The organism is Ralstonia sp. R-29 (genome assembly GCF_049913345.1).
Lineage (GTDB): Bacteria > Pseudomonadota > Gammaproteobacteria > Burkholderiales > Burkholderiaceae > Ralstonia.
In genome coordinates this window covers 57,672-113,814 of record NZ_CP184377.1, presented here as the reverse complement: position 1 = coordinate 113,814, position 56,143 = coordinate 57,672, and the positions used below count along the sequence as shown (strand labels likewise).

The following is a 56,143-nucleotide window of genomic DNA, read 5'->3' as shown; positions in this document are numbered from 1 at the left end:
CCATGACCAGCCGAGCCGGTCGAGATAGGCGCGTTCCCGTTCCTCGCGTCTCGCGTCTTCGACCGTTGGCACATGGGAAGGACTCTTGACCGAGATAGCGTGATAGCGCGGCACCGAGCAAGTCGGCGTCACGTACGTGACGACCACATCCAGCGTCGTCATCTCAGTACGGCGTACCCGCCTGCCCTGTGTTCGTGCCGAGAGAAGCGTGTCGTCGTCACAGAATGGGTATTGCTCGCGAATATCGATGACATAAGGATGGAACATCAGCGCGTACAGCACGCGTGTCTCATTCGTAGATAGCGCCTCTAGACGCCGGTCGAACTTCAGGTCGGCGAGCGTCGTACGCGTACTGCTCCTTGGTGGCCGCGCCTTGTGGAAGGCGGCGTAGAGTGGCCCCTGGTGCATGCCGTAGGGGTCCAACGGCGTGAGTGCGATGTCCCTTGGTGTAACGAAGGGAGCATTCAATTCAAAGATTTTCATGACTTAGATGCCGGCAGCAGGTGCCGCTGATTCGGCGAGATATGGCAGCACACGCATGCGTGCCAGATGTTCGGTTTTGGTCTCCGCGCAGCGCTTCAGCGCTTGAGCGGCTTTCGGCAGCAAATGGCGGATGCGGAACCACGCCGGCCCCATCGGATGTCCGTCCAGCAGTTGCTTCGAACTGATTCGCCCAGGATGGCCGGCGGCTACCAGGGTTTCGGAGCGCGCATAGATGTGCTCCATAATTGAGGAATCGAGCTGGGCAACATCACCGAGTACCTCGACGTCGGCTGCATCAAGCTCATCCCGAGTGAGCAACTCGCGAGCACCTTCAGGCAATTGAAGGAGCAGCGTCGCTCTGTGAGCACCAGGTCGCTCATGGCGAAGCTGCTTGTAAGCTGCCAATAGAGCAGGTGCGTCGTTCCTCGTTGGCACTTGACGGGTCTTCTTGCGGCGATGGTCGCCCTGCGGGTCACTTCCCGCCACGAACGCCCCATACCGCCGCATGGCCGGGCTCGCCGGCCAGCGAGCTCCGTTTGCCGCCCGCTCAACGGCGTCCCAGGTTCCCCAGAGGCCCAGCAGCAAAGCGATGGTTCGGAGTGGGTGACGCAGGACAGCGCGTCCCCTCAGCACATTCCCGACGCGAGCGAACGGAATGGTGTGAAAGCTCATGCGTTCGAACGATTCGCGCAGCCGCGCCTCCTGTATGAAAGCGAGCCAAGCCTTCTGCCGTCCTTCCTCCCGCTGCGGGATTCCGATTCGGGCTGCACCGAGCCGAACCAACGAGCCAATGGAGCGTGCGTCGAGTTGCGGGAGGTAGCTGGAATCAAGCAGCTTGCTAGCCGCGTGAGCCACCTCAATCTCAAAGGCAATTGAACCGAGGCTCAAAGCCCCCTTATCGACCAAAGGAATCAGGGGGCAGTCGCATCGGTGGCCCGGAAGCGGAATGAGGGAAGCCCAATTGTTCGGAGTACACGCCCGACACGGTGCAAGGAGCGGCTTTGCGTGCTTTGCACAGAACAGCGCTCCAGGGATTTGATGCTCGGTACGCCAAAACGGGACTCCGGTGGGAGCAATGTCATGCCGTACGCAATCATCACAATAGGCGGGCTGGAACGTCGCCCACCCGCTGTGCGGTCCGCCGGCGCCAATCATAGCTGGCAAGCCATGCACTGGCTCCCCCAGCAGGTGCGAGCGAAGCTTGGCTGCATCCTCGGGAGGCAGCATGCGGCTATACAAGGGGTAGAGCGTATGGCGGTCGACAACATAGTCAGCCGGTCCAATGACGCTCTTGAATGGCAGAGCGCGTTGAGCAATGCGGCTTGGGAAACACCACGATTTGACGTCCGGGCATGTCGTTGTGGTGACTTGGTGCCGACCATAGTGCCCCGGCCACCACTCGTCCGGCGCCAATCCGCTCATCTGCAAATAGTGCAGGTGTGTCAACGTGCTTCCTCCTCACGGCCGCCTGCGTGCAGAGCGTACTTTAGGGTGGACTCGCGAAGGCTCACTCGCCGTGCCAGCACGGAAAGGGCCGCGGCATGCGGGTCAAGCTCGAGAGCATCCTGCAGAGACGCGACGCGTGCCTGCGCCAACTCCACGCGGGAAATACATTGCTGAGACACGCCAGCGTCAACGGCAGACAGACGGCCATAGGCGTAGTCCGTCACGCCAAGCCGCACCCGAACCTGGTATGCCGTGCCGAGATGGAGCAAGCCGCGGCGGTCCTGCCGTGGGACCACTGGGACACGGACGTACGGCGCGAGTAGCGCTTCCAACTTCGAACTGCGTCTTCCACCTCGTCTGGTTGCGTTGGACGGTTGATGACAGCGCAACCAAGCGCGGTCATTGCGATAGAGCCATGCCCAAACCGCGTAGAGACCACGTCTGAGCGCCGTCCTTCCCGCATCGGGATGCGCTGCCTTGTGGGTGAGCCACTGCTGACGATGAATCTTGACGTCGGCGCGTGATGGTCGATATGGCGTACCGGCTTGCCGAGACGGTACCGTCCGCACAGCAGGCTTGGCTGGCGCAATACAGCCGGACTCTCCTTGGCGCTCGATGAACCAATTCAACAGCGCCAACCACGCCGGGTGCATGGGGCGTTCTTCGCGCTCTGCGGCTCGAAGCAACCAAGCAGCGAAACCCTCGAATCTTGTGACCGTAGTGAGCCGACAATCTTCGAATCCCTCTCGGGCAACCAGGGTCCAATCGCTCGTAAGATGCGAGATGTTCCAGCGGCCGCCCGCGCGCCGGTAGCCACAAGCAGTCAGCTTCGCCAAGGTGTCGGCCCGGAGGTCCTCAGGATTTCGCACCGACAAAAGCGCAGAGGCGCACGCCGCGTACAACGCACTGTTGCGACGAGCCCCTGGCCGGCCGAGCATGAACATCCCGGCTTCATAGGTACTGGACTCATCCTCCAGATGGAGCAGTTCGCCGTGGTCTCCACACCTGGAGATGAAGGGTAGGCAATGGCATACGAAAGAGGGCTGCCTCCCGATGACTAGCATCGCCTCTGCCTTGCAGACTGGGCAACGCAGCCCATATCGGTTTCCTGGTTCCAGAAGTGCTGGGAGCCGGGGAAACACCGTCCGGCTACGTGTTCCGAATTGGAGTTGAGCAACACCATGTGCCGCGCACTCTGAAGCCATCCCCGCAGCAAAAGCGGGAAAGCATGAGTGCTCCGTCAAGATGTCCCACGGCGACCCGTACAGGTCTCCCAGTACCTGTTGCCATGTCTGAAGCCGGCAAGGCACGCTATAGAGGAATGCACCACCCCGTCGAAAACTAAGATTGGCAAGCCGTTTTGTCGCGGGCTCGACCGATACAGCAGCATCGGATACTAGGATGCTGGTGGCCGACTCCCCGGCCAGTGTGTTCAGAGGAAGATGATTCATTTCGGGTCCTCCTTTTGGAACTGCAGGCCCGCTCGTGACGTCACCAGCATGCGTTCGGGCATGGGAACGAGCAACGGTGCGTGGCCAGTTGGCAACCAGTCACTGAACCGGCGCAAGCCATCCACTGTGAAGCCTCGACCATCACCAAGGGTTGTGAGCGACTGCAACGCAGGCCCTTCGATGTAGAGGGCCTCGTCAATCAGAGTGTCGAGGTTGTGGGGTGCCTTGGACGTGTCGGCTTTACCGACAGAGCGCCCCAATCGAAAACAGACCTTCTGGGCCAGTGCGAGTCGGCAATGCGTTTTCTCTGCCAGAGCCTCGACAAGCCAGCTCGGTGCGGGACCCTGGCCCTTCATCGTGTTCTGGAATGCCAACGTGCACAGGTCAGCGTATGCCTGCGAGGTTGCCGATGGCGGGTCCATGCATAGCACACCTCCGGCTGTCAGCTCGCTAGCTGCGCTGGTTTTGCGCATCAGGTGCGAAGCGGCAGCGGTGCTTGCCATCATCAAGATGGGAATCCCGGTGGTCCGAGTGAACTGGCCCAGCAGGTTCCAAAGCGAATTTGCCGCCCTGGCTCCTGCATCGCGACCATTGATGCGCTCAACGATAATGAGGCCAACGTTGGCAGCAATGCTGAAACCGCTGAGGAGTGAGAGCGCTTCTTCATGGAGTCGGAAGCGCGACGGTCGAATAGCGGCTGAATAATGCGAGCCGAGCGCTCTGTCGAACGCGCCCAAGAAGTTCGTCACGAACTGTGCCGGAGCGCCACCGTCAGGCCACAGCACCCGCAACACCGGAATCTGGATGTAGTGCACGCTCCCTGTCGGCGTGGGCACGTGCAAAGGAATAGGTTCTTCCCCGAGGAAGCTCGCGATGCGCTCGGCAATGACGCGGCGCCCCATTCGCGCTGGTGTGACAAAGAGCAAGCCACGGGGTCGGGCGCCCGGGACATTCAGTTCTGGCCTCAGCCAGAGGTGGCCATGCCTGTCACTTCCCTGAGCGGCGGCGGACAAGGCCGAATGGGCCGTGGCGTGGAATGCGGGGGACAGGGGATTCCGGTGAGCGTAGCCTCTTCGTACCAAGGCGGTCACCTGCACAAGCAGGCGGGTGTGCTCGGGAAACGGAACCAACGGTTGCTCCTCATCTTGCCCAATCCGACTGCGGCGCACAGCTCGATTCGCTGGCACAGGCGCGTGGGGATGCCAGCCGCGGAGAAATATCGTTGCTGCCGCGTTCCCCTTCGGTACCGCCGGGAGGTTGTTGACACAGGGGTTGTCCTCGCCGGCCGGCAGGACGTCGACGAGGGTTGTGCTTTCGTTTTTATGGTTCATTGCTGAAAAACCGGATGGGTTGCACCATTTCCGGGCGAGCTCGGGCCTCGCAAACGGCGCGATACATTGATGGTTTCCGAGTCTTCTGAAGACGTGCGGGCGCAACGCTGCCAGCGCGCTTGCGAAAGCACGCGCGCAGCTAGCCATCCGCCGGGTCAATCGGCGGTGCGGCTAGATGGCGAAGAGCTACGCGTTACCGTCTCGGTAAGCTCGGTCCGATGGCGTGGTCAGGCAGCAGAGCTGCCTGGCGCAACCGCGCACAGCGGTGGCCGCGAACGAGGACGCGAACAGGCCAGCAATAGGCTGCCCGGCGGTCGGAATGAAGGGAGCGGAGCAATCGCTCTGCGAATAGATGGGGATGTAGGCGTAGCCACAGGTTTCTCCATGTCGGTTAGCCGCCCTTCGTACGGGCGAGCGGAAACACTTGACCGAAGCAACCCACTGTGGCAGGATACGCGCGAGACTTCCCAGCTCGCGGTTCCTTCCACAGGAGTCGCTCGAAGGCAAGTCCTGGTTCAATCCGGGACTTGCCTTTGTACTTTGTGGGGTACCGCTCCCAAAACACAAAGGCAAATCCCGGACACGTTGTCGACTGCATGGCAATGTGCAGTTACCACACTTTTGCAGCCGGCGAGAATCTTAACTACCTCGGCCATCGAAAACAAGAGGTAAACTCGCACATAAGTCGCCGAAGTCAGGATTGACTATTTCAAGTGATAGTATTCAATTAAGTTCTGCGAGAAAGCAGGCCAATTTCATCGCTTACCATAAAATTCGCACTCAGCAAGTCATCAAAGGACAATCGCCCGGAAACCAGCCTGCGGCGCGGTTTTCTCAAGTTAATGGCGCGAGCAAATTGAATTGCGGAATATGCGATTTCCAGATACACGTTTCCCATTAAACTGTTAATTCCGCAAACGCCAAAAGAACGTGAGCGTGGACGCCCCACCCGGTCTTAAGTAGTCACAAGACAAACCGGAGCGCACAATAATGCTCATTTCAAAGCTATACTGAATAGACCCGTCAGTGTTCGGCCGGCATAGCGTCAATTTCACGGCGCCGACGCGGCATACTCAGGGAACTGAACAGTGAGCCATGTGGAGACCTCCTGGACGCGCCTCGCGTCGCGCACGCTTCGGGGCTTGCTTATCCGCAAGGGTGCAACGTATTCGAGTGCGGCCGAACACCTTCGCGATTGCGGGGCAGACGAGACGACGCGAAGCGTTGAAGGAAAGGCCACACGAGGGACATACTCGCTGGCGTTTTTTTTGCAAGTTCTCGCCGCGGTTGGCTCGGAGAACCCTGCTCACTGGACGAGAGTTCTGGACCGATGCAGTGACTGGGAAGAATGTGCGACACATATCTTCCTCCTAGAGCTGAAGAGGCAAAGCGTAGACCTAACAAGGTTTGCAAAACACCTTGCAAAGGTCAGCGCAGACATCACGCCAGAAGCACTGATGGCGCTGATTGAAACCGGTAGCTTCCCCTTCACCTTATTGCTGCAACTCTCAAGCCTCTCAAATATCACGGGCTTGGAGCGTTTTGTCGACCACAGCGACATCGCAGCGGCTGCAGCGGAAAGCAAGCAGCATCTTTCCACCTAGCTTTGCGGACCACACCAGGCATGACCCTATATTCATGGTGTGGAATATTCCACACCATGAATATAGAACCACTCGAGAGAAACGCAAGAAAAATATCGGCGACACGCTTACCACTCACAAGCTCGACGTCTATTGAAGGAGGCATTGGCAAAAGCATGCTCGTGGTCTAAAACGGAGATGGCCACGCCTCGATAAAGCTCCAGTGAGACGAGCCGCCCTTTTCACAAACCTGGGGCGCTTCTTTTGCGACGACGGCTGTGGGCTCCAAGACTGAAATCGCAGCGCATCCAATCTGGTCGGCAGCGGCAGTCAGGCTTATGCGTCAGCTCGACGTTCCAATGGCAGCGCGAGGCCCTGTCACATACCAACGTGATTTCGTCCAACGGTACACACCGAGCCAATCGCAGCTGATGCCGCGCGAAGTGGCGGCAGAACTCTATCGCGCGGGCCGTCTGCGCCAGACGCTGTCGGCAGGCGCCTATGCAGGCCAAGCCCTCATGGACTCGCTCATCGACCTGTCCTGGAACTCGTCCCGCCTGGAAGGCAACCGCTACAGCATGCACGCGGCGACGGAACTGCTCACTGGTGGAGCGCTTCGCTGTGACGGCGACACGGTGATGCTGCTCAATCACAGAGCGGCCGTCGAATTCCTTGCCGACAGTGTTTCTCAGGAAGGCCTTTCAGCCCTAGTCCTGCGGAATGTGCACGCGATTCTCATGCAGGACCTGGTTGTAAATAGCAGCTCGCTTGGCGCCATTCGTGAGGGCCCGTTAGGCATTGCCGGCACGCTCTACTCACCAATGCAGGAACCTGATGTCATCGAGACAATGCTGGAATCCATCGTGGATAAAGCGGCCCGCATCGAGAACCCAGTCGAGGCTGCCTTGTTTCTATGGATACAGCTCGCTTACCTGCAACCGTTTTGCTGCGGTAACGAACTTACTAGCCGCCTCGCAGCAAACATCCCGCTGCTGCTTCACAACTGCGCTCCCCTGACGTTTCAGGATGTCACCAGAGACGACTACGCGCGTGCGATGTTTGCCGTATATGAGCTCCGGGATGCCACGCTTGCCGCCGACCTGCTCTCATGGACCTATCAGTGTTCCATGGTGAAATGTGCAGCGGCCCGAGATGCTTGAGGCCGAGAATGGCGCAACGCCTGCAAGACATCCTCAGCAAGCTGTACAGGCCTCGGGCCGATGGCAGACGACAGGTGTTCGCACTATCGCGTTCGGACGCTGAGCGCCTTCCAGAACTCGCATCCATTGCCGTCATCTCGGTCACCGCGCCAGAACGCTCACCAGCCAACATCGCTGGCTTTGCTCACGTGCTGCGGCTGAGCTTTGTCGACGTCGACTTCCTTAATCCAGAACTGTCGGCTAGAGCGAAGGAAAAGCTTCCTCACGCGTTCACGGCTGAGCATGGCTCTGCTATCCGCGCGTTTGTCGAAACCCTACCCTCGGAAATCGCATCCGTCGTCGTGCATTGTGAGGGCGGATACTCGCGCTCATGTGCGATAGCAGTCGCACTGCATCGACTCTATGGGTACCACGCAGAGTTGCAGCACCTTTCGCAGGCTAACCCTTCAATCGTTCGCGTGATGATTGATGATGCCCGAGGACATGATGAGCGGAAGCGTGCGCGCCGCTGATGCGCATCTGGGCCTGCTGCCTTGATGAACCGGCGCGGGCGCACAAGGGAGGACGATGATGACTTCCGAGAACCCAATCGACCTGGACATTGCCCTTCGCAAGTTGCATGAACTCGCGTTAGCAGACGGAGACCTCGGTTACGAATACTGGCACCGAATCGCTCAGTTGCTCCGGCGGGCGGCCAGTATGGAGTTTGAGATTGAGGCCCTCTCCCAAGAACTCGAAAAGTGCCGTGCGAAGCGCGGCGAGTGACATTCGCAAAGCGGCTTCTGCTTTGGGGACGAGACGGTTTCCGAACGGGTCCTGGTGGACGTGCAGCTGGGCCTAATCGCGGGGGACGGCACGGCGGCGTGTCCCGAGCAATACCACGCCCGACCGCCACCGTCGTTCGAAGTGCACGGCGGCCATTCACACGTGTGCAATAGAATCGCCTCCTGTAATGACCCAGTGAAACCTGCACAGGTTAGGCGGCTAAAGCGAATGCCTCAGCCGGGGTCTTCATCTTCAGCGCTTGGTGGGGCCGTCGGTGGTTGTAGAACTGAATCCAGTCGGCGATCGCACGACTGGCATGCTGCAGCGTTTCGAAGCGATGACGATGCACGCATTGCTCCTTGAGCGTGCGGATCACGCGCTCGACCATGCCGTTCTGTTGCGGGCAGTGCGGCGTGATGAACTCCTGACGCAGGCCATAGCTGCGCACCAAGGCTGTGTAATCGCGGCTCGTAAAGACCAGGCCGTTGTCGCTGCGAAGCAAGAATGGTGTCGGAACCCTTCCCAGGGTACCGAACCGGGCGATGAGCGCATGCTCCAGCGCGCTCGACGCCGTAGTGGCCTTGCCGCTGCGCGACAGGTGCCAACCCAGCAGCTCCCGTGTGTGGCAGTCGATCACCAGCGCCAGCGTTGCCCAACCGTCTCGGCCGGCCCAGACGCGGCACATGTCGGTCGACCAGCGCTCGTTCGGTGCCGTGGCCACTGACGGCATCGCCTGAATGCGCGGCCGGAAGCCGACGGGACGTTTGCGAACCTGCCAACCCATGAGCTGGAAGATGCGCTGCACGGTGTTCTTATTGAACCCCAGCAGATACGCGACGGTACGGTAACCGAACGACGGCGACTCTTCGATCATCGCCTTGATCGGCTCCGCGAAGCGGGCCTGGACCTTCGGCTCTGCCTTGACTGGCCGGTAATACACGCTGCGACGCGGTACGTTAAACCACCGGCACAGCTTCGAGATCGAGACGGTAATGCCGTCAGCCTGCAGTCCCTGGCGGATCATCTCGATCACTTGTCGTCCTCGCCCAGCAGGGACTGCAATTTTTTTCTTGCGCGCAACTCCAGCATGGCTTCGCCGTACGCTTCCTGCAGGTCCTTGATCTGCCGCTCGTACTGATCTTTCAGGTCCAGCGGGTTGGCCCGCAGCGCATTCTCCATGCCGCGCTTGCCGTCATCCACCCAACCCTCGACCTCGGAGGGCGACAGGTCATAGGCGCGGCTGGCCTCTGCCACTGTCGTCTTGCCCTGAATGATGTCCAGCACCAACGCGCTCTTGCGCTTGGCCGTCCACCGCTTGATGTCTTCTTCCATCTTCGTGCTCATCGTCTTTTCTTCCATTGTGACGTGAGCAGGTTTTCACTGGGTCATTACACTCCCGCCTAGTCCACCAACACGTCCCGCCGTTCTTGCATCGCGCGCGACAGGTGGCAATTCGCCTAGCCTAGCGCGAGGGCCGGCGGTCACCCAAGACCGAAGCCTGGCGCGGCCCGTTAGCAATGTACGGTCCAGCCTTCTGGACATCCGCATCAATCATTCATATGGCTAACGCGCGCTGCTGGAAGACGGCGCACAAAAAGAGGGAGGGGATATTTTTCGGGGACTCCCATGGAAATCACTGTGAAAGCCAAGAGCGGCGCCATCGACATTCGCACTGAGCGACGAGCGGACAACCGGTGGGCAAGTCAATATCGGTACGTCCCAGCCAAAGGCTCACCGACGGACTGGGCACCGGCGTGTTCCCCGGAGGGGTTCATCTCCGAGGGAATGGCGCTGAGTGCCGCCATCCTGCTCGGGAAGCAGGCCGCTGAAGAGTCTGCAACAGAGAAGGCTGGGCACTAGCGTGGTTCGGTAGCTACCCGACTCGCCCATCCTCAAGGAATTCGAGCTTTCGAATTTCCATGCGCTGCTCGTCAAGCTTGGAGACAAGGCGCGTGGGGACAGAATCGGAGCGATGCGCCATTTAACGTCAATAAATTCAGGTCGCGCATTGGAATATTCGCAATGAACATTGCGTACACACCGGGCGCGCCTAAAATTGCCCTACCTCGCAGGGCAAGAAACGTTCAACGACGCCAGCCGCATACTCATTATGCTGAAGGTCACTGTCGAAGTAGTGAGCCGGGGCCGACCCGGCACAGGCAAGGTGATAGCCACCGCGGAAATTGGACGGCGCGAGCGGAGCACTGCGCCTGACTACGTCGTCCAGCTTTCCGAAGACACGTACGAACACGGTGAAAAGACAACGTTGCGGTCGTACCCGCGGTACGCGTCGTCTGTGTTCGACCTTGTTGCACGCGCACTCGCTGTCGCGTTGACTGGCAAAGAAGAGCTTCCACCTCGTCCTGAACCCATCAGTGTCCATATCTACCGCGCAGGTAACATGGACTACGTTCGCCTGAGCGAAATACCGGAGCCCGCAGCAACGCTCTTCCGCAAGCGCATTCAGTATTCTGGGTGCCCAGTGGTTGAAGAAGACCTCACGCCCATGGACTGTGCCTACGCGTCCGACTGGCACGATTTTTTGACCGGTCGCAGATAATTGAGGCGGAAACCCTGATAGCCCAGCCATGTTGGCCCGTTGCCGGCGTGAGTCTTACACCACGCCAGCGGAGCGACTGCGAAGTCGGGAAGAGATTACTTAATCAGGAACCGCTCGAAATTCTTGCCCGCAATCCAGGCAGGCGCGCGCCCACGACCAGTCCATGTAGCGCCCGATTTGGGGTCCTGATATTTGGGCGCAACCGTCCCGCCTTTGCGCTTCTTGGTCTTTGCTGCGAGCCCAAGGTCCTCCGCTGTTAGCCCGTACTCGATGATGATTTGGCGTGTCTGCGCGATGACCGTCTCGAGTTCCGCCGCATGTGCAGCGGCAAGCTGTTCTTCAAGTTTGGCTTTCTGTGCGAGCAGGTCTTTGTATGTCGCCATGGTTTCCTCTAGGTTATGCGGAGCAAGGTAAGAATAGCGGAATTGCCGAGTTTCGGAGGTCTATTTAACGGGATTTCATGTTGCCAACACCTCACCGCTCAGCGTTTAGAAGACTGCTTTGACTGGGTAACAAGCGAGACAACCGATAAGCGATAACTCCAGCTTCGGGCAATGACCTCAGTCGGAATGCGGCGAGGCAGCTCAAGATGGTTTAGAGCGAAGCGCTAGAATCCATCCACAAAGAAGGCACAATATCGAACCCTCGGAGTCAGGCATACAGTGCGCGACAGTAAAAACCCGCAGAACACAGGGTTCCCTATGACGCTGACGAAAGTCGCGAGCACTTTTCTCGCCCGCCCGGTCCTCTTCATCATCGCAGGCGTTGTAGCGGCAATAGCCGTCGCGAGCGTCGTAGCATTTGCACTTTACGAAATGCGAGTCGATGCCCTGGAGCGCGCACGCGACACGGCTGACAATCTCGCCTTGATTCTGCAGCGCGACATCGAGCGCAATCTCGAAATTTACGAACTCTCGATGGAGGCCGTCGTCGATGGTGTGAAGGACCCTGACGTACTCCGGCTGCCACCCAAGGTCCAACAGCAAATTCTCTTCGACAGGTCGAGCAACGCGAAAGATATGGGCTCGTTGTTGGTGACCGACGCAGCAGGCAACATCGTTATCGACTCCCGGTCGGTGCCGCCCAGAAAGGTCAATCTCGCCGACCGAGACTATTTCCGGATTCACCAGCAGGAGGCGCCCTACATGGGCGTGTATATCAGCAAGCCTTTTTCGCCCCGCACCACCGGCGCGGACCTGTCCATTGGGCTCAGTCAGCGGCTGGATGATGCACAAGGGCAGTTCGCAGGCATTGTCGTGGGAACGATGCGGCTGAACTACTTCCGTCGCCTATTTGACGGACTTGCTCTGGGTGAGCGCGATTCCATCACGCTGCTGCGAACCGACGGAACGGTTCTCATGCGGCGGCCCTATCACAGCGAAGAAGTCGGCCGGAGCATTGCAAGCGCGGCATCGTTCAAGCCGCTTCTCCAGGCTGATGGGGGCAGCTATCTCGGCACCGCCGCGTTGGATGGTACAGAGCGTCTTTACAGCTTCAAGCATATTGGGAAGTATCAACTGATAGTCGTGCTGGGACTTGCGACAGACGACATCTACGCTGAATGGAGACGGCGGTCTTGGGCCATTGGCGGGGTCATGGGCGCGCTCACTTTGGTCTTCGTCTGGATGACGTTTGCGCTCGCAAAGCAGTTCCATCGACGGCTTGAGATGGAGCAGCAGCTCCAGTTGCTTGCAGACACCGACAGCCTGACGGGTCTCGGCACACGCCGGGCGCTGGATGCCGCCCTTGACGTGGAACTGAGACGTGCGAAGCGAAACAAGCAAGGCCTGGCCGTGTTGATGGTCGATGTAGACAACTTCAAGGCTTTCAATGACCACTACGGGCACATTGCTGGCGATGCCGCGCTATGTGTTGTCGCGCGCTGCATCGCAGAGAGCGTCCGCCGTCCGGGAGATTTCGCCGGCCGCTATGGTGGTGAGGAGTTCTGCGTGCTCCTCCCGAATACGGACCTTGCAGGAGGCGTCCGCGTAGCGGAGAAGATTCGGCAGGCGGTCGCCGCGGCCAACCAGCTTCACATCGGCGCTCCCGGCGGCCATCTGACGGTAAGTATTGGCGTTTCCGCCTTTGATGAAGATGCGACGCTTGGCACTGCCGAGGAGCAGTTGGTCCACCAAGCCGACCAGCGGCTGTATGAGGCCAAGGCAGCCGGCCGCGATACGGTCATGCCGCAGAACACGCGTACGCAAACAGAAGCGTCGCTGGCGGCGAGTCGCGCAACTGGCGATGCATGACGCAATTTTGCCGAATCTTCATATATGTAACGCGATGGGGAGGTGGCCGGGTTTCTCTCCATAATATGGGCTGTTCTCCGCTTGCCCGTCCGCGCTCACAATGTCCTGGCTGCCAATTCCACCCCAGACTCTCCGTACACTGACGACTGCAGTAGTCCTGTTCGTTGGCTCGCATGCGTGGGCACTCGATGCGAGCCATGAAGTCCAAGTTCTAATTCAGAAGACGAAATCGAACCTCGTTTTCGTCAAGGGCGGCACGTTCAAGATGGGCGATTTTGGCCCGGTCAGCACACCAGACAAAATGCCGTATGCGCCTGGCCGAGCCCACGCGACGCCGCTGCATGAGGTCGAGTTGGACAGCTTCTCGATGTCGAAGTACAAGGTTACGGTCGCCGACTTTGACGTGTACACCGATGCTGTCGGCAAACCGCATATCGCGCAGGCCAAGTTTGATAAGGAATACAGAACGGTCCCTGACGTGCCTGCTGGCGTCAACTGGCCAGAGGCAAAAGCCTATTGCGGATGGCTTGCGAACGTAACCGGCCAACCCTTCGATTTACCAACAGAAGCGCAATGGGAGTTCGCCGCCCGCAGTCGTGGCAAGTATGTCCCCTTCGGTACGGACAATGGCAAGTACGAGGAGGGGCGCAACGTTGCGAGCTATGAGCAGCGAAAAAAGATGCTGCCGAATGCGGATTCCCCAGCCGTCTATCCAAACGGCAAATTCCCACCGAATCCCCTAGGCCTGTATGACATGGGCGCGCACGGGCAGGAATGGGTGAACGATTGGTTTGACCCGGACTACTATGAGCACTCTCCGCGCAAGAACCCACAAGGGCCCGCGACCGGAACCGAGAAGGTGCTTAGGGGCATCGAGGATGACTATGCATCGTCCGTGACTATGTACCGACACAAAAGCGAGCCCGTTGTGCCGCCGTTTAAGAGCCGGTATACCGGTGAAGTTCTCGCCGAGCGTTCAGGGAAAACCGGTTTCCGGTGCGTGGTCAACGCGGCCAAACAACTTACTCCGTAGCTGCTGTCACGCGTACGAGCTGGGTGGCATTGGCATCGAGCCGATGTCCGCCAGCATGGAGTGGTCAATGCCCCACGTACGCTGCTCGGCGTACTGTGGCGAATCGTTATTGAACATCGGAAACCCTCTAGTTGGCTCGGACTTCAGTGAGGCTTGCAGCTTGTTGTAGAAATCTTCTATCACCTGCCCGTCCTTGGCGGTTCCGATAATGTCCATGTTCAGGAAGTCTCGCACTTGTTGGCGGTTGTCGGCAGTCACCACATCAGTGCACTTCGAACCGTTCGGCGACATGTGCTGGATGATGTTGTCGAAGTCGCGGCGAGTCTGAGCTGCCTTCAGAATCGCCTTCACGGCGTCCTTGCGCCGGCCATAGTAACGGCCGCCATGGTTGCGGCCATCCCAGCCATCAATCTTCCAGTCGTGCCGTGTCATCTGGTACAGCATAATGCCCCTCGCTTCAGGTGTGGTGTAGCGAAGGTAGTCACCCGCGTTCTTCAGAATGCGGTTCATTAGCTGAACACGCTGCTCCTCACGCTCGAAGCTGTCCACGATTTCTTTGTATTGGCGATTAATGGTCTCTTGGGCCCAGCCGACGGTGTCTTCGATTTTCTCGATGGTTCCTTCGACAATCATCACCTGCAGCTTCACAATCGCGTCAAAAGCTTCTGCCGCGATGAATTTAAGCTGCTTGTAGTTGGCGTGGTAGAGCTGAAACGCCAGCCACTTCCAGAACTGGGCAATCTGGCCCATGTCTACTTCTAGTTCGAGCTTGCCCTTCGCGCCCAATCCCAGGCACGCACTCGCCATCATTCGGAAACGGAACTTGCCGGAGGCGTAAGTCAACTCCAACATGCAGCCGACGCCCGCGCCGAGTAGACCGGACACGGAGTCACCAACCTTGGCGAACTCCTGATACCCTAAGCCCAACTGCTCGGGGTTCAACCACTGTAGGCCTCCCCACAATTTCACCTCGGCCTTTGCACCGGCAAACACCTCCAACTCTGCTTTGGCAGTTGGGTCGAGGTGGTTATCTTCCAGCTTTGCATTGGCTCCGGGGCCGGTCGGCTGTTGATTGACATTCAGCTTTCGCGGCCTACGGGTCGCCGTTGCGGCTGCGCCGAAAAGACCCAACTCCTTGCGTTTCTCATCTGTCCAATCGACTGCGATGCCGGCTTCGCCGACGATGCTTCCACCCACCATCCCGTTCAGCGCAAGCTCAGCAGCAAATCGAACCGCAGTGGAAGTGTCCTTGGGGTCGTCAGTCAGCTTCCACACCCAGCCGACGCGGTCAGGGAAATAGATAGTCGTAACGGCCTTGGCTTCCGCGATAGCAACTTCAGCACGGGCGCTCGCCTTCAGGGCGCAGTTGCCCTTGAGCGGGTCCCACTCGGTCGCCAGACCATAGCCAGCGAAATAACGCATCACCTGTGCTTGCGCTGTGAGGTCGATGTTGTTGTTCCACTTCGCGTTCGGGTTGCTCGTCGCGCGGTCGTACTTCAGATGCTTATTCCAGCCATCGGCCCAATCCCACAAAGCTCCCTGGACGCAGTGCGTCTCAAGCTTGAGAAAATCGGCTTTGAACTTGGTCTTGAGCGTCGACACTCCCTTCTTCAACTCATCCTTGTCGAGCTTGTACTGGTCATTCTCTTTCTTGATAAAGGACTTTTGCCCCGAATCCTTTTCCTTCGCCGTGCCCTGTCGCTTCTCCCAGCCGGTCGGGACGTAGCGGTCCCAGTTGCTCTTGATGCGGTCCGAGCGCACGTAGCGCGCGGTGTACTTGCGGAACTTGCGCACCGGTCCGCCAGACGCGTTGTAGATGGGGATGATTTCGACAATCGACATATGTCCACTGTCCATCTTGCCCAGCGGCTTGAGCGCTCCGTGAAGCTTCTCTTGCGCGGCCTTTGCCTCCGCATACGCCTGCTCCAAGGCCTTCGCAGTCTCGGTGTATTTCGCTTGACCCGACTGTGGTGCGAGGTCAAGTTTGTGCAGTTGCTCCGCCAAGTCGTCCGCCTTGGCGTTCGCCTTGTGGTATGTGTCGATGACGTGGTCCAGGTAGTTCGCGTCGTTCTCGAACTGCGTCACGTCCTTGGACGGGATGCACATGAACTCGCCAGTGTCAGGGCGGAAGATGAGCAACGGCTCAGGCACGTAGTCAACGAATACCTTGCTGCCTTTGATTGGATTGGTCGTAGCTGTTCCGCGCACAGGCGGGCGTTCCAGCTCGATGCGGCTCTCGGCGGCCGGCGCGGGAGTAGCGGTCGGCGGGACAGCGGGGACGGGTGAACGCTCGAATGCCATGGCGGTGGATTAAAAGAGAACCTTGATGCCTTCTTGACTGGCTGTGTAGACGCGGGAGATACGCCCCTGCTCATCAGTCATGCCTTGTGCGAGGACGTTGCCTTTGGCGTCCTCAACGACATAGGGGTGATGGGGCAGAATCTCCTGAGTCTCCTTGTTGCGCAGCACGAATTGCTCGTCATAAGGCGGCTTCCCTTTGGGCAGGGTGTTGTTGACCTGAGCTCCGCCTGGACCCACGAGGTTGTGGTTGGCGCCCTTGAAAGTCACCATGCCGGGTGCGTGCAGCTCAATCGTCCCGTTCGTCACCTTGATTTGAGCGCCGGCGGCGTTAAGCAAGACGTGCTGCTTGGCCTCAACGGTGGCGCTCGCCTGGGTCGACGCAAAGGTGACCTGCTTCTCGGCTGCGAATGCTGCGCCACCGGTGCTCGCCGTCAAACCAACCTTGCCGGTTGCGGCGTGCAGAGCGATGCCTGGCGTCGCATCAGACGTCTGGCCAACCGCCTTCCCATGAGCGAACAGACTGATGCCTTCCGTTGAGGCCATGGCCAGGTTGCCGCCTGCGGCGACGTTGGCATCCTGTTTGGCGACGGCCGTGAGCTGTGTTGTGGCAACCAGAACAGCGTCTGCTGGTGTGGTGGCCAGGATACCCTTCGGGGCCGACACCTGCAGGTGCGGCTGGTTGTACGCGACAGCGCTGGCTCCTTGGCTACCGGTCTCGGCGTGACGTAAGACCTCAGTGGTGTGCCGAAGCTGTGCGAGCGCGGGAAGGTCCTTCGCGGAAGTTTCGTCAGCCAGCCCCGCTTTTTGCTTCCGCGCAGCATCGGCCAAGGACTCCGCGAGGTCACTGCTGGCCTCGATTTGATTGGCAGCATCCTCGCTATCCAGGAATGAGGCGCCGACATCTGCAGAGTGCGCGCTCAACAACAGTCCAGAGCCGGCGCGCATGCTGCCGCTGTCATCCGTTTCGAGGGCTGCGCCGTGGCCCAGGTCACCTTCGCGAGCGTTGTCCTTCTGGGCCTTGTGGTGGCCGAGCGTGAGTGCGCTCGCCGCTTGCGTCGTGGCAAGCTGAGTGCGACTCTGGCCAGCCGTGTCGTCGAACAGCAACTGGTTATGGCCGCCAGTGCCGTCTTGGCTGTTGCTCAGCGCCTGGGTCTTGATGCCCGACAGCACCGCATTGTGCGCATACGGCCCTTGGCTCTGGGCGTTCCCGGCAAACCAAGCTGGCGCGTTACCTGTGGCACCTGCTGCACCGGCCTGGTTCTGGTTGTACTGGGCATCGGTCTGGCCACTGCCGTTATAGGCGGCGCCAACGACAACCGGCCGGTCGATGTCCCCGTACGGGAATTCGACGAGCACTTCCTGACCCACGCGGGGTAAGGCGACACTACCCCAGTTTGGACCGGCTACCGGCGCGGCGACGCGAACCCAGCAGCCAAGGCTGGCGTCTGCACGGGCGTTGTCCTCGCCGGCGGGGTGCGCCTGTCGGCTCGCAGAGCGTGCGCCGCGCTGCCAATGGAATTGAATCTTGATGCGATGGTCGCGGTCGGTGTGGACGGGACCACCGGAGCCAACGACGAGCGCGGTCTGGGTGCCAACTACCGTTGGGCGCGGATGCAATTGCCGACCGTGCTCGTCCTGCAACTGAGGCCGGTACGGCACCTTGGATGAGATGACGGTGAACCGGTTGCGATAGAACGTCTGGTCCTGTGTATCGGCGCCTGCAGTCCCACCAAATGTTTGAGCGAGAACCTGTGCGAAACGCTCGTTGAAGTTGTTGCGTGCCTGATGGATGACGACCAGCGCAACGAATCGCTCGGCGTCGTCATGCCCATAGTGGTCCACGAGCGAGAAGGTCGTTGCTGGCGCTAGCGTCCGGACCGTCCCTGCGCCGTCGGTCTGCGCATTGCGGACCTCGATGGACTCCAACACGAGGCGTGCGGCGCGCTCGGCCTGCTTGCTGTCTTCGAACCAGTATTGACCCGGGTAGTCGGTGTCCTGCAGGGTGATTTGCTGGCTGCCATCCTGAGGCGACCCGAGCTCAGCTTTGCGGACGGTGTTGGCACGGTAGTCGGCACTCGAGAGCGACACAGCATTGGTCTGCCAGCGTGCCACCTCTGCCCAGCGGTCGATGACGTCTTCGTTCGCTGTGGCATCAGACCTGCCAAAGCGGATGGAGGTCTGAGCGTTGTCGGTGAAGACCTCATTGGCGTCCGCTATGACCATACGGTGCACGCCCAGTGACTCACCATCAGCCGCCTCGTGCTCGAAGTAGTAGAACAACCCCTCTTCGGCCAACAGCCGGGTGACGAAATCGAAGTCGCTTTCTTCGTACTGCGTGATGACGCTGCGACGCGTGTAGACCGAAGCATCGCGAAGCGACCAGCGCCAGGCTGGTACCAGCCGGCCCTGACCACTGTAGTCGCCGAACACGCTGTCGATGACCTCAATGACCGACATGTCCTGGAATAGGAAGCTGTCCTGGCGATAGCGCAAGAACGCCAGCCATGGCTCGATGACCATTCGGTAACGGGCCAAGCCGCCGTTGGCTTCGACCTGTTCGAAGCGGGTGACGTGACCGTGAAAGGGACGCAACGCGCTGCGGCTCTGCTGCGTCAGCAGGTCGACCCGAACGGCCTGGCCAAGCAACTTGGAAGCGTCGAGATTGGCTTCGTCTGAGAGCACGCTCAACTCCAGCCGGAAGCCTCCATCATCAAGGCATTCGCGCACATGGAGCCTCTCCGGCAGTAGCACGTTCGAGCCAAGCGGTGTGTGTAGGCGCAGCAATCGATTGGCTTGCGTGCAGGTCTCGCGCAGCAGGCTCGCAAGCTCGGTCATCGAGACCATGTTCTCCCCAGCTATGTTAAATATGCTGGGCTACGTACGGTCGTTGATGGCCCGAAAAACTGGCCCAGCACAAGATTTTTGCGCTGCAAATACTAGAGGATTGACGTGTTACGAACATCCCTATTAGGGATGTTTCGTGCTGAACGTTTTGAAGACCTGTTTTGCCGGAAAGTAGAAGACAGCTATCGCTCTGCATCGCCCTTTTGGCTACCACGTGGAACTCCGGCGACTCGCGTAGGCCAGCACGTAGGTCGTCCACGTGACTATGGACGAGCACTATGGGCACCGCGAATCCAACACAATCCCCCGCTCAGAGCGCGCCGTCGGCCGTAAGGTCACCTGGGGGATGCTGTATCCCGTGCGGGTTCGGACGACCGTGAGCCCGCGCCGCATGCCTTGGAACACATTTCTACCTAGTCCCTTTGACCGAACGCTGGGCGTAGTGCAGCCTGCGGGTGAGATGGCCGTGGACGCTCGCAAAGATGTTCGGCGATTTACCAGACCTCCCGCTGTGCACCCACGCCACGTCCCTCACTGGCTTTCCCAAAGTGCGTTGTAATTTTTCCTACAGCTCGGATGTTAATCAGCGGTTGCCGCATAATCCTCGTAGCGACTCATTCGGATGCTTTTGGTAGTGCGAATCGTTTTAAGCAGATTTGAATTTTTTTAAAATCTCTGGACACCCCTCCTCTGGGGTAAGACAAAGAAAGGAGTGGGGCCTTGCGGACCAGCTTATCCCAAGGCAGCAGCTTTACTGCAGGACCGCCCCTCTGAGTGGGCAGGTGCATATAAATAACAGAGCAAACTCGCTGCTAGAGGGCGGCGACGTGGGAGGGGGCTTGACTACATCGTCTGGCGCAACGGAGATGTTGATAGTTGCGAATAAACCGGGGCTGACTGAATCGGGCGGAGGTCATAACACGAAAGGCGTAGATTTTCAGCGCTGGTGGGCGATACTCCGCATGGTCGAGATGGAGGCGGAGGGCCACTCAGACTATCTGCTTCTGTTCGAAGCAGTCCAAGACGTGACGGAGCTTGATTCGAGCACTACGCCGACGAAGGCTCGCATATACCAAGTAAAAAAGAAGGACCGCGGCGAATGGTCTTGGTCTACTTTGACCGGCACTACAGAGCCTAAAACCCCCAAAAAACCCAAGGCGAAAGGCACCGCAGCAAAGGCAAAGCCTGCTACGCCTCTTTTGCTTGAAAAGATAGCCAGCAGCGCGTTGGGCAAGCTGCATATTAGCTTGGCAGAATTCAGTGCGTTAGATGCTGAGGCCTTTTTTGTTTCGAACGCAGGTTGTGACATCCCCCTTTTATCTGGTACGAATGCTGCGACAGCGATGCCCTGTTCCGCCGCGGAATTCGCTGCCGAGCATTTAGCCCTTTTGAGTAAAGCGCTGCAGTCAATATCTGGGACTGGTAAACCGATTCCAGACTTAAAAAAGCTTTCCGTAAAAAGGGTGGCAGTACACCCTGATGCGCCCGAGGACTACGTAGTAAAGGCGGCATTCGACTTACTAGGTAAGCGCAGTGCTCCGCATGCCAGCCAAGCCGGAGCATTTGTAGACGCTTTGTTTATAAAGGTTGCTCCATTAGGTCGGCGAACGGCTACGTGCTCAACTTACGAGCAGCTTGTGGCGCAGCGGGGGTTTTCCAGAGCCGATTTCTTGTCCGCTTTGGGCGAGCTTCAGAATGTGCCCGACGTAGCAGGCAACCTAGAGCATTGGTTGCTCCAACTACAGGTGGAAGGTTTGGGGTTCATGGAAGTCACAAGGCTCCGCACGCGCGCGGCTAATATCCTTCGAGAACAGCTTACAGGCACCTTGCCAAACATCGCCAAAGACGTTGACGCTGCCTGCGATTCCTGGGTAGCTACGAACAAATGCGGTTCTTCACCGAAACAATACCTTGAGGCCGGTGCTGCTGCAATGAAAGGACTCTTCAGCACTCAGCCCGAAGAAGAACTAATGGCGAGACTTCTAATTAGAGCTCTGAAAAGATGCGTGGACCCGAACTGAGACTACTTGTTCGTAGCTTAAGAACAAAAAATTATGAAAAGCTTCCGATTCGAAAACATCTGGCTGCTATCACATCAAGCAAAGAAGGCGAAGCACATCAATTTTCACCCGAAGAAGAACTTAGTGGTAGGGAGGAACCATACAGGGAAGACGAGCCTGATTCGGACCCTGTTTGAGACCTTAGGTGCAAAGCCGCACGGAAAGCTCGAATTTTGGGATGATAGTACGGTGTCCGTACTTGAGTTTGTGGTGGATGAGAAGCACTTCTATGCTGCGCATCAGAGCGGAAGAAGAGCGCTATTTAATTCTAATCGCGAGCTGATTGTCGCCACGTCGAATTTCCAAGAGTGGTCCAGAGCGTTTTGCGATGTAACTGAATTCAACTTGGTCTTCTTAGATAAGACCGAGTCTGTGATAACGCCCGCGGACCCTGCTTGCTTTTTCGTTCCATTCTACATAAATCAAGATGGGAGCTGGCAGTCGGAATGGGGGACTTTCGATGCGTTGAAGCGATTGCGAGCCCCATATGGCGCGATTCTCGAGTATTTTACGGGCGTTTGCCCGCCTGATTACTACACTGCACGCGCGGAAAGGGGCAAGGAGACGATGGTGCTGGAGGAGCACCGTCGGGAATTAAAGCTTCTCGAGCGTGCAATGGATAAATTCAACCAAGCACTGCCATTATTTGGGCCGAAAATTAGCCCTTGGGCTTTTGAGGCTGAGATTAAAGTGCTAACACGAGAGGTAGGCGAGTTGAACGCGAAGCAGGAGGAGCTTCGCGATGCCGCCGTTCGTGAGCAAGAGCTACTTGCGAGTATTGAACAGCAGGTCAAGTTGGCCGACGACGCGTTAGCTGGTCACGACCACGACGCCAGTTATCTGCGACGTGAAGGAACCCCGAGTCTTGTTTGTCCAACATGTCACGCTGAGCATACGAAGTCATTCCTTGATTTACTTGAGTTCTCCGAGGATGCACGGGTACTTCGCGAGCTGTGTGGCCGTCTTCGTGACGATGCCGATATTGTTCGGCGTCGATATTTGGACCTGCAATATAAAATTAAAAATCTCGACGAGGACTATCAGAAAATTGCATCACTGCTGAATACCCGAAAGGGCGACTTAAAGCTGCAGGATGTAGTACGTAGCATGGGGGCTGAAAACGCGCTGGCTGTGTTCGAAGGTGAGCGTAGTGAGCTACTGGAGCAAATCAAGCAAGCCCTGGCGCGAGTTGACGCCTTCGACCGGAAAATGAAGACGCTGCGTACTTCCAAGAAAACACGGGAGATTCTTGAAGAATTTCGCACGCACTATACGGCGAATCGGGTCGCTCTTCAGTTGCCGGTCATTGATGCGTCAAAGATGAAGCTTACTAGCCGTCCCGACTTGTCTGGAAGTGGAGGACCCCGTTCAATCCTCGCCTACTACTCCGCACTTTGGCGAACATGCCAAGGCGTAGCTGGCACATACAGTGTCCCTATTGTTATCGACTCTCCGAATCAGCAGGCGCAGGATGACATCAATCTGCCGGCGGTTTTGAAGTTTATTGCAGAGAAACTACCCACCGGAATGCAGCTAATTGTGGGCTTAGAGAATCCCACGGAGTTCGCGTTCGACAGAGTGTTCCAGCTCACGACGAAGTACTCACTGCTGGGTGAAGAGGATTGGGACAGGGTGCGGGAGGTCGTCGAGCCCATGCTCAAGGATATGTACGACCAACTGCTATTCGCGAAGCTGTCCGAGAGCGACGATGAGCAAGTATAAGGGAGGGCAGTCATGGACGCGGGCGAGGGTTCTTTGTCCTCAAGGAACCTTGCACGCGAACCAGCACAATCCGGTGAAAGCGTGCCGTTCCTGGCCCGGACTGGCGCGCCCCGAAGGCGGGTGATTCACAGGTAAGTGCTTGGGCGACTGCCGTGCGACGCCGCTGCAGGTACGTCTATGGTTCCATACTTGAGTGGCCTCGCACCGCGGCGAGGTGAAATTTCTTTGAAATGCTCCGGAGATAGTCTTGAACATTGCAGACAGTCGACAATTTATAAAATCAGCCAAATCGAATCCAGAGAATTTCTTTCTTATCCACTATTCCTGCCAAAGCCTAAATGATGAAAATGAGGCGCTGTCGCCCCGCATAACTTCCATCGCGATAAATCATTTTGCTACAGGTCAATCGGTCAGCTTTTCAACGCATTCTATTGCGGAGGAATTGAAGATTCCGCGTGGCGATGTAATCACAAGATTCGATGAAGTTGAGATTGAGTTGTTAAATGAATTCTATAAATTTATTAGGGACCGTCGCGATAAATATTGGGTGCATTGGAATATGCGGAACCTTACATTCGGCTTTGAGCATTTGGAGCACCGTTTTCGCGCACTAGGTGGCAGGGATGCATGCGTCATTGCTGTGGAACGAAGACTGAACTTGAATGACCTGATAGTGGACCGTTACGGGGCGGACTATGCTATCCACCCGAAAATGATTTCACTAATGGAAATGAATGGGGGCAGGCACCGAGACTTTCTCAATGGAAAGGAGGAGGCCGAAGCGTTCTCCAACAAAGAATTTTTGCGCATGCACAATTCAACACTTTCAAAAGTGGGTTTTTTTAGTTCGGCAATACGGAAAATGGTCAATGGAAAGCTTAAAACTGCGTCCAAAGGCTTTGGCGTTGCGCTGGATAGGATATTTGAAAGTAGAGTTGCAAAAGCAGTGGGCCTGTTTGCGACTGTTATCAGTTTATTTGTGGCCCTTTGGCAGGCGGGCCTATGGCTCGGTGGAAAGTAGGGTGTTAACTGGTCGCCGGATGAGAACGTTTCAGAGTGAATTATTTTAACTGATAACTGGCCGTCACTTATCAACCACAAGTGGCTTGTAAAGACGTGGTACCAGCGCGCCCTGTGTTTATCTTAGGTTTGCTACAAAAAAGCCCTTTCCCATTTCCACAGCGCTATTCATCCCACACCGCATCGACCCCTCGCAGCAGGTGACCTCCAAGAACGTAGTCGCCACACCGTTCCGCTTTTGCCTCGAGCTTTTCCAGTTCCTCTTGCGGCAATCGGTCCAAATCAAATTGGCAGTAGAGGTTCCGCTGTCGGAACGTGGCTTTCGCGCGCGCAAGTCCCGCAACCAGCGCTGCCGGCGATTTGACCACGATGCTCTCGTGGCCTCGGAATTCGACACGAACGCCAACTGCTCGGCCGAGCCGGCCCAACCCAACTGCGTCTTGCCAGCCTGATTCGTAGTCGAGTTCGATGGCTGCGACATCGCCCGAGCCCACCAGACGTAGCGCCTCCTCCTTGCTGCCGGCACGCGCGACAGTTGTCGCCATCGGGCCGGTGCGCGGGGTTCGCGAGGGCATGCGTACCACCTGTGTCGTTTGCATCATGGTCTGAGAGAGGGTTGGAGTCGCTTTGCGAGATGCCATCAGCACTCACTGTGATTGCCGGAGGCGCATCCTTCACATCGAAGCCTCTCTCGTTGACGAGATGTTTTCGGCCTTGGATACTGTGCAAATATACAGTGTTCCGAGCCATGGTAGCACGTGACTTTTCCGCCCCTGCAACTCACCGCAAGAAGCTTTCTTCGGCAGCGCTCCGCGCCATATGGCAGAGCAACCCCACGCCCGAGGTCCGCGACTTGTTGTGGGAAATCTATCGCCTGCAGGACATCGCAAGGCAGGCGTACGCCATCCTCACGCTAGCCCGCATATGGGGCATCGATAAGCCTTTCCTGACGAGATTGAATGCGCTGGATTCCGCGCTGTTTGCGGAGCCCGCCTTATGGGAGCGACCACTGAGTTGGTCGACCGAGGAAGAACAGGCGTTGAAGCGCTTGTCGCGGGGCCGGCGGTAGCGTTACCGCTTCGGGGGATTACGGAATGTCGTTTCCGCTACGGCGCCGCTTCCCGCCGCTCACCAGAAAGCGCCTGCAGGAGATTCAGCTACAGTACGGCCACGAGCTGCGCTCCAGTCAGTCCAGGGTCACCACTCGCTTTGCCGCGCTGACACCGAAGTACGAATCAGGTAGCGCCCTCGAACAGAACGGACAATCGACGCTACTGGTCGGCTCCACCAGCTCTCGCTCACCCTCGAGCAGGTCCAGCAACGTATAGTCGGTCGCGGCCTCATGAACTGGAGCGGGTGTCGCGTAGTACCGCAAAAACTCATTCAGCGCGCGACCGGCGACCTCAGCATTGAACGTCACCACGGCCGGATTGTGAATCTTGGTCCCGTATCTTTCTGCATCACGTTGCTCTTGCGTTTTGCTGGCATCCGCTAGTGCAACCCGGTCGATGAGCCCATTGCACCACAAGCAGCCCCGCCCAGGCCGTACGTGGCGAATGGCGCCAAAAACACCGTCCAGCCGGCCGGTCGAGTCCACGTGAACTTTGCTCCCCACCTGCACCATTGGGACAAAGTATTGGTGTGCGAGCGCGTTGCATGTCAGGCGGGCCTCCGCCGTGTCCGCTGCCAAAAAAACAAAGTCGCATTCGAGCAGAGCACGGTGCGCATCACCATGCGCTACATCAAGCGAGAGCGCAGCCACGGTCGCGTCCGGCGCAATGCTATGTATCAGCCGCCTAGCGATATTCACCTTTAGCGCACCCTGCTTAGTTGCAGTGGGCAAATCGCGAGGCAGAGCCCCGTGCACCCTGGAATAGTTGCTTACGTCGATACGGTCCGGGTCAAGCAGAACAAAGTTGCGAATGCCTAAGCGGACGAGCGGTTCAATCAATTGCGAACCGAGACCGCCCACGCCCACAATGCCAACGGTCGCGTGTGCAAGCAGCCCTTGCCCGCCTGCTCGTAGGAAAGGCAGTTGTCGGTCGAAGTGCTCGTCGTATACCGCTTGCGGCGCGTAGCGGGGTGAAGCCCAAAGATGGCGAACCCAGCGCCCCAGGACACGAGCTGTCTCAAGCTGCAGCCTTGCGCCATCGGGCATCCATAGGTCCACTTCCACGCTTCCAGTGCCAAAGACTGCGGCGCCCACGGGCAATCCGCTGTTGAGCCGTGCAAGCGTCGGATAACCGTACTCGTGCGATGCCATGTCGACACGACTGAAACTCACGGCATCGTCGGAGAAATGATTGTGGATAGCGATGTAAGCGAGCCGTTGTTGTTTCGCCTGCGAGAGGGCGTCTTCTATGAAGAGTGGTTCGAGCCGACCATGAAGTTGCGGACTGACCGTGTAGTCGACGCCGTCGCGCGCAGCGAGAAACTGCGCGGTGGTTAGTACCGTCCGTCCATCACGGGTGTGCCAGCCACACAGGAGCACACCAGCGTGCTCTTGGCTGTCTCCCGGGAAAAGGTGTCGTTGCACGTCCCGGAAGATAGCCGGGCTGAAAAGCAAGCGGGCGCTTCGGGTCATCGTGCCAACTCCTTGACGTGATGCAGCACTTTGACGAATTTGAGCGCTGCTGCCTCAACGGTGGCCTGCAGGCTGTTCGTCCGCCGCGATACCTGGAGTGCGGCGCGGCCTGCAAAGGTGTGCGGGCCCGAAATCGGCGCCGGATGGGGCTGCGCATCGGCGCGAACGACGTCTCCGCCAATGAACAGCGGATAAATGTCGGCAAAGGGCAATGCCGACGTCAACTGCGCCCCCAGCCAAGTTGAGCCCGGCACATATCCCGCGCCCAACTCCACGGGCTCCACGATGACGGTGCCCCCACCGCCGCTGTCCGGGGTGAAGACTACGTTTGCCTGAGGGAAATGCCCCCTCAGCAAAGCCAATATCTGCTCAATCGCCGGGTTGCCCATGACATCACCTTAGCTATTGTCGTCAGCTGGGATAGCCTTGAAGACCATACCGTCGTGGACGGCAAGGGTCTCGTCGTCGCCGATGACCTTCGAGGCTTCACCAGGCCGCTTCAAGATGAGCTGGAAGCTCGGTTGGATGACCACCCCCTGTGCGATTGCGGCCGCCTTGATTTGCGAACCGGTCAGCCGACGTTCATTCAACACAACGGGCTGGTCGTTGACCTCGACCGTAATCGAGACCACATGGTGTCCGTTACCGCCGGCGACATTGACTAATTGCTGCTCGTCCATGGTGCGTCCTCTGCTATCGAACGGTGAGCCCGTTATTGCGCTTTCGGGCAAAAATTGCTAAAAAGCAATTGACGGAGGAAGTGTATCCACCGCCAGTTGCTCAAGTCAAGCAAGGTTGCTAAAAAGCAATTAGGGGAAAGACTCTAGAGCGTCATACCCCACCCACCCCTAGAGAAGGAGCGCCGATGAACAAACAAGACTTTGATGCCGATGCGTTCTACGAGGCGCTGGACCGAGAGGTCCGGACCCGAGACACAACGTGGCGTCAGGTCAGCAGTGAGACCGGAGTGAACGCAACTACACTCACTCGCATGGGACAGGGCCGCAAGCCGGATGCCGCAAGCTTGGCCGCTTTGTCGGCCTGGGCAGGCCTGAATCCGGCAGAGTTCATTCGAAAGCAAGTAGTCCAAGCTGCCAGTGCCCAAACACTCAACAAGGTATCGCTGCTGTTCCGCCAGGACCCATCATTAACCAGCGAAGCACGAAAACAGCTAGATAGCATTGTCGAGGCCGCATACCAGAGCCTTCGGAAGAGGGGCTGATGCCCCCATCGTCAATAGACCAATGAGCAAGTTCGCACGGGGGTTTAAGAAGGATTGCGAGCGCATCGTTGCATCGTTGCGCGAGGAACTTCGCTTGCCCGAATTCGAGCCCATCGACATGACGGCGCTCGCAGCCCATCTCGACATCCCCTTAGCGGCCCTTCGCGACTGTGTAACTCATAGCCATATACCCAGCGACCCCGCGCACCTGAGCGAAATCTATGACAAGGTTTCGGCATTCACCATCTTTGACGGGCAGCACCGGAGCGTCGTCTATAACGACCGTCACAGCATGCCACGTCATCGCTCCAACCTCGCACATGAATTCGCGCACGCGCTTTTATTACACCCTCCGGAAGGAAGTGCTGATGCGGCGCAAGAGCGACTGCACGAGCGGGAGGCAGCTTGGCTCGGCGGCGTTCTTCTGTTGACTGACAAGCAGGCACTTCAAGTCGCTGCTTCCGGCCTCTCTCACGATGAAGCCACCAAGCGCTTCGCAATCAGCCACGAGATGCTGACCTATAGACTCAACGTGACTGCAGCCATCCGGCGAACACGTAGCGGCGGTTTCATCGTCCGGCAGCAGGGCTGACCGAAACGTAGCTCAGAAGGCCGTAGCTCGCGGAATTAGAAAGCGCCCATACCCCTCAATGGTGGGCGCAGGAAGAAGCTGCTAAGTTGAGTAGAAACCGAACTTCGAGCAGATAGTCGGCGAACTGCGCATTCCGCGATGTATGTAGCATGATGCGCGAGACGAGTTCGGTCAGCACTCGGCGCGTTCGCGATGGGCGGCAGCGAAAACCAGCCGGCACAAAGCCGGACCTTTGCCACGCCAATGTGGCGTTTCAATTAGTTATTGCGCCGCCCGGAAACCCAATATTCGCAAGGGATGCCGGGACAACGGCGCAACAACTTCGGAAACGCGGCGCAACAACTATTTCAAACCGCTAGCTGAACTGACAGCGGCCTCGCTGATTACTCCACCGTGACCGATTTTGCGAGGTTCCGCGGCTTATCCACATCTGTGCCGCGCGCCAGCGCGGTGTGATACGCCAGCAATTGCAGCGGCACCACGCGCAGGATCGGCGAGAGTTGGCCGTAGTGCTCCGGCACGTGGATTGCGCGCAAAGAACACCGCGTTGATGGCGCCGGCGAAGGCGCCTAAAACACCCGGTGCCCGATATGGAAACGCGTGTGCCGAGATCACGACGCGCACAAAAACTGCATGCCGTTTTTTTAATTCCACCCACGCGAGATCAAAGAAAACTTCACAGCGGCATGCATTGAAGATTTTCCAACGTCGACCTACGCTGAAGCTCGAATTTACCAACGGCCCGCAATTTCTCTCCCTCCAGCGTATTGAAGGATCCGGCTTTTCGCGCTTCGCACGTCAATATTAGGCACACACTTAATTCAGGCAATCAACGCATGCCTGCATTGATCACCAAAAACAAAGGGGGACATTTCATTGGATTGCAAAACCGTGCGCCCATTTTGGTGGCGCATTCTCATTCATTTCCTCTAACTCGTATTAGGGTGGTTTTATGGCCTTTAACAATGTAGGACCACTGACACTGCTCAACCCCGGCCAGACGGCGTACTGGTGGTACACCCGGAACAACGGCGAAGACTTCGGCACGCAGTTCGCCAGCGCCGATATCAAGACGCCCAACTCCGGCGCCGTGCACCTGGCCAACGATCAACGCAAGGAGAAGGACAACGCCGGACACACAACGTATTTCGTGTCCATCACGAACCAGGGGCCAGGCGTCTGCTGGCACAACCTTCAAGGTGGGGGGATGGTATGAAGATCACCGTCGTCGTCGATGCCAAGGGCACGCTGGTTGCCGCGCAGCAGCACAACGGCCAGAGCAAGGAGGCAGGACTGGTGGCTGGCCCGGGTCAGAAGGTGCACGAGCTGGACGTGCCCTTGCAGGAACAGGACTTCAAGGATGCGCAGCTGTTCGTGAGCAAGCTCACACCGCACATCCAGAACATCCGGGTGCACTGAGGAAGCGCCCACCAAGCAGCGCATGAAAAAAGCCAGGCGTAGCCCTTTGAAACAGTTGCTGCGCCACGCTCTCTAAGTTGTTGCGCCGGAGGCTGCAGAAGCGATCCCGGCGCAGCTTCCCTCTGCGCAAGCCATCCACCTAGAAGCAGCTCAAAGCGTCCGGAAACTCGTCATTGCCGGAACGAAAACCCGGATTTGCAATAGTGATTGCGACATCCGCACCGTTATCCGCCCGGCGACCGCAGGACCGCAGCGAGTTTGGCTCCCTTGCGACGCCGCCACCCCAAGTGCCAAAGCGTTGAGCGAGAGGATTGTTCTCGCTCAAGACATCCTTCTGAAGGAAGAGGTCAGTCGTCACTCAGCGAGCTAAACGATAGTGGTGGACTGCGCGCCGGACTAACACCGACGACAGGGAGCACCCTGCCGGAGAAGACATTCAGAAAACGCGGGCAGGCGGGACGCTCAAGTGATGGACTTCAACGCAGCCGCACGTAGTGCGTCGGAAAGCTTGGGGTCGTCGACGGCACGTGCAAGCGTCAACGTGCCGACCATCATCGCAACGGTGACCAAGGCGCGTTCGTGCGCACTCGGTTGCCCCCAATCTGGCAACTGTCGGGCAACGAGATCGATCATTTCCTTGATGCGACGCGTTGCAGCACGTCTGACCTCTGGCGCCTGACGCGGCATTTCTGAGGCCAGCGCGGCTGTGCCACAGCCGTTTTCCACACCTTCGACGTGCTCCTTTGAGAGATACGCCTGCGCCATAGCCCGCAGCACATTCTGAGGTGGCGTGGTGGCAGCGATGTGCTCCATCAACGCCACCCCTTCTGCCCCGGCGCGATCGGCCGCCTCAGCAAGCATCGCTTCACGCGATGCGAAGTGTGCATAGAAGCCTCCGTGCGTGAGCCCGACATCCTTCATGATGTCGGACACGCTGGTGCCGTTGTAGCCGCTTCGTCTAATTGCACGCGCAGCGGCCCCCACGATGCGCTCGTGAGTGATTTCTTTGGAAGTCGGGGTAGATCTCTTCATATGATGACCAGCATATTCGAATGCTTACTGCGGAGCAAGGAAGTATTCGCCCAGACGACTTGACCGTAAAGAGATCGCTAAGCGCCCTCACCGCTCTGCTGCAAGCGGGGGACACGTAGATTGCAGACTGAGCGGTCCTATGTAGGGCACAGCTCTAACGTTATTTTCCCTCCTCCCCACGGCCACAAAGGATCTCCGGCGCTTCCCGCCCCTTCACTTGTGCCGGTCGGCACACCAGACGCACGGGATAGGCCCGTGCGCAGTGCCGCGCCACAAACTCACCTTGACAGTGGATGGCTCGTTTCATATGATGACTATCATATATCCGGTGCCAATCAATGAAGCCCACGTTCAACAGCCGCAAGAAAGACACGCACGAGCGCATCGTGGCTGCGGCTGCACATGCCATTCGCAGCCACGGCTACGCTGGGGTGAGCGTGGCAGAGGTGATGAAGAAGGCGGGATATACGCATGGCGGCTTCTACGCGCACTTCAAATCGCGCGATGCGCTGCTTGTGGAGGCGCTTAACTGCGCTAGCCAAGATATTGCTGTCGAGGCGGCGCGCGTGGCGCGGCTGCGCGTTGGCACGGGTGCTAGCGAATTTCGGTGTCTTGTCGAAGCTTATCTTGCCGATCAATACCTTGGCACGCTGGAGAACGGCTGCCCCATCGCTGCGCTGGCCGCCGAAATGCCGCGGCAATCGCTGGCTGTGCGTGGTGCGTCTATGGCGAGGGTGCACCAACTCATCGCAGCCGTACGTTCAACACTTCCCGAATCGTACCGCGCGTTGGCGAGCGTGATTACAGGCTCGCTAGTGGGCACGTTGCAGCTTGCCCGTGCCCTGGGTGATACCCCGCAGGGGCGCGAAGTGCTCTCGGCGGCCCGTGAATCGCTCCTCCAACTTTACGACACGTCTGCACCCGCTCACTGAAATACTCGACCGCTTTCAGGTCAACACTTTTGCTCGCGCATAAATATGATGATCATCATATTTTAACCAATCCGACTTACCAAAGGAGCCCCTCATGAAAATTGAAAACGCTGTTGTTCTGATCACCGGTGCCAACCGCGGCATTGGCCTCGCCTTCGCACGCGCGTTGTTGGCCCGTGGCGCCCGCAAGGTGTACGCCGGCGCGCGTGACCCATCTACGATCACGCAAGCAGGCGTGGAACCGCTGCGGCTGGACGTCACCAAGCCCGCAGAAGTTGCGGCGGCCGCTGCGCATGCCAGCGACGTGACGTTGGTGATCAACAACGCCGGCATCGCGCAACTCGGTGGCTTTCTCGCGCACGACAGTGAGGAAATCTCTCGCCGACTGTTCGAGACCAACTTCTTCGGCATGCTGCAGATGAGCAAGGCCTTCGCGCCAGTACTCCGGGCCAATGGCGGAGGTGCGCTTCTCAATGTGCTGTCTGTGGCTTCGTGGGTCAACGGGGGCGAGCTGGCGGCCTACTCAGCGAGCAAGTCGGCGGCATGGTCGCTCACCAATGCGCTGCGTAACGAGTTGGCAGCACAGAAAACACAGGTCCTGGGCTTGCATATGGCCTACGTCGATACCGACCTCACGCGCGGCATCGACAGCCCGAAGAGCAGCCCTGAGGACATCGTCCGGCATGCACTTGACGGCCTCGAAGCCGGCCTTGACGAAGTTCTGGCCGATGCACTGACGCAGCAGGTAAAGCAAAGCCTGGGGGCACCACGTCCCCTCTACCTCCCCCAAGCCTCCTAAGGCCCTCAATCGATACAAAGGCTCATCACGCTTTTTGAGCCGGCAACGACCATGACCATAGCCAAGCAAACGCCCGCGCAGCACCACCCCGGAAACAGGATGAAGGCATTTATCGTCGATCGATATGGGAGCAAAACCGGCCTGCGATTCGGCGAGGTGCCAATTCCAGAGCCGCGCGAAGACGAGGTGCTGGTCCAAGTTCATGCTGCTGGCGTGAACCTGCTCGACTCTAAGGTCACAAGCGGAGAGTTCAAGCTCCTCCTGCCCTACCGCCTCCCGTTCGTCATGGGTCACGACGTCGCTGGGGTGGTGGTCAAAGTCGGGGCTCAAGTACGGCAGTTCAAAGTTGGCGACGAGGTCTACTCCCGGCCAGACGACTTTCGAATTGGCGCCTTCGCCGAGTACATCGCGATTCGAGAAAGTTCGCTGGCGCTCAAGCCCAAGGCACTCAGCATGGAGGAAGCCGCCTCCATTCCGCTGGTGGGGCTGACCGCATGGCAGGCGCTGGTCGAAAAAGCAAAGCTGAAGAAAGGGCAACGGGTCTTCATTCAGGCCGGCTCTGGAGGCGTCGGGACATTCGCCATCCAGTTGGCCAAGCATCTTGGCGCGACCGTCGCTACGACGACAAGCACCGCCAATGTTGGGTTGGTGAAGAGCCTTGGTGCAGATGTCGTTATCGACTACAAAAAGCAGGACTTCGAGAACGTCTTGCACGACTACGACGTGGTCCTGAACAGTCAAGACGGCAAGACACTCAGCAAATCCCTCCGCGTGCTCAAAGGCGGCGGAAAACTCATCTCCATCTCCGGACCACCTGACCCGGAATTCGGCAGAGAAATCGGGGCACCCTGGTTCGTCAGGTTGGTCATGCGGATGTTCAGCGCCGGTATCAGGCGAAAAGCACAACGCCGCGGAATCAACTTTTCTTTCCTCTTCATGAAGGCGGCTGGAAACCAGTTGCGCGAGATCACGCGTCTCATTGATGCGGGGAATATCCGCCCCGTGGTGGATCGAGTCTTCCCATTCGAGTCGACCAACGAGGCCATGGCCTACGTCGAAACGGGGCGGGCGAAGGGAAAGGTCGTCGTCAAGATCAAATAGCCGCCAACTGCCCCGCTTCGAATGCTCGAATCTTGGAAATCAACGCAATGCGTCATCTACTGAAAACAAGCCTGCTCGGACTCACTCTGGCAGCAACACTCACTTCATCGACAGCAGGAGCCGCTGAGACCCCGACAGACGGGGCGCAAATGCGCCCGCCGCTGGCAATGCAGGCACAAGAGGTCAGTTGGAAGACCGTGCCAACGCAAACCATCACGGCAGGCGGCGTGGACTTTGCATACCGGGAACTCGGCAGGCAGCACGGTGGCACGCCGGTCGTGTTTCTTACCCACTTGGCCGCCGTGCTGGACAACTGGGACCCTCGCGTCGTAGACGGCTTTGCGGCTGCACATCACGTTGTCGCTTTCGATAATCGCGGGGTGGGGGCTTCCAGCGGCACGCCGTCGAAATCGATCGAGGAAATGGCTGACGACGCCATCGTCTTCATCAAGGCGATGGGGTTCAAGCAAGTGGATCTCTTCGGCTTCTCGATGGGCGGAATGATTGCGCAGGAAATCGCGCTGAAGGAGCCCCAACTCGTACGCAAAATGATTCTCGCGGGCACCGGGCCCGCTGGCGGCGAAGGCATCAGCACGGTCTCCGGCGTGACGTTCTACGACATGGCGCGAGGCTTCTTCACCGGCCAGGATCCGAAGCAATACCTCTTCTTCACGCGCACGCCAAACGGCATCGAGGCAGGAAAGGCATTCCTGGAGCGTCTGAAGGAGCGCTCGGAAAACCGCGACAAGGAGATCAGCGTCACGGCGTTCCTGGCTCAGCTAGAGGCGCTGCGCGTCTGGGGGCTGAAAGAGCCGGCGGATCTGTCGGCCGTGAAGATTCCCGTGTTCGTTGTCAATGGCGAAAGTGACCGGATGGTTCCGACCAAGAACTCGCAGGACCTCGCACGGCGCCTACCGAACAGCAGCCTCCTCATCTATCCCGATTCCGGCCATGGCGGGGTGTTCCAGTACTACGCCGACCTTGTGCCCAAGGCACTCGAGTTTCTTGATAGGCACTGAATTCCGGTTCAACGCGGAGATACCAACATGACCGCCACCCACGCCTAACGAAAACGGTGGTTTTGGCAAAGACAGAAAAAAGGAGAACAACGTGTCCAACCCGATAGAACGTGGCAATGCAACATACTCCGAGCAGCAAACCGACCTGTTTGGCAAATGGGTCAAACATTTCGGAGCGGTTGACGCGCAGCAACTCGATCTTGGGACGTTGATAGCGATCCACGCACTGGTAGTAACCGGCTCGGCACCGTGCGCTCCGGAGCAAAGACGATCATCTGCGCCCGCAGGCTAGATCGTATTTCCCTGGCTAGCTGCACAGGGTTCCGGCGTACATGGTCGTGGATGGAGTCCCCGTCAAGAAGCGAAGGACGTTTTGGTCGACTGAGGAGAGGGAGCACGCGTGCCCAAAAACTAGAGAGCTGCGTTGGGGGTGAAGGGCGCTACGCCACGGTGGCGCGCCCACCAACATGAAGGAGTGTTTGAAGCCTTACAGTCCAGCGGTTTCTGGAGGAACTTACCCCCAGAAACCGGGCTGTATTCAGCGAGTTCGAAACGCTTTCATTTCCTCGCCACGCCATCGGCTGGCGTGGCGACGCGTTACTCCACTGTCACGGATTTTGCGAGGTTACGCGGCTTATCCACATCCGTGCCACGCGCCAGCGCGGTGTGATACGCCAGCAATTGCAGCGGCACCACGTGCAGGATCGGCGAGAGCTGGCCATAGTGCTCCGGCATACGGATCACCTGAATGCCATCGCTGGACTGGATGTGCGTATCGGCGTCGGCAAACACGTACAGTTTGCCGCCGCGCGCACGCACTTCCTGGATGTTGGACTTGAGCTTTTCCAGCAGCGCATCGTTCGGGGCCACCGTCACCACCGGCATCTCGTCAGTCACCAGCGCCAGCGGGCCGTGCTTCAATTCACCCGCCGGGTACGCCTCGGCGTGGATGTACGAGATTTCCTTGAGCTTGAGCGCGCCTTCCAGGGCGATCGGGTAGTGCAGGCCACGACCCAGGAACAGCGCGTTCTCGCGGCGGGCAAATTCTTCCGACCACGCGATGATCTGCGGCTCCAGCGCCAGCACGGCGTTCAGTGCGGACGGCAGGTGGCGCAGGTGGCGCAATGCATCCTCTTCCTGCTCGGTGTTCAGATGACCGCGCAGCTTGGCAAACGTCAGCGCCAGCATGTACAGCGCGGCCAGCTGCGTGGTGAACGCCTTGGTGGACGCCACGCCGATCTCGGTGCCGGCGCGCGTGAGGAACTTGAGCTCGGTCTCGCGCACCATGGCGCTGGTGCCCACGTTGCACACAGCCAGCGTGTGCGTGTGGCCCAGCTCGCGTGCGTGGCGCAGCGCGGCCAGCGTGTCGGCGGTTTCACCCGATTGCGAGATCACGACGACCAGCGCGTTCGGGTTGGGCACCGTCTCGCGGTAGCGGTATTCGCTGGCGACTTCCACCTGGGTGGGGATCTTGGCGATCGATTCCAACCAGTACTTGGCCGTGCAGCCCGAGTAGTAGCTGGTGCCGCAGGCCAGGATCAGCACACTGTCGATCTTGGGCAGGATTTCAGCCGCACGCGGGCCGAACAGATCGGGTGCAAACCCCTGCACCCCCTCGAGCGTGTCGCCCAGCGCGCGCGGTTGCTCGAAAATTTCCTTCTGCATGAAGTGGCGGAACGGCCCGAGTTCCACGGCGGCTGCATAGCCGCCCACTTCCTTCACTTCACGCTCGACGATGCGATCGTGCACATCGGCGACGGTAAAGCCTTCGCGCGTGATCTCCACCACGTCGCCCTCTTCCAGATACGCCATGCGGCTGGCAGTGCCGGCCACGGCCAGCGCGTCGGAAGCGAGGAAGGTTTCGTTGTCGCCAATCGCCACCACCAGCGGCGAGCCAGCGCGCGCGCCCACCACCACGTCGGGGTTGTCACGCGCGAACACGGCAATCGCATACGCCCCATGCAGGCGCTTGACGGACGCACGCACCGAGGCAAACAGGTTGCCCCGCGTGGCGCTGCTCGGGTACGTGTAGGCCTGGTGAATCAGGTGCGCGACCACTTCCGTGTCCGTCTGCGATTCAAAACCGTAACCGACAGCCTTGAGCTCGTCGCGCAGCGCTTCGTAGTTCTCGATGATGCCGTTGTGCACCAGGGCGATGGTGTCGCCCGAGAAATGCGGGTGCGCGTTGACCGTATCCGGCCGGCCATGCGTGGCCCAGCGCGTGTGGGCGATGCCGATGGCGCCGTCCAGGTGGCTCGTCTGTGCCTGGGCATCCAGATCTGCCACGCGCGACACGGTGCGGGCGCGCTCGAGCTGGCCGTCGCGCTGCACGGCCACGCCGCAGGAGTCATAGCCGCGGTATTCCAGGCGGCGCAGCCCTTCGATCAGGACGGGAACGATATTGCGCGTGGAAACCGCGCCAACGATACCGCACATGTTGATTTCTCCGGTTGGAGCGTGGCCGCATCGTCAATGTGCGCCGCACTCGGTATTTCAGTATCGATGCTCATGTGCCACAGCGGCATCCGCTGTTCGGCGCAGGAGACCCTCTGTCAGCCTGCTTTCTTCTGCTTCACGGGGCGCTGCCAGGCGTCGATGGTGACTTGCCGAGCACGCGACACCGTCAGCTTGCCGTCGGGCGCATCCTTGGTCAGCGTAGTGCCGGCGCCCAGCGTGGCGCCCTTGCCCACGCGCACCGGCGCCACGAGTTGCGAGTCCGAGCCGATGAAGGCGTCGTCCTCGATGATGGTGCGGAACTTGTTCGCGCCGTCGTAGTTGCAGGTGATGGTGCCCGCACCGATGTTCACGCGCGAACCGACCGTCGCATCGCCCACATAGGCGAGGTGGTTGGCTTTGCTGTGCGCCGCGACCTGGCTGTTCTTCACCTCGACGAAGTTGCCGATATGCACGTCTTCGGCCAGCTCGGTGCCTGGGCGCAGACGCGCGTAGGGGCCGATACGCGAGTCGGCGCCGACCTTGGCCTGCTCGATATGGCAGAACGGCAGGATCTCGGCGCCGGCGTCGATGGCCGCATCGCGGATCACCGTATTGGCACCGATGCGCACGCCGTCGCCCAGCGTGACGTTGCCTTCAAAGATGCAGTTGACGTCGATCACCACGTCGCGCCCGCAGGTGAGCTTGCCGCGCACGTCGATGCGCGCCGGGTCGATCAGCGTGACGCCGTCTTCCAGCAGTTGCTGCGCGAGGTTGCGCTGGTGAATACGCTCAAGCTCCGCCAGCTGCACCTTGCTGTTCACACCCAGCGTTTCCCACTCGGCCAGCGGGTGCGCGGAGGTGATGGGCACGCCCTCGGTGGCGGCACGCTCGATCACGTCGGTCAGGTAGTACTCGCCCTGCGCGTTGTTGTTGGACAGCGTGGCAAGCCAGTGCTTGAGCTTGGCCGTCGGGCACACCAGGATGCCGGTGTTGACCTCGTGGATGGCCAGCTGCGTTTCGTTGGCGTCCTTCTGCTCGACGATGCGCGTGATGCGGCCAGCGGCGTCGCGCACGATGCGGCCGTAACCGGTCGGGTCGCCCAGGTGCACGGTTAGCACGCCCAGGTGGTCGTTGCCGGCGGCGCCCACCAGCGCGCTGAGCGTCTCGGCGCGCGTGAGCGGCACATCGCCGTAGAGCACGAGGGTGGGCACGCTCTCGTCGAGCTGGTCGACGGCCTGCATGACGGCGTGGCCCGTACCCAATTGCTGGTCTTGCGTGGCAAAGGTGATGTCCGGCGCGCCGACCATCTCGCGCACCCGATCGCCGCCATGGCCGACCACCACCACCAGCCGCGTCGGCGACATGGAGCGCGCGGTTTCAATCACGTGGGCCAGCAACGGTTTGCCGGCCAGGGGGTGCAGCACTTTCGGCAGGGCGGAGCGCATGCGTTTGCCCATGCCTGCGGCCAGGATGACGATATTCACAAGGAGATTCCTAAAGTGACGCGAAGCGATGGCCTGCGGCGGGCGTCCGCGGCCCGTTCACCAGAGGGCCGCAGTGCCCGCAAACCCTTCTGTGATGCGCTTTTGCGGCGGATAAGGCACAGGTAAAAAATTTTAGCATGGGGCCCACCCTCCCCCAGAACCGGCCAAACGGTCGAATTGTTGCAATTGCGCCATGACCGGGCTGGTTAGCCCGCCAGCCGATCAGACGGATGGCGGACACCACGGCGGGCCCGGCGGGCGGGCTGCACTTAGCTTGCGGCGGGTGCGTCGGCCGGCTTGGGCTCCGCGTTACGCTCAAAACGCACGAACTCGATGCGGTCGTCATGCGAGCCCGCGAACACCAGCGGTGCCTGGTCGTAGGCGGTCTGGCCGAACAGCGAGTCCTCACCAATCTTGGCCAGGCCCGTGGTCAGGCCGTTGAAGTCGAACAGATCGGTATCGGCCAGGTGCGAGGGCACCACGTTCTGCAGCGACGCGAAGATGTTGTCGATGCGACCCGGCGTCTGGCGCTCCCACTCCAGCAGCATTTCCTTGACCTTCTTGCGCTGCAGGTTTTCCTGTGAGCCGCACAGGTTGCACGGAATGATCGGAAATTCCATCGCCCGAGCGTAGGAGGCGATGTCCTTCTCGGCGCAATACGCCAGCGGGCGGATGACGATGTGGTCGCCGTTGTCGGTGGCCAGCTTGGGCGGCATCGCCTTCATCTTGCCGCCGAAGAACATGTTTAGGAAGAACGTGTTGACGATGTCATCCCGGTGGTGGCCCAGCGCGATCTTGTTGGCGCCCAGTTCCTTGGCCGTGCGATAGATCACGCCGCGGCGCAGGCGCGAGCACAGCGAGCACGTGGTCTTGCCCTCGGGCACCTTCTCCTTGACGATCGAGTACGTGTCCGCCTCGACGATTACGTATTCCACGCCCAGCTTCTTCAGGTACGTGGGCAGCACGTCTTCCGGAAAGCCCGGCTGCTTCTGATCGAGGTTCATCGCGATCAGCTTGAAGTGGATCGGCGCGCGCTTCTGCAGCGCCATCAACACCGACAGCATCGTGTACGAATCCTTGCCGCCGGACAGGCACACGAGGACGGTGTCACCGTCGTCGATCATCTTGAAGTCGCCGATGGCGCGACCGGCCGCCGACTGCAGGCGGGTTTCGAGGCGGTGGAAATTATTGGAGAACGTCATGGCATCTCGACCCCGCCAGCGCTGAATAATGGCCGGACGGGCGTCAAATCGTGAGGAAAATCAGCATTTTAGCGCGCGTGGCGCGTCTTCTGCAGGGTCGCGCGAACAAGCCTAGAATCGTTTGCCTGTCCTTTTGCCCTACGGAGACAACGATGCGGATTCTGGTGCTGGGTGCCGGTGGTACCGGTGGCTATTTCGGTGGGCGGCTCGCCCAGGCGGGTGCGGACGTGACCTTTCTCGTGCGCCCGGCGCGTGCAGAGCAGCTGCGCGCGCACGGTCTCGTGATTCGCAGCCCGCACGGTGATGCGCAGTTGCCCGTGCAACTCATCACCGCCGACCAGGCAGCAGCCTGGGGCCATGCCGATCTCGTGCTGCTGAGCTGCAAGGCCTATGACCTGGAAGATGCCATCACGGCGATCCGCCCTGTGTTGGGCGAGCGCACCGTGGTGCTGCCCGTGCTCAACGGGCTGGCGCATCTGGACCGGCTCGACGCGGCGTTTGGTGAGTCGCGCGTGCTGGGCGGGCTGTGCCATATCAGCGCCACCACCGCGCCGGATGGGGCCGTGCTGCACCTGAGCAATGGGCAAGGCGCGGCGATGCATTCGATCACCTTTGGCGAACGCACGCTGCACGCCCCGCGCGAACGCACCGAGGCCATCCGCGATGTGTTTGCCACGGCGCAGTTCGATTCCGTGCTGGCCGAAAACGTCATGCAGGACATGTGGGAGAAGTTTGTCTTCCTGACGTCGCTGGCGGCGATGACGTGCCTGATGCGCGCGACGGTGGGTGAGATCGTCGCTACCGACGAAGGCCGCGCGCTGAACGAGGCGATGTTTGCGAGTTGCGAGGCCGTGGCGGCGGCATCGGGGTATCGGATTCGGCCTCAGGCGCGTGAGCGGGGTTTGAATGTGTTGACGCAGGCGGGCTCACCGCTGACGGCATCGATGCTGCGAGATCTGGAGAATGGTGGCCGCGTTGAAGCGGACCATATCGTCGGCGATATGTTGCGGCGTGGGCGGGCGATTGGTGTGGATGTCTCACTGCTGCGGGTGGCGTTTGCGCATTTGCAGGCGTATCAGCAGCGGTTGTTGCGGCCGGCTGTTTAAGGGTGGCGGTGCATCCCTTGTTTCATCCCCTGCCGGGGCTGACTCACTTTCTTTGTCTTGCCAAAGAAAGTAAGCAAAGAAAGGCGCGCCCGATGCGGCGAAAAATTCCTTGAATTTATGTCGCAAGGAGGGGAAGGGAAAAACTCGCTGCGCTCAAACAGTTTCCCTTCCTTTTTCCTCCTTGCAACAGAAATTCAAGGCACCGCATAGGGCAGGAAAGTCAAAGGCCAAACAGTCTAAACGTGAGTGTTGGTGGCTTTGTCTGTCTGGTTGCTGTTTGATTATTTACTGCCAGCCGCCGCCCAGCGCCTGCATGAGCACGGCGGAATCGAGCAGGCGGTCCGCTCGGCTCTGCACCTGTTGCAGCGTGGCTTGATCGACTTGGCGCTGCGCGTCCAGCAAGGCGAGCGTGCTGATGCCGCCGCTGGCGTGGCGGGCTTCGGCGGCGCGTAGGGTCTGTTGGGCCTGGTCGGTTGCCAGTGCGCGCGCTTGCAGGGTCTGCGCATCGTTGTGTACGGCATGCAATGCGTCGGCGACTTCTTGCAAGCCCTGCAATACCGCCTGCTTATACGCGGCTCCCGCTGCGTCGTAAGCGGCTTCGGCTTCGCGCTTTTTTGCGCGCAGGGTGCCGCCGTGGAAGATCGGCTGGGTAAGCCCGGCCCCCAGATTCCAGATGCTTGATCCTGCGCCAAACAGGTTGCGGAAGCTGGTCGTCTCCGAACCCAGGCCTGCAGACAGGGTGATGCGCGGGAACAGGTTGGCCGTCGCCACGCCCACGTTGGCGCTCGCCTCGTGCCACATCGCTTCGGCGGCGCGGATGTCGGGGCGGCGCTGTGCGAGCGTGGATGGCAACGACACCGGCAGCGGGTCCGGCAAGCGCAGCGCGTCGAGCGCCGGCAACGTCGGCAGCCCCGCACCGGGCTCGCGGCCCAGCAGCACAGATAGACGATGCCGCTGCTGCGCAGCCTGCTGCAGGAGCGGCGGCAACGTCGCGTCGGTCTGCGCGACCAGCGTGCGCTGCGAAAACGCATCGACCTGCGCAACGCCGCCGAGGCTCAGCCGCCGCTCAGTGATGTCGAGCTGCCGGCGCTGCTCGGCCGCCAACCGCTGCGTGGTCGCGATCTGCGCATCGAGTGCGGCAATCCGCACCACCGTCGTCACCACATTGCCCGCCAGCGACAAGCGAGCCGCTTCCAGCTCATATCGCTGCGTATCCACCTGCGCACGCGATGCCTCCAGCGCCCGGCGCACGCCACCAAACAAGTCCAACGCATACGACACCGACAGCGACGCCGAATACAACGTAAACGGCCCCGGCTTGGGCGTGTTGAAGCCAAACGCCTCCGGATTGATTTGCTGGCGCACCGCAGACACACTGCCATCCACAGAAGGCATCGCATAACCGAACTGCGCCTCGGCTTCCGCCTGCGCCTGGCGCAAGCGCGCTTCCGCCTGCGCCACCGAAGGACTGGCGCGCAGCGCCTCATCCACCAGCGCATCCAGCGCAGGCGATTGAAACAGATGCCACCAATCCGCCGGGACATTCGCATCCGCCAGATGCTGCACCTCGCCGCCCGCAATCGGCGCGGATGCAGTTTCGCGCGGCACCGGCTGTGCGGAATACCCCTGCGCTGCAGGCCCGGCCGGCGTCTTGAAGTCGGGCCCGACAGCACAGCCGCTCATCACCAGCGCAACCGCCAACACAGCGCCGAGCCCCAAACCGCGCTCACCACGCAAGCGCAAAAACGCCAACGCATATGCCCAGACGGTGTGGCCGTACCCTGCCCTAGATGGCGCCTTGAATTTCTGTAAGCGGGCGGAAAAAAGGCGGGGAACTGTCTGAGCGAAGCGAGTTTTCCCCGCCTCCGCCCGGTTACAGAAATTTAAGGGATGGGTCGCCATCTCGGGCGCGCCTTTCTTTGCTTCCTTTCTTTGGCAAGACAAAGAAAGGGAGTCGGCCCCGGCAGGGGACGAAACGCGGGATGCACCACCAACGCCATCACCACGAAACCTCAAAAGCGTACGCATGGCCACCACCCTCAATCCAACGTCTTGCGATAAAACCGCAACGCAATCCCCAGCACCACGACAGTGAACACCATCAACGGCCAGATACTCGGCCACAACTCCACCCACCCATTCCCCTTGAGCAAGATGCCCCGCGTGAGCCGATGGAAATACGTCATCGGCAACACATTGCCAATCACCTGCGCCCACTTCGGCATCCCCACAAACGGAAACATGAACCCCGACAGCAGAATGCTCGGCAGGAAGTAGAAGAACGTGAGCTGCGTCGCCTGTAGCTGGTTCTGAGCAAGTGAGGACAGCGTGATCCCCACCGTCAAGCTGGCCACGATAAACAGCAGCGCCGCCACGTACACCATCCACACGCTGCCGACAAACGGCACATGAAAGACGAAGTACGCCGCAGCCAGGATGATGGTCAACTGCACCAGCCCGATAAAGATGTACGGCACGATCTTGCCCGTCATCACCTCCAGCGGGCGCACCGGCGTGGCGAGCAGGTTTTCCATCGTGCCGCGCTCACGTTCGCGCGTCATGGCCAAGCCCGTCATCATCACCATCGTCATAGTGAGGATCGTGCCGATGAGCCCCGGGATGATGTTGTATTGCGTGATGCCCTCGGGGTTGTAGAGCTTGTGCAGACGCACGTCGAACGGCGGGGTACTGCCGCTGCTGTTGCCACCATTCGCACCGGCCAGCGGTGACAGCGCACCCTTCATGTCCTTGCTGACCACGCTCTGCACGAGCTGCGAAACAGAGGCCAGCGCCATGCCGGTCGCCGCCGGGTCCGTCGCATCGGCCTCGACCAGCAGAGAAGGTTTTTCACCGCGCGCCAGCTTGCGCGTGAAATCCGGCGGGATGGACACAACGAACTGCAGCTGCCCTTTCGCCAGCGCCTCGCGCCCTGCCGTTTCGTCCGGCAGCGTGGTGGTCACGTCAAAGTACTCGGAGTTGCGCATGGCAGCGAGAAAGCTGCGCGTGAACTCGCTCTGGTCCGCCGCAATCACGCCGGTCAGCAGGTGCTTCGGGTCGGTGTTGATGGCAAAGCCGAACAGGAACAGCTGCATGACGGGAATGCCGATCATCATGGCAAACGTCACGCGGTCGCGCCGCAGTTGCAGGAACTCCTTGAGCACCACGCTCCACCAGCGCACGAAGGAGAAACGCTCGCCGTTGAGCTTCATGGCTGCGCTCCGTAGTTGTCGGACGAGCGCCGCATCATGTGGATGAACACGTCTTCCAGGCCGGTGCTGATCGGCTCGGCGCGCACACCCGCTTCGCTGGAGAGATGGCGCAGCGTGGCCTCCAACGCGTGCGCGTCCGCGCCAGTCACGTGCAGCACGGAGCCAAACGCGACGGTCTGATCCACACCCGGCTGACCTTCGAGCTTGCGCCCGAGCTCAACGAGATTGCCGCCTGATACCGACCACGTCGACAAGTGCTGACCGGCGATCACGTCGTCCGCCGTGCCCTGCGCAAGCAATTCGCCATAGGCGATGTACGCCAGCTTGTGGCAACGCTCGGCCTCATCCATGTAGTGCGTGCTGACGAGCACCGAAATGCCCTGCGCGGCCAGCCGGTGCAGCTCTTCCCAGAAGTCGCGACGGGCTTTGGGGTCGACACCCGCGGTGGGTTCGTCCAGCAGCAGCAGTTCCGGCTTATGCAGCATGCACGCCGCCAGCGCCAGGCGCTGCTTCCACCCGCCCGAGAGCGCCCCGGCCAACTGCTTGGCGCGCGACGCCAGGCCAAGATTTTCCAGCGCGTGATCGACCACCTCCCGCCGGTTAGGCATCTCGTACAAGCGCGCCACAAAGTCGAGGTTCTCGCGGATGGAGAGATCATCCCAATACGAAAACCGCTGCGTCATGTAGCCCACGCGGCGTTTGATGTGCGCCGACTCCTTGAGGATGTCGTAACCGAGGCATGTGCCGCTGCCGCTGTCGGGCGTGAGCAGCCCGCACATCATGCGGATCGACGTGGTCTTGCCGCTGCCGTTGGGGCCGAGAAAGCCAAAGATCTCGCCGCGTGCAACCCGCATGGAGAGGTCTTTCACGACCTGCTTGTCGCCAAAGCGTTTGTTCAGGCCGTGCACATCAATGGCGTAATCGCCGTCACCATGATGGTTATCCGCAGCGCTCATGGCAGCGTCACCTCGACGGGCTGGCCGGGGCGCAGCTTCGGGCCATCGGCTGCCGTGGGCCGCGCTTCGACCATGAAGACGAGCTTGTCGCGCGTGGTGTTGCTGTAGATGACGGGCGGCGTGTACTCCGCTTCCGTGGCGATGTAGGTGACGGTGGCGTTCACGTCGGCGGCACAGCCATCGCAGTGCAGGCGCGCGGACTGCCCGGGCTTGAGCGCGCCCACCACGGTTTGCGGCACGAAGAAGCGCACCTTGACGTTGCCCCGCGGCAGCATACGCACGACAGGGCTGCCCGCACCAACCCACTCGCCTTCACGATAAAGCGTGTCGAACACCAAGCCGCCCTGCGTAGCCTTCTGCGCTTTCTGATCGAGCCGCCACTGCGCCTGGGCCACCGCTGCGCGCGCCGCTTCCACCTGTGCTGACTGTGCACGAATCTGATCATTGCGCGCAGGCAACTGGGCTATACGCAGTTGGTTCGTCAATTCGCGCACGCGCTGCGCGTTGGTCTGCGCGGTCGAGCGGCTGCTATCCAACTGCGCCTGCGCGATGCCGCCCGCACGGAACTGCGCTTCATCGCGCGCGAGTTGGATCGCGGAGAGCTTATCCGCCGATACCGCCTGCGCCAGTTGCGCACGCACGGCATCCACTTCCGGCACACGCCGGCCGAGGTTCAAGTCGGCGAGTTGTGCTTCAGCGGCCTGCAGTTGTGCGGCGGCTTGTTGGCGGGCCGCCGTTTCATCGACGGATTCCAGTACGAACAATGGCGCGCCCGCGCTGACGCTCTGCCCGCGCTGCACGCCCAGATGTTCGAGCCGCCCGCCCACAGGCGAAGCCACGTAGACGAACTCGCCTTCCACATAGCCTTGGTAGGTGGGGGTATCGTGCTTCGTGCAGCCCGCCAGCAAAGCCCCGGCCACTACCAGACACCCCGCCCCACCCTTCCACATCACTGGACGCATGCGCCCTCCGAATCACCGTTTGTCTGACGCGGCCGACTTGGCCGACTTGCGCGCTTTGCGCTTGGCCTGCTTGCCACCGTCCTGTTCGGGCGCGACGACTGGGCCGATGCCATGCAGCAACAGCGCGGCCACATGTTGGCCGATCGCCTCATCGCTCACTTTGTCGGCCAATGGAAAGCGGCCCCAGAGCGAGCGCGTGGCCAACGGCAGCATCGCCAGGCCAATGACCGACACCATCACCAGCGGCGGCTGCAGCGCTGCATTGACCATGCCGGCGGCCTGCGCGCGGGCAAAGCGGTCGACCAGCAAGGTGGCGCGCTCCAGCGCGATGCGCTGGACCACACGCTCGCGCAACTGGCCGCCCTCGGTGGCAATCTCGCGAATCCACACGGTCGGAAACCACGGCGTGGCTGACGCCACGGCCACCATACGCTGGGCGACGCCGGCCACGGTTTGCGCCAGATCCGGCAGGTGGCCATCGCTGGCGATCAACGCGAGCGCCGGGCCCGTCACTTCGTCGACCAACGGTCGGATACGCGCCTCGACCACCGCGTCGAGCAGTTGGTCGCGCGTCTTGAAGTGGTAGTGCACCATCGGCGCGGTCACGCCGGCCTCGCGGGCGATGGCGGCCAGCGTGGTCGGCCCAACACCATCGCGCGCAAACAGCGTGACGGCAATGTCTAGCAGCCTGTCGCGCAGGTCGTCTTGCACGGGGCCAGCTTGACGACGCGGGCGGCCTGGGCCACGAGGAGGAGGTTTACGGGTTGCCATGCCTCGAATATTAATTGTCGAATTAATTAATTTCAAGGCGACCGGTTTGCGCTAGCGCAAGACCGCTTGGCAGCGACGTACGGCTAAGCTCTCATCGAAGCATCGAGTTGCGCGAGGCGCACGAGCAGCCGATCCTGCGCCTCACTCGGAAAGCTCGACGTGCGGCGCACCGCAAACACGGTGTTCAGACAGCGCCGTGCTGTGATCGGGCGCACGACGTGCAGGCGCCCGCGCTCCACCGCGTCTTGAATGGCGTGCAGCGGCAGCACCGACCACCCCATGCCGGCTTCCACCAGCGTGCTGACCTCTTCGATGTCCGATACGTGATGCGCGCTTACCGTCGTTTCGGGCATGCGCCGGAACAGCGCCTTGAACCAGAGCCCATACACGGCATCGGATTCGTCATAGGTCACGAGTGGCAGTGCGGCGCAGTCCGACAGCGTGCGTGGGGCGTCGCGATCACGCAGCGCGCGGGCACCGCACGCCAGGACGAATTCTTCCGTGTAGACAGCGTGGTGCTCGAACAGGCGCGAGGTGCGTGGCGTGTAGACGAACCCGAGGTCGGCCCGGCCTGATTCCACGTGCGCGAAGACTTCCTCATCGCTGCCGAACGCAAGCTCGAGGCGGACATCGTCGAGCAGCGGCGCATCGGATTCCGGGGATGGCGTCAGCAGCGCCGGCATCAGCACGTAGCGGCCGAAGCTCGACCCGCTGGCGAGCTTGAGGGACACGCGTTCCGTTTCACCGCTGTGCAGCGCGGCGCGCAGTTCGTCCAGGCCAGCAAACGCATCCCGACACCACGCTCGCACGGAGGCGCCAGCGCGCGTGAGGACCAACTTGCGGCCCGAGCGCTCAAACAGCGGTACGCCCAGCCATTGCTCCAGTTGCCGCATCTGGTAGGACAGCGCGGGCTGTGACACGGCCAGGCGATCCGCCGCACGCACGAAGCTGCCCTCGTTGGCGACGGTGAGAAAGCTATGCAGGTAGCGCAGCGGAGAGTGCGACATCGTCGGGAACGGTCGGGAAAGTGACGCTTTAATCCATCAAATTTTTGGATCGAAAAACCAAAAACATTCGATTTGATTTCAAGTCTGTCAGATCGCACAATCCGCCGCAAGAACGCGATGGAGGCCATCATGACGACCGCAACGCAACATCCGAGCTACGCATTGGAAGACCGTTATGGCGCACGCAACTACGCGCCCCTGCCCGTCATGCTGGAACGCGGCGAGGGCGTGTGGCTGTTCGATACCGATGGACAGCGCTACCTCGACATGATGTCGGCGTACTCGGCGGTCAGCTTTGGGCATTCGCATCCCAAACTGGTGGCGGCGCTGGTGGAACAGGCGCAGCGTCTGACGCTGACGTCGCGCGCGTTCCACAACACCGAACTCGGCCCCTTCCTGGCCGATGTCTGCCGCATCACGCGCATGGACCGCGCGCTGCCCATGAACACCGGTGCAGAGGCCGTCGAAACCGCCATCAAGGCCGCCCGCAAATGGGCGCGCGAGGTCAAAGGTCTGCCGCCCGAAGCGGCGGAGATCATCGTCTTCGAAAACAACTTCCACGGCCGCACGACGACCATCGTCGGGTTCTCTTCGCACGAACAATATCGCTACGGCTTCGGGCCGTTCGCGGCGGGTTTCCGGCGCATTCCGTTTGGCGATGCCGATGCGCTGCGTGCCGCCATCGGCCCCAACACAGGCGCCATCCTCGTCGAACCCGTGCAGGGCGAAGGCGGCATTGTGGTACCGCCGCCTGGCTATCTGAAGCTCGCGCGTGAACTGGCGACGCAGCACAACGCGCTACTCGTTTGCGATGAAGTCCAGACCGGCCTGGGCCGCACGGGCGATGTGCTGGCGAGCTGGCATGACGGCGTGGAAGCCGATCTGGTGGTGCTGGGCAAGGCTCTGGGTGGCGGCATGGTGCCAGTGTCGGCCATCGCCGGGCGCGAAGCGGTCATCGGCGTGTTCCACCCGGGCGACCATGGCTCCACGTTTGGCGGCAACCCGCTGGCGGCGCACATCGGGCGCGCGGCACTTGCCTTGCTGATCGAAGAACAACTACCGCAGCGCGCCGCGCGCGTGGGCGAAGCGTTCATCAACGAACTGAAATCGCTGATCGGCCACGGCGTGCGGCAAGTGCGTGGCCGCGGCCTGATGGTCGGCCTGCAGCTCGATGCCGACATCGATGCACATGACTTCGCCTTCGCGCTGGCGGAACGCGGCGTACTGACCAAGGACACCTACGGCAACGTCGTCCGTCTGACACCGCCGCTGGTGATCGGCGAAGCGGAACTGGCGCTGGCGCTGGAGGCCATCCGCACGACGCTGGCCGACTGGCCGCGCCGCAAAGCGGCTTGAACATGCATTCACAAGGGGAGTGACATGACCCACATGGACCTGATCGGCGCGGCCATCGGCTGCGGGGCGCAAGACGACGGCTGCAAGGACGGCCCGCGTGCGCTCCTGCAAGCTGGCGCGCTGGCGCGTCTACAAACGCCCAATGCGCACGCCGCGCTCGTGCACGACATCGAACTCGCGACGTCTGCAGGCCACAGCCGATCCGCACGGCTCGCGGCGCTGCCGGGCGTGGCCGGGTTCTCGCGGGCGCTAGCCGATGCGACAGCCCACAGCGTGCATGCGGGGCATGTGCCGTTCGTCATCGGCGGCGACCACTCGTGCGCTATCGGCACGTGGTCGGGGGTCGCTAATGCGCTGCGTCCACAAGGCTCGCTCGGCCTGGTCTGGATCGACGCGCACCTCGACAGCCACACGCCGCAAACGAGCGACTCCGGCGCCATCCACGGCATGCCGCTGGCGGCACTGCTCGGCCACGGCGCGTCGTCGCTCACCGAGATACGCGATGCCGCGCCCAAGCTCCTTCCGCAACACGTGGTCGTCATCGGCGCACGGAGCTACGAACCCGCCGAGCGCGCACTGCTCGACCAGCTTGGCGTACGCGTGATCGACGCCGAAGAAGTCGCGCGCGTCGGCCTGCGCGCGGTCATGGCCGACGCTATCCGCATGGTGACGGCGGGTACAACCGCATTTGGCGTAACGCTCGATCTGGATGCCTTTGACCCCGGCGTGGCACCGGGCGTGGGCTCGCCCGAACCCGGCGGCCTCACCGGTCAGGACATGACACAAGCCCTCGCGGCGTGCGCGCGCGATGCCCGCTTTGTGGCATTTGAACTGGTGGAATACAACCCGCGCCACGACAAGGGCGGGATCACGGCGCGCTTGGCGCTAGACCTGCTGGGCAGCGTCGCGGGCGCATTGCACGCCCAACGCAAAAAATACGCAACAGCAGCGTAGGAGCCGAACCCTTAGCGACACACCCAGCGCCCCGACGGTTCGGCCGTTGACGTTCCTGCCCTAGATGGCGCCTTGAATTTCTGTTGCGGAGAGGAAAAAGGAAGGGAAACTGTCTGAGCGCAGCGAGTTTTTCCCTTCCCCTCTCTGCGACATAAATTCAAGGGGAAGTCGCCATCTCGGGCGCGCCTTTCTTTGCTTACCTTTCTTTGGCAAGACAAAGAAAGTAAGTCGGCCCCGGCAGGGGGACGAAACAAGGGATGCACCACAACAAAAGAACGGGCGCTTACGCCTGATCCTTAATCCGGAAAACCTCCACCCCCACCGACTCGCAATCCGGATACACATCCGGCTTCTCCGTCGACACCCGCGCCGCCAGCACATGCGGGTGCTTGAGCATAGCCGCCAGCACGTCATCACACAGTGTTTCCTGCAGATGGACATGCCCCTGCGCCATGCGCCGCGCCACCGTCTCACGCATGAAGTCGTAATCCACCACCTCATGCAGCTTGTCCTGCGTGGGCGACGAATATTCCAGCGGCACGTACAGCTCGATGTTGATCAGGACGCGCTGCTCGCCCTTCTTCTCGAAGTCGTGCACGCCGATGTTGATCTGCACCTCGTAGTTGCGCAAAAACATGCGGCGGCAGTTCGACAGGCGCGGGTGGGATAACAGGGAAAGCATGGGGGCGTCCGGGGGAAAAATTATTCAGTGAGGAACATCACGTCGCGGGCCAGCGGCATCAGGTGCTGGCCTCCGTCGACGAACAGCGTGGTGCCGGTGACGGCGCGGGCGGTGGCGAGATAGCACACGGCCTCGGCAATGTCTTCCGGCGTGGACGACTGGCCCAGCGGCGTCATCTGGTGCGCGCGTGCAAACCCGCCTTGCGATTGGTCGCCCGACACCATCGTGATGCCCGGCGCCACACCCACCACGCGCAACGCGGGCGCCAGCGCCTGCGCCAATTGCATCGTCGCGGTGGACAACGCCGCCTTCGACAGCGTGTACGAGAGGAAATCCGGGTTCAGGTTGTCGAGCTTCTGATCGAGCAGGTTGATGACCACGCCGCGCACGGTGTTGTCATCCGGCTGCGCTGCGACGAGCGCTCGATGCAGCTCGCGGGAGAGCAACAGCGGTGCCGCCACGTTGGTGCGCATATGCGTATCGAGCGACGCATAGCTGAAGCTGGTCGCCACGTCGTACTGGAACAGCGACGCATTGTTGACCAGGCAGGTGGGCGTACCCAGTGCAGCGATGCAGTCGCCAATCAAACGGCTGGCGGCGGCTTCGTCCGACAGGTCGGCCTGCAGCACGGCGGCGCGGCGGCCCATGGCGACGATCTCCGCGGCCACGGCATCGGCCTCGGTGCGCGAGCGGTGGCAATGCACGGCCACATCCCAGCCGTGGCGGGCCAGCGCCAGGGCGATCACACGGCCCACGCGGCGGGCGGCACCCGTCACCAACGCAATGCGGGCGGGCGGGGTCGATGCGGCATTCGGTTGAGTCGGCGTCTGCGCCATTGTTTACAATCCGGCGATGAGCAAAACCGTGAGTTTACCGCTTCCTAACGAGGCGGCGCAGGCGCAATCCGCCCACCTGTTCGCCGTGATCGCCGACGCCATTGCGGCCGCCGGCGGCTGGCTCCCGTTCGATCGCTACATGGAACTGGCGCTCTACGCGCCCGGCCTGGGCTACTACAGCGGCGGCGCGGCCAAGTTCGGCCGTCGCGTGGAAGATGGCGGCGACTTCATCACCGCGCCCGAACTGACGCCCTTCTTCGGCCGCACCGTCGCGCACCAGATCGCACAGGTGCTGCAGACGCTACCCGAAGGCCAGCGCCACGTACTGGAATTTGGCGCCGGTACCGGCAAGCTGGCCGCCGACATCCTGACGGAACTGGATGCGCTGGGTGCGCGGCCCGACAGCTACGGCATCGTCGAACTGTCTGGCGAACTACGCCAGCGCCAGCAGGAACGCCTGACTGCGCTTGGCCCGGAGTTTGCCGCGCTAGCGCACTGGCACGACACGCTGCCGAGCCGATTTGCCGGCGTGATGATCGGCAACGAAGTGCTGGATGCAATGCCCGTGGCGCTGTGGGCGCGGCGCAGTGGTGTTTGGCACCGACGCGGCGTAGTGCTCGATGCCGAACAAGGTCTGCAGTGGGAAGACCGGCTTGCCGATCCGGCGGAAGTGCCGGCCAAGCTGGCGGCGCTGCCCGGCACACAAGACTTCATCACCGAATCGCACGAAGCTGCCGAGGGCTTTATCCGCAGCGCGGGCGCCACGCTCGAGCGCGGCCTGCTGCTGCTGATCGACTACGGCTTCCCGGCCGCCGAGTACTACCACGCGCACCGCGCCAACGGCACGCTCATGTGCCACTACCGCCAGCACGCACACGACGATCCCTTCTGGCTGCCCGGCCTGCAGGACATCACCGCGCACGTTGATTTTTCGGGGATTGCCCAGGCGGGGCAAGAGGCTGGGCTGGAACTGCTCGGCTACACGAGCCAGGCGCGGTTTCTGTTGAGCGCCGGCGTGGGCGAGTTGCTGATGACGCTCGACCCATCTGATCCGATGCAATTTCTGCCGGCAGCCAATGCCGTGCAGAAGCTGCTCTCGGAAGCGGAGATGGGCGAGCTGTTCAAGGCGATTGCCCTGGGCAAGGGCATCGACGCGGCGCTGCCGCTGGCCGGCTTTGCGGATGCCGACCGTTCGAACCGCCTAGGCTAGTCAATCAGGCGGACGCTGCCTTGGCCGCTTTGGCTTCCAGCGCGCGTTCGTTCTGCTCGGCTTCATACCGGCCGATCGTGCCGCGCATCCACCACAGCAGCGCCAAGCCTGGGAAGGCAAACGCCACGGTCATCAGGTAGAACGCGGGCCAGCCATAGGCTTCCACCAGGTAGCCCGAGGTCGGCCCGACGTACACGCGACCGATGGAGGCCAGCGCCGACAACAGCGCATACTGCGTCGCCGAGAACGACCGATTGCACAGCGCCATCAGCAGCGCCACGAAGGCCGCCGTGCCCATGCCGCCGCAGATGTTCTCGATGCCGATGGCCACCGCCATCGTCCACAGATGCTGCGGCGTGACGGCCAGCACCCAGTAGCCCAGGTTCGACACCGCCTGCAGCACGCCAAACAGCAGCAGCGCGCGCACGAGGCCCAGCCGCACCATCAGCGTGCCGCCGTACAGCGCGCCGACGATGGTCGCCGCCAACCCCAGTGTCTTGTTGACGATGCCCACCTCGCCCGCCGAGAAACCGACGCCGCGAATGAGGAACGTGGTCGACAAGCTGCCCGCAAATGCATCGCCGAGCTTGTAGAGCACAATCAGCGCCAGCAGCGCCCAGGCCCCGCGGCGCGAGAAGAAATCCTCCAGCGGCCCGAGCACCGCTTCCTGCAGCGTGCGCGGCGGGCGCGCTGACACCTCGGGCTCGGGCGACCATAGCGTCGTGAAGATGCCGAGCGCCATCAAGCTGGCCATCAGCAGGTACATGTTGCTCCAACCCATCACGCGATCGGCCAGGTACAGCGCTAGGCCGCCCGACACCAGCATCGCGAGCCGGTAGCCGAGCACCTTGACCGCCGCGCCGACGCCACGCTCGCTGGCGTGCAACACATCGGTGCTGTACGCGTCGAAGACGATGTCCTGCGAGGCCGACAGAAACGCCACCAGCACCGCCAGCCCGGCGAGCGTCCACAGCGCGGCATGTGGCGGCGTGAAGGCCATGGCAGCAATCGAGAGCACCAGCCCCGCCTGCGTGATGACCAGCCAGCCGCGCCGACGACCCCCGATTGGGGGTGTGAAGCGATCCATCAACGGCGCCCACAGGAATTTGAAGATGTACGCCTGCCCCACCAGCGAGAACAGCCCGATGGTGCGGATGTCCAGCCCTTCCACCGTCATCCACGCCTGCAGCGTGCCGGAGGTGAGCGCCAACGGTAGCCCGGAGGCAAAGCCCAGCATCAACATCGCGCCGATGCGGCGATTGCGGAAAACGTCGAGATAATCGTGGAAGGTCATGCGGCGGGCCGGGTGCGAAGGCGGGTGCGGGTTGCCACGAAGCGTGGCGGCAAGCGTTGGCCGATATTATGTCCCAGTCGATCTGGCCTACTGTCTTCATGTCACGCGTGTTGCGCTTTCTCCTTCCCGTTGCCGGCCTTGTGCTCGCCACCTGGGCCACTGCCATGGACGGCCCGTTGCCCGTGCCCGCCGACGGCGTGAAGCTGGAAGCGCCGACCACCACATCGCCCAACATCCGCCTCGTCATTCCGTCGGACGAAATCGACAAACGCGCGCTGGCGGAGTACAGGCAGGTCGTCGACAACGCGGCGAAAGAAGGCGCACTCGCCCCCGACAACGTGCCGGATCTGATCCGCATCCGCGCCATCACCAAGCGACTGATTCCACAAGCGCCGCGCTGGAACGCCGACGCCGCGCGCTGGCAGTGGGAGGTCAACCTGATCGGCGCCAATCAGGTCAATGCGTTCTGCATGCCCGGCGGCAAGATCGCCGTGTTCTCTGGGCTGCTGGAGCAATTCAAGCTGACGAACGACGAACTCGCCATGGCGCTGGGCCACGAGATCGCCCACGCGCTGCGCGAGCACGCGCGCGCCCGCGCCGGCCAGCGTGAGATCACCAACCTGGGCGCCAACGTGATCTCGCAGTTGTTCGGCTTCGGCAACCGGGGCGATACGGACCTGGGCGAAGGCGCCAAGATGCACCTGCTCGCCTTCTCGCGTGCCGAAGAAACGGAAGCCGACCTCGTCGGCATGGACATCGCCTCGCGCGCCGGCTACGACCCGCGTGCCGCGCTCACGCTGTGGCAGAAGATGGGCTCGATTGGCGGGGCGGAGCAGAAGCAGTTCCTGTCGACACACCCGTCGGGGCGCACACGCATGGTGGTGCTGTCGCGCCATCTGCCGGAAACCTTGCCCCTGTTTGCCGATGCGCTGCACATGCCGATGGCGAAGCTGCCGGAATATCGGTCGAACATGCAATATCTGGGGGCGGCACCTGTTGATAATGGTGATGAGGCGCCGATGCAGCCGATCAAGCCGATGGTGCGGCGGTAACGGACGCGCGGTCAGCGCCCGCCCGGCTGCAGAGGCGCTGCCGGAGCCACGCTCGTGCGCCGACCATGCCGAGAGAGCGCCATCCCCGCCACCGTGGCAACCAGGATCAGCAGCGCACCGGCCGTCTGCACCGGCGTGAACCATTCGCCCAGCACGAGCGCGCCGAGCACCGTGGCCGTCAGCGGACTCAGCAACGAGAGGAAGGTCACGTCCGCGCCCAGCACACCAATGCCACGCACCCACAGCCAGTAACCGAGCGCGGTGCCGATGGGCACCAGATACAGGAAACCGACGACATTGCGCGCCGTCAGCGCGGGCGGCAGGCCTTCCACCAGCAACGCCACCGGCAGCAGCACCAGCCCACCGAGCGCGAGTTGCCATGCCGCCAGCGCGAGCGGCGTACCAATGCGGCCCCAGCGCTCGATCAGCACCGTACCTGTCGCCATCGACAATGCGGCCGCTAATGCAGCGCCTACCCCGATCGCATCCAGCTTGGCTTCCGGCCCAAGAATCAGCAAACCCACACCCAGCGAGCCCGCCAATGCGGCCGCCAGTTGCGCCGGCCGCGGCGTGCGGCGCAGCAGCGGCCACGCCAGCAACCCCACCACCAGCGGCTGCGCCGACATGATCGTCGCCGCCACGCCGCCCGGCAGACGCTGGGCCGCCACGAACAGCAGCGCGAAAAACACGCCAATGTTCGCCAGACCGAGAAACATCAGCGGCAGCAGCTTGTCACGCGGCGGCAGGCCCGGACCAAGCAGCATCAACAGCACACCAGCCGGCAGCGCCCGCAGCGCGCCCACCAGCAGCGGATGGTCAACCGGCAGCGTCTGGGTGAACACCAGGTAGGTAGTGCCCCACAAAATGGGCGCCAGCGCAGTGACCAGCATGACAGCCAAGCGATTCGACGGCATG

The 56,143-nt window shown here is 60.9% G+C and carries 51 protein-coding genes and 2 pseudogenes (1 of these 53 running past the window's edge); 23 read left to right on the top strand and 30 right to left on the bottom strand.

What is annotated here, in order from left to right; translation table 11 throughout:
* The 5 genes and pseudogenes from ACN9M1_RS00520 to ACN9M1_RS00500 form a co-directional block, all read right to left on the bottom strand.
* Positions 1 to 483, bottom strand: partial view of a TnsA endonuclease N-terminal domain-containing protein gene (locus tag ACN9M1_RS00520; protein ID WP_426396462.1) — the 5' portion only. 300 nt of this gene lie to the left of the window's left edge; only the first 483 of its 783 coding nucleotides appear in the window; its start codon is at positions 481 to 483; its stop codon lies beyond the left edge, outside the window.
* A 3-nt stretch (positions 484 to 486) separates the two neighbouring features.
* On the bottom strand, positions 487 to 1,371 hold the full coding sequence (locus tag ACN9M1_RS00515; RefSeq protein WP_426398917.1) for a hypothetical protein: 885 nt from the start codon (positions 1,369 to 1,371) through the stop codon (positions 487 to 489).
* A gap of 123 nt (positions 1,372 to 1,494) precedes the next feature.
* Positions 1,495 to 1,905 (bottom strand): annotated as a pseudogene (locus ACN9M1_RS00510) (hypothetical protein); the annotation flags it as partial.
* Between the two features lie 20 nt (positions 1,906 to 1,925).
* Positions 1,926 to 2,582 (bottom strand): TnsD family Tn7-like transposition protein, encoded by a 657-nt coding sequence (locus tag ACN9M1_RS00505; RefSeq protein WP_426398897.1) that lies wholly within the window; start codon positions 2,580 to 2,582, stop codon positions 1,926 to 1,928.
* 794 nt (positions 2,583 to 3,376) lie between these two features.
* Positions 3,377 to 4,282 (bottom strand): hypothetical protein, encoded by a 906-nt coding sequence (locus tag ACN9M1_RS00500; protein WP_426396460.1) that lies wholly within the window; start codon positions 4,280 to 4,282, stop codon positions 3,377 to 3,379.
* Positions 4,283 to 5,799: 1,517 nt separating this feature from the next.
* On the opposite strand from ACN9M1_RS00500, the pseudogene ACN9M1_RS00495 reads away from it, so the two are divergent.
* The 4 genes and pseudogenes from ACN9M1_RS00495 to ACN9M1_RS00480 all read left to right on the top strand — a co-directional run.
* Positions 5,800 to 6,159: pseudogene (locus ACN9M1_RS00495) on the top strand (DUF6471 domain-containing protein); the annotation flags it as partial.
* A gap of 9 nt (positions 6,160 to 6,168) precedes the next feature.
* A complete protein-coding gene (locus tag ACN9M1_RS00490; protein ID WP_426398916.1) occupies positions 6,169 to 6,315 on the top strand; it encodes a hypothetical protein in 147 nt (48 codons plus the stop codon).
* Between the two features lie 410 nt (positions 6,316 to 6,725).
* Positions 6,726 to 7,454 (top strand): Fic family protein, encoded by a 729-nt coding sequence (locus ACN9M1_RS00485; RefSeq protein ID WP_426396458.1) that lies wholly within the window; start codon positions 6,726 to 6,728, stop codon positions 7,452 to 7,454.
* An 8-nt stretch (positions 7,455 to 7,462) separates the two neighbouring features.
* Complete coding sequence (locus ACN9M1_RS00480; RefSeq protein ID WP_426396456.1) at positions 7,463 to 7,966, top strand: hypothetical protein; 504 nt, start codon at positions 7,463 to 7,465, stop codon at positions 7,964 to 7,966.
* A 464-nt stretch (positions 7,967 to 8,430) separates the two neighbouring features.
* Here ACN9M1_RS00480 and ACN9M1_RS00475 read toward each other — a convergent pair whose 3' ends face one another.
* The 4 genes from ACN9M1_RS00475 to ACN9M1_RS00460 form a co-directional block, all read right to left on the bottom strand.
* Positions 8,431 to 9,243: an IS3 family transposase gene (locus tag ACN9M1_RS00475; RefSeq protein ID WP_112278744.1), complete on the bottom strand. Its 813-nt coding sequence runs from the start codon at positions 9,241 to 9,243 to the stop codon at positions 8,431 to 8,433.
* Between the two features lie 5 nt (positions 9,244 to 9,248).
* Complete coding sequence (locus tag ACN9M1_RS00470; RefSeq protein WP_004637757.1) at positions 9,249 to 9,563, bottom strand: DUF1153 domain-containing protein; 315 nt, start codon at positions 9,561 to 9,563, stop codon at positions 9,249 to 9,251.
* A 529-nt stretch (positions 9,564 to 10,092) separates the two neighbouring features.
* Positions 10,093 to 10,200, bottom strand: a complete 108-nt coding sequence (locus tag ACN9M1_RS00465) for a DUF6881 domain-containing protein (RefSeq protein WP_426396454.1) — start codon at positions 10,198 to 10,200, stop codon at positions 10,093 to 10,095.
* A gap of 674 nt (positions 10,201 to 10,874) precedes the next feature.
* A complete protein-coding gene (locus ACN9M1_RS00460; protein ID WP_426396452.1) occupies positions 10,875 to 11,162 on the bottom strand; it encodes an H-NS family nucleoid-associated regulatory protein in 288 nt (95 codons plus the stop codon).
* 318 nt (positions 11,163 to 11,480) lie between these two features.
* Between ACN9M1_RS00460 and ACN9M1_RS00455 the strand changes: the two genes are divergently transcribed.
* Together ACN9M1_RS00455 and ACN9M1_RS00450 are read left to right on the top strand one after the other, a co-directional pair.
* Positions 11,481 to 13,031, top strand: coding sequence for a sensor domain-containing diguanylate cyclase (locus tag ACN9M1_RS00455; protein ID WP_426396450.1), 1,551 nt, complete (start codon positions 11,481 to 11,483; stop codon positions 13,029 to 13,031).
* A gap of 100 nt (positions 13,032 to 13,131) precedes the next feature.
* Entirely contained in the window at positions 13,132 to 14,064 is a 933-nt protein-coding gene (locus tag ACN9M1_RS00450; protein WP_426396449.1) for a formylglycine-generating enzyme family protein, read from the top strand.
* Positions 14,065 to 14,070: 6 nt separating this feature from the next.
* On the opposite strand, the gene ACN9M1_RS00445 is transcribed toward ACN9M1_RS00450, so the two are convergent.
* Entirely contained in the window at positions 14,071 to 16,365 is a 2,295-nt protein-coding gene (locus tag ACN9M1_RS00445; RefSeq protein WP_426396448.1) for a hypothetical protein, read from the bottom strand.
* A 9-nt stretch (positions 16,366 to 16,374) separates the two neighbouring features.
* Positions 16,375 to 19,209, bottom strand: coding sequence for a type VI secretion system Vgr family protein (locus tag ACN9M1_RS00440; protein ID WP_426396446.1), 2,835 nt, complete (start codon positions 19,207 to 19,209; stop codon positions 16,375 to 16,377).
* A gap of 839 nt (positions 19,210 to 20,048) precedes the next feature.
* On the opposite strand from ACN9M1_RS00440, the gene ACN9M1_RS00435 reads away from it, so the two are divergent.
* The 3 genes from ACN9M1_RS00435 to ACN9M1_RS00425 all read left to right on the top strand — a co-directional run bounded on the left by ACN9M1_RS00435 (position 20,049) and on the right by ACN9M1_RS00425 (position 24,012).
* Positions 20,049 to 21,230 carry a dsDNA nuclease domain-containing protein gene (locus tag ACN9M1_RS00435; protein WP_426396445.1) on the top strand — a complete coding sequence of 394 codons (1,182 nt, stop codon included), beginning with the start codon at positions 20,049 to 20,051 and terminating at the stop codon, positions 21,228 to 21,230.
* Positions 21,231 to 21,263: 33 nt separating this feature from the next.
* Entirely contained in the window at positions 21,264 to 22,991 is a 1,728-nt protein-coding gene (locus ACN9M1_RS00430; RefSeq protein ID WP_426396443.1) for a hypothetical protein, read from the top strand.
* A gap of 247 nt (positions 22,992 to 23,238) precedes the next feature.
* Positions 23,239 to 24,012, top strand: a complete 774-nt coding sequence (locus ACN9M1_RS00425) for a hypothetical protein (protein ID WP_426396442.1) — start codon at positions 23,239 to 23,241, stop codon at positions 24,010 to 24,012.
* 163 nt (positions 24,013 to 24,175) lie between these two features.
* Here the strand turns inward: ACN9M1_RS00425 and ACN9M1_RS00420 are convergent, their stop codons facing one another.
* The gene (locus tag ACN9M1_RS00420) at positions 24,176 to 24,556 is read right to left on the bottom strand and encodes a PHA-granule associated protein 4 (RefSeq protein WP_426396440.1); all 381 of its coding nucleotides are present in this window, start codon (positions 24,554 to 24,556) and stop codon (positions 24,176 to 24,178) included.
* Between the two features lie 203 nt (positions 24,557 to 24,759).
* Between ACN9M1_RS00420 and ACN9M1_RS00415 the strand changes: the two genes are divergently transcribed.
* Positions 24,760 to 25,080 (top strand): hypothetical protein, encoded by a 321-nt coding sequence (locus tag ACN9M1_RS00415; RefSeq protein ID WP_426396439.1) that lies wholly within the window; start codon positions 24,760 to 24,762, stop codon positions 25,078 to 25,080.
* A gap of 117 nt (positions 25,081 to 25,197) precedes the next feature.
* Here the strand turns inward: ACN9M1_RS00415 and ACN9M1_RS00410 are convergent, their stop codons facing one another.
* Genes ACN9M1_RS00410 through ACN9M1_RS00400 form a run of 3 tightly spaced genes read right to left on the bottom strand, consistent with a single transcriptional unit; the run spans position 25,198 to position 27,275 of the window.
* Positions 25,198 to 26,595: a ThiF family adenylyltransferase gene (locus tag ACN9M1_RS00410; RefSeq protein ID WP_426396438.1), complete on the bottom strand. Its 1,398-nt coding sequence runs from the start codon at positions 26,593 to 26,595 to the stop codon at positions 25,198 to 25,200.
* Positions 26,592 to 26,984: a hypothetical protein gene (locus tag ACN9M1_RS00405; protein ID WP_426396437.1), complete on the bottom strand. Its 393-nt coding sequence runs from the start codon at positions 26,982 to 26,984 to the stop codon at positions 26,592 to 26,594. Before ACN9M1_RS00405 ends, ACN9M1_RS00410 begins: the two co-directional genes overlap by 4 nt.
* A gap of 9 nt (positions 26,985 to 26,993) precedes the next feature.
* A complete protein-coding gene (locus ACN9M1_RS00400; protein WP_426396435.1) occupies positions 26,994 to 27,275 on the bottom strand; it encodes a multiubiquitin domain-containing protein in 282 nt (93 codons plus the stop codon).
* Positions 27,276 to 27,460: 185 nt separating this feature from the next.
* Between ACN9M1_RS00400 and ACN9M1_RS00395 the strand changes: the two genes are divergently transcribed.
* On the top strand, positions 27,461 to 27,817 hold the full coding sequence (locus ACN9M1_RS00395) for a hypothetical protein (protein ID WP_426396434.1): 357 nt from the start codon (positions 27,461 to 27,463) through the stop codon (positions 27,815 to 27,817).
* A 22-nt stretch (positions 27,818 to 27,839) separates the two neighbouring features.
* Positions 27,840 to 28,409, top strand: coding sequence for an ImmA/IrrE family metallo-endopeptidase (locus ACN9M1_RS00390; protein ID WP_426396432.1), 570 nt, complete (start codon positions 27,840 to 27,842; stop codon positions 28,407 to 28,409).
* Positions 28,410 to 28,792: 383 nt separating this feature from the next.
* On the opposite strand, the gene ACN9M1_RS00385 is transcribed toward ACN9M1_RS00390, so the two are convergent.
* On the bottom strand, positions 28,793 to 28,945 hold the full coding sequence (locus tag ACN9M1_RS00385) for a hypothetical protein (protein ID WP_426398915.1): 153 nt from the start codon (positions 28,943 to 28,945) through the stop codon (positions 28,793 to 28,795).
* 416 nt (positions 28,946 to 29,361) lie between these two features.
* Between ACN9M1_RS00385 and ACN9M1_RS00380 the strand changes: the two genes are divergently transcribed.
* Positions 29,362 to 29,625, top strand: a complete 264-nt coding sequence (locus ACN9M1_RS00380) for a hypothetical protein (protein WP_426396430.1) — start codon at positions 29,362 to 29,364, stop codon at positions 29,623 to 29,625.
* A complete protein-coding gene (locus ACN9M1_RS00375; protein WP_426396428.1) occupies positions 29,622 to 29,828 on the top strand; it encodes a hypothetical protein in 207 nt (68 codons plus the stop codon). Before ACN9M1_RS00380 ends, ACN9M1_RS00375 begins: the two co-directional genes overlap by 4 nt.
* A gap of 462 nt (positions 29,829 to 30,290) precedes the next feature.
* Here the strand turns inward: ACN9M1_RS00375 and ACN9M1_RS00370 are convergent, their stop codons facing one another.
* Complete coding sequence (locus tag ACN9M1_RS00370) at positions 30,291 to 30,860, bottom strand: TetR/AcrR family transcriptional regulator (RefSeq protein ID WP_426396426.1); 570 nt, start codon at positions 30,858 to 30,860, stop codon at positions 30,291 to 30,293.
* Positions 30,861 to 31,198: 338 nt separating this feature from the next.
* On the opposite strand from ACN9M1_RS00370, the gene ACN9M1_RS00365 reads away from it, so the two are divergent.
* From ACN9M1_RS00365 to ACN9M1_RS00350, 4 genes are all read left to right on the top strand, one after another.
* Positions 31,199 to 31,792 (top strand): TetR/AcrR family transcriptional regulator, encoded by a 594-nt coding sequence (locus tag ACN9M1_RS00365; protein WP_426396425.1) that lies wholly within the window; start codon positions 31,199 to 31,201, stop codon positions 31,790 to 31,792.
* A gap of 94 nt (positions 31,793 to 31,886) precedes the next feature.
* Positions 31,887 to 32,591, top strand: a complete 705-nt coding sequence (locus ACN9M1_RS00360) for an SDR family oxidoreductase (RefSeq protein ID WP_426396423.1) — start codon at positions 31,887 to 31,889, stop codon at positions 32,589 to 32,591.
* 99 nt (positions 32,592 to 32,690) lie between these two features.
* On the top strand, positions 32,691 to 33,692 hold the full coding sequence (locus tag ACN9M1_RS00355) for an NADP-dependent oxidoreductase (RefSeq protein ID WP_426398896.1): 1,002 nt from the start codon (positions 32,691 to 32,693) through the stop codon (positions 33,690 to 33,692).
* A gap of 149 nt (positions 33,693 to 33,841) precedes the next feature.
* The gene (locus ACN9M1_RS00350) at positions 33,842 to 34,711 is read left to right on the top strand and encodes an alpha/beta fold hydrolase (protein ID WP_426398895.1); all 870 of its coding nucleotides are present in this window, start codon (positions 33,842 to 33,844) and stop codon (positions 34,709 to 34,711) included.
* Between the two features lie 597 nt (positions 34,712 to 35,308).
* On the opposite strand, the gene glmS is transcribed toward ACN9M1_RS00350, so the two are convergent.
* From glmS to ttcA, 3 genes are all read right to left on the bottom strand, one after another.
* Positions 35,309 to 37,147, bottom strand: a complete 1,839-nt coding sequence (gene glmS / locus ACN9M1_RS00345; protein WP_426396421.1) for a glutamine--fructose-6-phosphate transaminase (isomerizing) — start codon at positions 37,145 to 37,147, stop codon at positions 35,309 to 35,311.
* A gap of 116 nt (positions 37,148 to 37,263) precedes the next feature.
* Positions 37,264 to 38,631 carry a bifunctional UDP-N-acetylglucosamine diphosphorylase/glucosamine-1-phosphate N-acetyltransferase GlmU gene (glmU, locus tag ACN9M1_RS00340; RefSeq protein ID WP_426396419.1) on the bottom strand — a complete coding sequence of 456 codons (1,368 nt, stop codon included), beginning with the start codon at positions 38,629 to 38,631 and terminating at the stop codon, positions 37,264 to 37,266.
* 269 nt (positions 38,632 to 38,900) lie between these two features.
* The gene (ttcA, locus tag ACN9M1_RS00335; RefSeq protein WP_426396417.1) at positions 38,901 to 39,833 is read right to left on the bottom strand and encodes a tRNA 2-thiocytidine(32) synthetase TtcA; all 933 of its coding nucleotides are present in this window, start codon (positions 39,831 to 39,833) and stop codon (positions 38,901 to 38,903) included.
* A gap of 152 nt (positions 39,834 to 39,985) precedes the next feature.
* On the opposite strand from ttcA, the gene panE reads away from it, so the two are divergent.
* Complete coding sequence (gene panE / locus ACN9M1_RS00330; RefSeq protein WP_426396415.1) at positions 39,986 to 40,939, top strand: 2-dehydropantoate 2-reductase; 954 nt, start codon at positions 39,986 to 39,988, stop codon at positions 40,937 to 40,939.
* Between the two features lie 285 nt (positions 40,940 to 41,224).
* Here the strand turns inward: panE and ACN9M1_RS00325 are convergent, their stop codons facing one another.
* From ACN9M1_RS00325 to ACN9M1_RS00300, 6 genes are all read right to left on the bottom strand, one after another.
* Positions 41,225 to 42,622 carry an efflux transporter outer membrane subunit gene (locus ACN9M1_RS00325; RefSeq protein WP_426398894.1) on the bottom strand — a complete coding sequence of 466 codons (1,398 nt, stop codon included), beginning with the start codon at positions 42,620 to 42,622 and terminating at the stop codon, positions 41,225 to 41,227.
* A 356-nt stretch (positions 42,623 to 42,978) separates the two neighbouring features.
* Positions 42,979 to 44,148: an ABC transporter permease gene (locus ACN9M1_RS00320; protein ID WP_426396413.1), complete on the bottom strand. Its 1,170-nt coding sequence runs from the start codon at positions 44,146 to 44,148 to the stop codon at positions 42,979 to 42,981.
* Positions 44,145 to 45,104 carry an ABC transporter ATP-binding protein gene (locus ACN9M1_RS00315; RefSeq protein WP_426396411.1) on the bottom strand — a complete coding sequence of 320 codons (960 nt, stop codon included), beginning with the start codon at positions 45,102 to 45,104 and terminating at the stop codon, positions 44,145 to 44,147. The genes ACN9M1_RS00320 and ACN9M1_RS00315 overlap by 4 nt, the downstream gene beginning before the upstream one ends.
* Positions 45,101 to 46,066, bottom strand: coding sequence for an HlyD family secretion protein (locus ACN9M1_RS00310; protein WP_426396409.1), 966 nt, complete (start codon positions 46,064 to 46,066; stop codon positions 45,101 to 45,103). The genes ACN9M1_RS00315 and ACN9M1_RS00310 overlap by 4 nt, the downstream gene beginning before the upstream one ends.
* A gap of 12 nt (positions 46,067 to 46,078) precedes the next feature.
* Positions 46,079 to 46,837 carry a TetR/AcrR family transcriptional regulator gene (locus ACN9M1_RS00305; protein ID WP_426396407.1) on the bottom strand — a complete coding sequence of 253 codons (759 nt, stop codon included), beginning with the start codon at positions 46,835 to 46,837 and terminating at the stop codon, positions 46,079 to 46,081.
* A gap of 83 nt (positions 46,838 to 46,920) precedes the next feature.
* Positions 46,921 to 47,844: a LysR family transcriptional regulator gene (locus tag ACN9M1_RS00300; RefSeq protein ID WP_426396405.1), complete on the bottom strand. Its 924-nt coding sequence runs from the start codon at positions 47,842 to 47,844 to the stop codon at positions 46,921 to 46,923.
* Positions 47,845 to 47,973: 129 nt separating this feature from the next.
* Between ACN9M1_RS00300 and rocD the strand changes: the two genes are divergently transcribed.
* Positions 47,974 to 49,200 (top strand): ornithine--oxo-acid transaminase, encoded by a 1,227-nt coding sequence (gene rocD, locus ACN9M1_RS00295; protein WP_426396403.1) that lies wholly within the window; start codon positions 47,974 to 47,976, stop codon positions 49,198 to 49,200.
* Between the two features lie 24 nt (positions 49,201 to 49,224).
* Positions 49,225 to 50,154 carry an arginase gene (locus ACN9M1_RS00290; RefSeq protein WP_426396401.1) on the top strand — a complete coding sequence of 310 codons (930 nt, stop codon included), beginning with the start codon at positions 49,225 to 49,227 and terminating at the stop codon, positions 50,152 to 50,154.
* A 283-nt stretch (positions 50,155 to 50,437) separates the two neighbouring features.
* Here the strand turns inward: ACN9M1_RS00290 and ACN9M1_RS00285 are convergent, their stop codons facing one another.
* Together ACN9M1_RS00285 and ACN9M1_RS00280 are read right to left on the bottom strand one after the other, a co-directional pair.
* A complete protein-coding gene (locus tag ACN9M1_RS00285; RefSeq protein WP_426396399.1) occupies positions 50,438 to 50,836 on the bottom strand; it encodes a dihydroneopterin aldolase in 399 nt (132 codons plus the stop codon).
* A 20-nt stretch (positions 50,837 to 50,856) separates the two neighbouring features.
* The gene (locus ACN9M1_RS00280) at positions 50,857 to 51,672 is read right to left on the bottom strand and encodes an SDR family oxidoreductase (protein ID WP_426396397.1); all 816 of its coding nucleotides are present in this window, start codon (positions 51,670 to 51,672) and stop codon (positions 50,857 to 50,859) included.
* Positions 51,673 to 51,688: 16 nt separating this feature from the next.
* Between ACN9M1_RS00280 and ACN9M1_RS00275 the strand changes: the two genes are divergently transcribed.
* Positions 51,689 to 52,882, top strand: a complete 1,194-nt coding sequence (locus tag ACN9M1_RS00275; RefSeq protein WP_426396395.1) for a class I SAM-dependent methyltransferase — start codon at positions 51,689 to 51,691, stop codon at positions 52,880 to 52,882.
* 4 nt (positions 52,883 to 52,886) lie between these two features.
* On the opposite strand, the gene ACN9M1_RS00270 is transcribed toward ACN9M1_RS00275, so the two are convergent.
* Positions 52,887 to 54,176, bottom strand: a complete 1,290-nt coding sequence (locus ACN9M1_RS00270; RefSeq protein WP_426396394.1) for a muropeptide transporter — start codon at positions 54,174 to 54,176, stop codon at positions 52,887 to 52,889.
* Between the two features lie 98 nt (positions 54,177 to 54,274).
* On the opposite strand from ACN9M1_RS00270, the gene ACN9M1_RS00265 reads away from it, so the two are divergent.
* The gene (locus ACN9M1_RS00265; protein WP_426396392.1) at positions 54,275 to 55,228 is read left to right on the top strand and encodes a M48 family metallopeptidase; all 954 of its coding nucleotides are present in this window, start codon (positions 54,275 to 54,277) and stop codon (positions 55,226 to 55,228) included.
* Positions 55,229 to 55,239: 11 nt separating this feature from the next.
* Here the strand turns inward: ACN9M1_RS00265 and ACN9M1_RS00260 are convergent, their stop codons facing one another.
* A complete protein-coding gene (locus tag ACN9M1_RS00260; protein WP_426396390.1) occupies positions 55,240 to 56,142 on the bottom strand; it encodes an EamA family transporter in 903 nt (300 codons plus the stop codon).
* Between the last annotated feature and the right edge of the window lies 1 nt (position 56,143).

Bases quoted from the DNA above. Each gene is read 5' to 3' on its own strand.
- rocD (WP_426396403.1), top strand. From the start codon at position 47,974: ATGACGACCGCAACGCAACATCCGAGCTACGCATTGGAAGACCGTTAT.
- ACN9M1_RS00390 (WP_426396432.1), top strand. From the start codon at position 27,840: ATGAGCAAGTTCGCACGGGGGTTTAAGAAGGATTGCGAGCGCATCGTT.
- ttcA (WP_426396417.1), bottom strand. From the start codon at position 39,833: ATGACGTTCTCCAATAATTTCCACCGCCTCGAAACCCGCCTGCAGTCG.
- ACN9M1_RS00315 (WP_426396411.1), bottom strand. From the start codon at position 45,104: ATGAGCGCTGCGGATAACCATCATGGTGACGGCGATTACGCCATTGAT.
- ACN9M1_RS00300 (WP_426396405.1), bottom strand. From the start codon at position 47,844: ATGTCGCACTCTCCGCTGCGCTACCTGCATAGCTTTCTCACCGTCGCC.
- ACN9M1_RS00380 (WP_426396430.1), top strand. From the start codon at position 29,362: ATGGCCTTTAACAATGTAGGACCACTGACACTGCTCAACCCCGGCCAG.
- ACN9M1_RS00480 (WP_426396456.1), top strand. From the start codon at position 7,463: ATGGCGCAACGCCTGCAAGACATCCTCAGCAAGCTGTACAGGCCTCGG.
- ACN9M1_RS00275 (WP_426396395.1), top strand. From the start codon at position 51,689: ATGAGCAAAACCGTGAGTTTACCGCTTCCTAACGAGGCGGCGCAGGCG.
- ACN9M1_RS00505 (WP_426398897.1), bottom strand. From the start codon at position 2,582: ATGCACCCGGCGTGGTTGGCGCTGTTGAATTGGTTCATCGAGCGCCAA.
- ACN9M1_RS00465 (WP_426396454.1), bottom strand. From the start codon at position 10,200: ATGGCGCATCGCTCCGATTCTGTCCCCACGCGCCTTGTCTCCAAGCTT.
- ACN9M1_RS00355 (WP_426398896.1), top strand. From the start codon at position 32,691: ATGAAGGCATTTATCGTCGATCGATATGGGAGCAAAACCGGCCTGCGA.
- ACN9M1_RS00455 (WP_426396450.1), top strand. From the start codon at position 11,481: ATGACGCTGACGAAAGTCGCGAGCACTTTTCTCGCCCGCCCGGTCCTC.
- ACN9M1_RS00265 (WP_426396392.1), top strand. From the start codon at position 54,275: ATGTCACGCGTGTTGCGCTTTCTCCTTCCCGTTGCCGGCCTTGTGCTC.
- ACN9M1_RS00305 (WP_426396407.1), bottom strand. From the start codon at position 46,837: ATGGCAACCCGTAAACCTCCTCCTCGTGGCCCAGGCCGCCCGCGTCGT.
- ACN9M1_RS00400 (WP_426396435.1), bottom strand. From the start codon at position 27,275: ATGGACGAGCAGCAATTAGTCAATGTCGCCGGCGGTAACGGACACCAT.
- ACN9M1_RS00260 (WP_426396390.1), bottom strand. From the start codon at position 56,142: ATGCCGTCGAATCGCTTGGCTGTCATGCTGGTCACTGCGCTGGCGCCC.
- ACN9M1_RS00325 (WP_426398894.1), bottom strand. From the start codon at position 42,622: ATGAGCGGCTGTGCTGTCGGGCCCGACTTCAAGACGCCGGCCGGGCCT.
- ACN9M1_RS00285 (WP_426396399.1), bottom strand. From the start codon at position 50,836: ATGCTTTCCCTGTTATCCCACCCGCGCCTGTCGAACTGCCGCCGCATG.
- ACN9M1_RS00375 (WP_426396428.1), top strand. From the start codon at position 29,622: ATGAAGATCACCGTCGTCGTCGATGCCAAGGGCACGCTGGTTGCCGCG.
- ACN9M1_RS00490 (WP_426398916.1), top strand. From the start codon at position 6,169: ATGGCGCTGATTGAAACCGGTAGCTTCCCCTTCACCTTATTGCTGCAA.
- ACN9M1_RS00365 (WP_426396425.1), top strand. From the start codon at position 31,199: ATGAAGCCCACGTTCAACAGCCGCAAGAAAGACACGCACGAGCGCATC.
- ACN9M1_RS00460 (WP_426396452.1), bottom strand. From the start codon at position 11,162: ATGGCGACATACAAAGACCTGCTCGCACAGAAAGCCAAACTTGAAGAA.
- ACN9M1_RS00350 (WP_426398895.1), top strand. From the start codon at position 33,842: ATGCGCCCGCCGCTGGCAATGCAGGCACAAGAGGTCAGTTGGAAGACC.
- ACN9M1_RS00450 (WP_426396449.1), top strand. From the start codon at position 13,132: ATGTCCTGGCTGCCAATTCCACCCCAGACTCTCCGTACACTGACGACT.
- ACN9M1_RS00405 (WP_426396437.1), bottom strand. From the start codon at position 26,984: ATGGGCAACCCGGCGATTGAGCAGATATTGGCTTTGCTGAGGGGGCAT.
- ACN9M1_RS00415 (WP_426396439.1), top strand. From the start codon at position 24,760: ATGGTAGCACGTGACTTTTCCGCCCCTGCAACTCACCGCAAGAAGCTT.
- ACN9M1_RS00310 (WP_426396409.1), bottom strand. From the start codon at position 46,066: ATGCGTCCAGTGATGTGGAAGGGTGGGGCGGGGTGTCTGGTAGTGGCC.
- ACN9M1_RS00470 (WP_004637757.1), bottom strand. From the start codon at position 9,563: ATGAGCACGAAGATGGAAGAAGACATCAAGCGGTGGACGGCCAAGCGC.
- ACN9M1_RS00500 (WP_426396460.1), bottom strand. From the start codon at position 4,282: ATGGGGCGCCGCGTCATTGCCGAGCGCATCGCGAGCTTCCTCGGGGAA.
- glmS (WP_426396421.1), bottom strand. From the start codon at position 37,147: ATGTGCGGTATCGTTGGCGCGGTTTCCACGCGCAATATCGTTCCCGTC.
- ACN9M1_RS00270 (WP_426396394.1), bottom strand. From the start codon at position 54,176: ATGACCTTCCACGATTATCTCGACGTTTTCCGCAATCGCCGCATCGGC.
- ACN9M1_RS00445 (WP_426396448.1), bottom strand. From the start codon at position 16,365: ATGGCATTCGAGCGTTCACCCGTCCCCGCTGTCCCGCCGACCGCTACT.
- ACN9M1_RS00430 (WP_426396443.1), top strand. From the start codon at position 21,264: ATGAAAAGCTTCCGATTCGAAAACATCTGGCTGCTATCACATCAAGCA.
- ACN9M1_RS00395 (WP_426396434.1), top strand. From the start codon at position 27,461: ATGAACAAACAAGACTTTGATGCCGATGCGTTCTACGAGGCGCTGGAC.
- ACN9M1_RS00420 (WP_426396440.1), bottom strand. From the start codon at position 24,556: ATGGCGACAACTGTCGCGCGTGCCGGCAGCAAGGAGGAGGCGCTACGT.
- ACN9M1_RS00370 (WP_426396426.1), bottom strand. From the start codon at position 30,860: ATGAAGAGATCTACCCCGACTTCCAAAGAAATCACTCACGAGCGCATC.
- ACN9M1_RS00440 (WP_426396446.1), bottom strand. From the start codon at position 19,209: ATGGTCTCGATGACCGAGCTTGCGAGCCTGCTGCGCGAGACCTGCACG.
- panE (WP_426396415.1), top strand. From the start codon at position 39,986: ATGCGGATTCTGGTGCTGGGTGCCGGTGGTACCGGTGGCTATTTCGGT.
- ACN9M1_RS00280 (WP_426396397.1), bottom strand. From the start codon at position 51,672: ATGGCGCAGACGCCGACTCAACCGAATGCCGCATCGACCCCGCCCGCC.
- ACN9M1_RS00320 (WP_426396413.1), bottom strand. From the start codon at position 44,148: ATGAAGCTCAACGGCGAGCGTTTCTCCTTCGTGCGCTGGTGGAGCGTG.
- ACN9M1_RS00290 (WP_426396401.1), top strand. From the start codon at position 49,225: ATGACCCACATGGACCTGATCGGCGCGGCCATCGGCTGCGGGGCGCAA.
- ACN9M1_RS00360 (WP_426396423.1), top strand. From the start codon at position 31,887: ATGAAAATTGAAAACGCTGTTGTTCTGATCACCGGTGCCAACCGCGGC.
- ACN9M1_RS00410 (WP_426396438.1), bottom strand. From the start codon at position 26,595: ATGACCCGAAGCGCCCGCTTGCTTTTCAGCCCGGCTATCTTCCGGGAC.
- ACN9M1_RS00485 (WP_426396458.1), top strand. From the start codon at position 6,726: ATGCCGCGCGAAGTGGCGGCAGAACTCTATCGCGCGGGCCGTCTGCGC.
- ACN9M1_RS00475 (WP_112278744.1), bottom strand. From the start codon at position 9,243: ATGATCCGCCAGGGACTGCAGGCTGACGGCATTACCGTCTCGATCTCG.